This is a genomic window from Pseudomonas sp. ES3-33, assembly GCF_000952175.1.
Lineage (GTDB): Bacteria > Pseudomonadota > Gammaproteobacteria > Pseudomonadales > Pseudomonadaceae > Aquipseudomonas > Aquipseudomonas gregormendelii.
Window position 1 is genome coordinate 1 of the sequence record NZ_JZRI01000115.1, and the last position, 42016, is coordinate 42016.

Genomic DNA, 42016 nt, shown 5'->3' on the forward strand with positions numbered 1-42016 from the left:
GAGTACCGGATCGGCGGAGGGGGTGAGGGCGGGAAAATGTAACGTTTTGGGGCGATGAAACAAAAAGTGCACACACAAATGGCACCGATGGTGACAGTCGTGTGTACACATTTTTTAGTGAGGCGCAGATTAGGCCTTGGACTTGCCGATGATGTTTCCCGCATGCAACCCGCACTCTTTCTGCGTCGCCTCTTCCCACCACCAACGACCTTCGCGTTCATGCTGGTTCGGCAGCACCGGGCGGGTGCAGGGTTCGCAGCCGATGCTGATGAAGCCGCGCTCGTGCAGGCTGTTGTACGGCAGTTCGAGCATGCGGATGTAGCCCCAGATCTCTTCGCTGGTCATCTGCGCCAGCGGGTTGAACTTGTAAAGGGTGCGTTCGGGGGTGGAAAACGCGGTGTCGATTTCCATCACGGCCACCGCACTGCGCGTGCCCGGGCTCTGGTCGCGCCGCTGGCCGGTCGCCCATGCGCGTACGCCGGACAGTTTGCGCCGCAGCGGTTCGATCTTGCGGATGCCACAGCATTCACCATGACCGTCCTTATAGAAACTGAACAGGCCTTTTTCCTTAACGAAAGGTTCCAGTTTCGTGTAGTCCGGCGACACGAGCTCGATCTCGATCTTGTAGTGCTCGCGCACCTGATCGATGAAGCGGTAGGTCTCTGGATGCAGGCGGCCGGTGTCGAGGCTGAACACCTTGACGTTCTTGTTCAGCTTCCAGGCCATGTCCACGAGCACCACGTCTTCGGCGCCGCTGAAGGATATCCACAGGTCATCGCCGAACTCGGCAAACGCGAGTTTGAGAATGTCCTGGGCAGATTTATTGGCATAGGTCGTGGCGAGTTCCACGACATCGAACGATGGGCTCATCAGGGCGGCTTCCTACAGGTCGGTGGCGCTGGGCGCTCTATATGGGGCTGATGGTAACAAAATCCGACAAGCGCTGGCGCGTCCTCTGCGTTGCGCAGGCTAGTGCGAGTGGTTAGAGTTCGGCAGTCTTTTTGCTCGCTCGACTCAATAATCACTACAAATGGGAGTGTCTTGTGGAAATTGCTTGCCTGGATCTTGAAGGGGTACTGGTTCCCGAAATCTGGATCGCCTTCGCCGAAAAAACCGGGATCGAATCCCTCAAGGCCACCACTCGGGACATTCCCGACTACGACGTGCTGATGAAACAGCGCCTGCGGATTCTCGACGAGCACGGCCTGAAGCTGTCCGATATCCAGGAAGTGATCGCCACGTTGAAGCCTCTGGACGGTGCGGTGGAGTTCGTCAATTGGCTGCGTGAACGCTTTCAGGTGGTGATCCTGTCAGATACGTTCTACGAATTCTCCCAGCCGCTGATGCGCCAGCTGGGTTTCCCGACACTGCTGTGCCATCGGCTGATTACCGATGACGCCGGTCGAGTGACGAGCTATCAGTTGCGTCAGAGAGACCCCAAGCGCCAGTCGGTCCTGGCTTTCAAGAGTCTTTATTATCGTGTGATCGCAGCAGGGGATTCGTACAACGACACGACGATGCTGGGCGAAGCGGATGCGGGGATCCTGTTCCATGCGCCGGACAATGTAATCCGCGAGTTCCCGCAATTCCCGGCGGTGCATACCTTTGAGGAGCTCAAGCAGGAGTTCATCAAGGCCTCGAACCGGGCCCTGACCTTGTAAACACAAATCCCCCATATCCCCCGATCTCCCCCGTAGGAGCTGCCGAAGGCTGCGATCTTTTGATCTTGACCTTAAAAATCAAAGTCAAAAGATCGCAGCCTGCGGCAGCTCCTACAGTGATGGTGTTGTTCAGTCGATTGATCAGGTGTTGTTCAGTCAATTGATTAAAGGTTCTGCAGGGTATCGAGCAGTACCTTCACCTTGGTGATCGACTCCGCATACTCGGCCTGCCACTGCGAGTCCGCGACGATCCCGCCGCCACCCCAGCAACACACCTGCCCGTCCTTGACCAGCAAACTGCGAATGGCGATGGAACTGTCCATCTCGCCGCGCACGTCCAGATACAACAGCGAGCCGCAATACAGGCCCCGTCGGGTCGGTTCCAGTTCGTCAATAATCTGCATCGCGCGGATTTTCGGTGCGCCGGTAATCGAGCCTCCGGGGAAGCTGCCGGCAATCAGGTCCAGGGCATCGCGGTCTGCGGCCAGTTCACCCGTGACGCTGCTCACCAGATGGTGCACGTTGGGGTAGCTTTCCAGGCTGAACAGCTCCGGCACCCGCACCGAACCAATGCGGCAGGTGCGCCCGAGGTCGTTGCGCAGCAGGTCGACGATCATCAGGTTCTCGGCGCGATCCTTGGGGCTGGCCAGCAGTTCAGCGGCGTTGGCTGCGTCTTCAGCTGCGGTCTGGCCCCGGGGCCGCGTGCCTTTGATCGGGCGGGTTTCGACCAGGCCCTGGCTGACTTTGACGAAACGCTCGGGTGAAAGGCTCAGCACCGCGCCGCCATCAGGCAGGCTCTGGAAACCGGAAAACGGCGTCGGGCAGGCCGCTCGCAGGGCGCAATAGGCCGCCCAGGGATCGCCCTGGCACTCGGCGCGGAAACGCTGGGCGAAGTTGACCTGGTAGCAATCACCGGCCTGGATGTACTGCTGGATACGCTCCAGCGCCTGACGATACTCGTCAGCGCTCAGGTCGGGGCTCATCGGCGCGGTCAGCCGGAACGGCTCGATTTCATCGCTGGTTGTTCCACTGAACAGTTCGATCAGGCGCTGGCGTTCGCTATCGGCCAGCGTCGGGTGAAATACCAGTTGGCTGGTGGCCAGCTGGTGGTCGCTGATCAGGGCCCAGGCATACAGTCCGAAGCGAGCGTCCGGCAGATGCAAATCGTCCCTGGCCACGCTTGGCAGTTGCTCCAGATGACGGCCGAAGTCATAGCTCAGATACCCGATCAGCCCGCCCGCGAAAGGCAGGTCGAGCGGTACCGAGGCTTCACCCAGGCGCGTCAGGTTGTCCCGCAGGCGTTGCAGGAAATCGCTGCCACTTTCGTCAGGCAGCACCGCCAGTTGCTCCAGCGGCCAGGCGCTGAGCAGGTCATGGCGACCTCGGTCGGCGGTCGGCCGGCCGCTGTCGAGCAGCACGGCGCCCGGGGCATGGCGAATGATCGCGAAATAATCGGCAGGATTGGCGCGATAGGGCAGCGGGTGTACGGAACAGGTCAGCATGGACGGTCAGCCTTCAACCGGTGGAATATGCCCGAACATTTCCTGCACGAACGCCACGCGCTCCTCGACCGTCTCGGTCACGCCGCGGGCTTTCAAGTCTTCCAGTCGCGCCTCGACGGCATGGGTGCGCAGCGTCAGCCCGCAATCGTTGGCAATCTGGATGTTCAGGCCGGGCCGGGCATTGAGCTCGAGAATCAGCGGGCCTTTTTCCTGGTCGAGCACCATGTCCACGCCAATGTAGCCCAGCCCGCACAGCTCATAACAGCCGGCGGCGAGCTTCATGAAGCCGTCCCAGTAGGGCAGTTGCACGCCATCGACCGCATTGGTGGTGTCGGGGTGCTTGGTGATGATGTTGTTCAGCCAGGTGCCGCGCAGCGTCAGGCCGGTGGCAAGGTCGACACCTACGCCGATGGCGCCCTGGTGCAGGTTGGCCTTGCCGCCGGACTGGCGAGTCGGCAGGCGCAGCATGGCCATGACCGGGTAGCCCATCAGCACGATGATGCGGATGTCCGGCACGCCCTCATAGCTGATGCTCTTGAAAATCTGGTCCGGGATCACTCGGTATTCGATCAGGGCGCGGTCGCGGTGACCGCCCAGGGAATACAGGCCAGTGAGGATGCTGGAGATATGGTGCTCGATCTCCTCATGGCTGATGATCTTCCCGGACACCGTGCGGTAGCGCCCCTCGAAGCGGTCAGCGATCACGATGATGCCGTCACCGCCAGCGCCCTGGGCCGGCTTGACCACGAAATCGGTGCGCCCGCCGATGATCTCGTCGAGCTTGTCGATTTCCTTCTCGGTGGAGATCACCCCGTACAGTTCCGGCACATGGATGCCGGCAGCGATCGCGCGCTCCTTGGTGATGATCTTGTCATCGACAATCGGGTACAGGCTGCGCTTGTTGTACTTGAGCACATAGTCCGCGTTGCGCCGATTGATCCCCATGATGCCCCGGGCTTCCAGGGCCTTCCAGGTCTTCCAGAAACCGAACATCAGGCGTCAGCCTTCTTCAGGAACGCCTTGAAGCGCACCAGCTCGGTCAGGCGGTAGCCGCGATAGCGACCCATGGCCAGCATGAAGCCCACCAGGATCAGCAGGATCGCCGGGAACGTGAACACGAAGTACACCAGTTCCGGCACGCTCATGATCAGGTGCGCCAGGGAGGCGGCGAACAGTGTGCCGACCGCCACTTTCATGGCATGGCCACCCCCGCGCTCTTCCCAGGTGATCGACAGGCGTTCGATGGTCATGGTCAGAATCACCATCGGGAACAGCGCAACCGACAGCCCGCGTTCCAGGCCGAGCTTGTGGCTGAACAGGCTGATCGCCGCAATCAGCACCACCACGAACGTCAGCACCACCGACAGCCTCGGCAACATCTGCAGCTTCAGGTGCTCGAGGTAGGAACGCAGTGACAGCCCAAGCGCAGTGATGATGGTGAACAGCACGATGCCGAAGCCCAGCTGGGTTTCCCGGAAGGCCAGGGCGATCAGTACCGGAGTAAAGGTCCCGAGGGTCTGGAGGCCGATCAGGTTGCGCAGGATCAGGATCACCAGCACGCCGATCGGGATCATCACCATGATCATGAAGGTCTGCTGGGTCTGCAGCGGCAGGCCATACAGCGAATATTCGAGGAAGTTGGCGTCGGTGTTTTCATCCGTCAGCTTGGCCAGGCGAATGGCGTTCATTTCGCTGTTGTTCAGGCTGAAGGTCACATTGGCTTTTTTGCCACCCTCGACGGTGATCAGGTTTTCATCGCCGGTCCACCACAGCAGGCGGTCGGTCGGCAGGCCCTGCTCGCCGGTTTCCGGGTTGAAGTACAGCCAGTCGGTGCCGTTGAAGCTGCGCAGCCACAGTTCGGGCACTTGCGGCTGGTCGGCCACCAGGCGGATGGTGTGGACTTTCTCGATCGGCACGTGGGCGATCGACAGCAGCAGCTCGACGATCCGCGCCTTGTGCACGGTGGATGGATCACCGCCCAGCAGCAGCTTCACGTTGTCGTCGTTGAGGTTGTTGACCCGCTTGATGGCCTCGCCAATAAAGGTTTCGACGTCGGCCGAATGCTGGCGGATCGGTGCGAGCAGGGCTTCGGCGGCGATTTTCTCCGGACCTTCGACCACGATGCTGTCGCGGAAGGTGGGACCCTTGATCTTGGCCTTCTCGCCGGTGTAGCGCTTGGTCAGCACCAGGCGGTAGTACAGCGTCTGGTTGCCCTTGGCCCGTCGCGCAGACCAGGTGACCTTGCGGTTGCCGTCGACACGGTTAACCGCCACCCCATAGTTATTGGAAATGAAGCTTTCGTTGAGGCTGACATAGTCGCGGCTCAACGGCGGCACGAACATCTGGATCTTGACCGGATCCTTGGCGCTGGCGACGAACTCGACCTTGGCGTCGATGTTCCACAAGTCGTCGGTAGCGTCTTCGGTCACGGGAATGCCGAGCACGAAAATCTGATAGGCCGTCACTGAAATGCCCAGCACCACCAGGATGGCGATCAGGATTCTCAGATGGAGTGTAAGAGCGCGCATTGGAATTACTCTGCGGTATGTGCGTCGGTGGCGCAGGCGGGTTTGCCAGCAGCGTATTTAAGACTTGGATCGACCAGCGCGTCGAAGCGTTTCAGTGCTTCGGAGCCGATCAGGAGCGGGAATTGGAAAGCGCTGCGGTCGGTTAGGTTCACTTCGATGCTGCGTAAAGCCGAACCCATGCAAATATCCAGCTCGATCACCGGACGAGCGGTGTACTTCTTGCCCTCATCGGGATCGTAGTCCCCGGCGCGTCGCTTGATCTTGCTGACGCGGGCCAGCGGCCGCTCGATCGGATGCGAGTGCGCGGTGTCGATGGCCAGGTAGAAGCGCACCCAGGATTCGCCATTGCGCTTGAAGCGCTTGATATCCCGGGCACTCAGCGAGGCGGTTTTCGCGCCTGTGTCGAGTTTGGCCGCGACTTCAAGGTCGATGCCATTGAGGGACGCATATTCGTTGAGGCCGTAAACGGTCTTTTCCCCCGCCGCGGCGACGCCGGGCAGGCAAAGGAGGTAGAGGAAGGTGAAAAAGGGCTTGAGTGTCATAAATCCTGGGGCGCAGCGGTCCGTGTATTGATTCAAGGCCCTGGCATCGCTGCGCAAGCTCCCTCGTATGCCAGCCATCAAGTGATGACAGGCCGTGCAGATGTCACAAACAAATGCGGGCGGCATTCTAGCACGGTGGTTTTATGGCGCCACCGCTGGCAGGGGGCTATACCCTCTAATGCCGAGCCGGTAGGTTTCATACGCTTATTAGACGATTGTCGACAATATCCATATTTCCTTTGACTGTACGTACCGTTTTCGCTAGTTTTCGCGGTATCAGCTTTCAAGGTGTCGACAATATGCTGGATCAACTCGATCCCCCGGTCATTGCCCAAGACGATTCGGAGACGTTGTCCGAGAACGTCTTCCGGCGCATCCAGGCGGCCATCGTCAAGGGCGAGATCGCTCCGGGCAGCAAGATCTCCGAACCGGAGCTGGCGCGCACTTATGGCATCAGCCGCGGGCCGCTGCGCGAGGCCATCCATCGCCTGGAAGGCCAGCGCCTGCTGGTGCGCGTACCGCATGTCGGGGCGCGCGTGGTATCGCTCAATCACGCCGAACTGCTGGAACTCTACGAAATTCGCGAGTCTCTGGAGGGCATGGCCTGCCGCCTGGCGGCCGAGCGCATGACCCTGGAAGAAATCGACGAACTGCGCCGGGTGCTCGAAACCCATGAGCGCGACGAGGCGTTCCAGGCCGGCATCGGTTATTACCAGCAGGAAGGCGACTTCGATTTCCATTACCGGATCATCCAGGGCAGCGGCAACCGCACCCTGACCCAGATGCTCTGCGGCGAGTTGTATCAACTGGTGCGCATGTACCGCATGAAGTTTTCCACCACGCCCAACCGCCCGCACCAGGCGTTCGCCGAACACCACCGAATTCTCGATGCCATCGCCGACCGTGACGGTGAACTGGCCGAGTTGTTGATGCGCCGCCATATCGGCGCCTCCAAACGCAATATCGCCCGTCACTACCAGGACGGCGCTAACCAGACAGCCACTGAACGAGGTGAGTCATGAGTTCCAACAAGAGCACTCCAGGCCAGCGTTTCCGCGATGCGGTCGCCAGCGAGCATCCGTTGCAAGTCGTTGGCGCGATCAACGCCAACCATGCATTGCTGGCCAAGCGCGCCGGTTTCAAGGCCATCTACCTGTCGGGTGGCGGGGTCGCGGCTGGCTCCCTCGGCGTGCCGGACCTGGGTATCACCAGCCTGGATGACGTGCTGACCGACGTACGGCGCATTACCGATGTCTGCGACCTGCCGCTGCTGGTGGACGTGGATACCGGGTTCGGTTCCTCGGCGTTCAACGTCGCGCGTACCGTCAAGTCGATGATCAAGTTTGGCGCGGCGGCGATTCATATCGAAGACCAGGTCGGCGCCAAGCGCTGCGGTCATCGCCCTAATAAAGAGATCGTGTCGCTGCAGGAGATGGTCGACCGCATCAAGGCGGCCGTCGATGCGCGTACCGATGACAGTTTCGTGATCATGGCCCGCACCGACGCCCTGGCAGTGGAAGGCCTGGAGTCTGCCCTGGATCGCGCCGCCGCGTGCATCGAGGCCGGCGCCGACATGATTTTCCCGGAAGCCATCACCGAACTGGATATGTACAAGCTGTTCGCCAACCGCGTGAAAGCGCCGATCCTGGCCAACATCACCGAGTTCGGCGCGACCCCGCTGTACACCACCGAGCAGTTGGCGGGTGCCGACGTGTCCCTGGCGCTGTACCCGCTGTCAGCCTTCCGGGCCATGAACAAGGCGGCGGAAAACGTCTACACCGCGATCCGTCGCGACGGCACTCAGCAAAACGTCATCGACACCATGCAGACTCGCATGGAGCTTTACGATCGCATCGATTACCACACGTTCGAGCAGAAGCTTGATGCGTTGTTTGCCGCCAAGAAATGACCGGTAAAGATCGCAGCCTCGTTTCACTCGACAGCTCCTACGGGGTGCGTCGAACGCGGTCCTGTAGGAGCTGCCGAAGGCTGCGATCTTTTCAGCATCACCAGAAATTGCAGATTCCCTAACAAATTCAAAATTGGAGACAGCAATGGCCGAAGCAAAAGTACTCAGTGGCGCCGGGCTCCGTGGTCAGGTTGCCGGGCAAACCGCACTGTCCACCGTGGGCCAGTCGGGCGCAGGCCTGACCTATCGCGGCTACGACGTTCGCGAACTGGCGGCAGACGCACAATTTGAAGAAGTGGCGTACCTGCTGCTGTACGGCGAGCTGCCGACCCAGGCACAACTCGCCGCTTACCAGGACAAACTCGGCAAACTGCGCGACCTGCCGCAAGCGCTCAAGGAAGTCCTGGAACGCATTCCGGCCGACGCCCATCCGATGGACGTGATGCGCACCGGCTGTTCGTTCCTGGGCAACCTGGAACCGGAGAAAGACTTCTCCGAGCAGCATGACAAGACCGATCGCCTGCTGGCCGCTTTCCCGGCGATCATGTGCTATTGGTACCGCTACAGCCACGACGGCAAGCGCATCAACTGCGTGAGCGACGAACCATCCATCGGTGGTCACTTCCTGCACCTGCTGCACAGCAAGAAACCAAGCGAGCTGCACGTCAAGGTGATGAACGTTTCGCTGATCCTCTACGCGGAACATGAGTTCAACGCCTCGACCTTCACCGCACGGGTGTGTGCCTCGACCCTGTCCGACCTCTACTCGTGCATCACCGCGGCCATCGGCTCTCTGCGTGGACCATTGCACGGTGGCGCCAACGAAGCGGCGATGGAAATGATCGAGCGTTTCTCGTCCCCGGAAGAGGCGATCAAGGGCACCCTCGGCATGCTCGAGCGCAAGGACAAGATCATGGGCTTCGGCCACGCGATCTATAAGGACAACGATCCGCGCAACGAGGTGATCAAGGGCTGGTCGAAAAAGCTCGCCGAAGAAGTCGGCGACACTGTGTTGTTCCCGGTGTCCGAGGCGATCGACAAGACCATGTGGGAACAGAAAAAACTGTTTCCCAACGCCGACTTCTACCACGCGTCGACGTACCACTTCATGGGCATCCCGACCAAGTTGTTCACCCCGATCTTCGTCTGCTCGCGCCTGACCGGCTGGGCGGCGCACGTCTTCGAACAACGCGCCAACAACCGCATCATCCGCCCGAGCGCCGAGTACACCGGCGTCGAACAGCGCAAGTTCGTGCCAATCGAACAACGCTGAATGGTGGGGGCTCCCGCGCTGGTTGCTGAATGAACCGGGAACCCTTGTAGGAGCTGCCGCAGGCTGCGATCTTTTGATCTTGATTCTCTGGCGATTCAAAAATTGCCGAAGATCAAAAGATCGCAGCCTGCGGCAGCTCCTACAGGGGATCGGAGTCCATTCAGCATTAATGTCCGGCCCCACCCTTTGCATCTACCGTGACCGAGTCCTGACGATGAACACTGAATTTCGCAAACCGCTGCCCGGCAGCCATCTGGATTACTTCGACGTCCGCGCGGCTGTCGAAGCCATCCAGCCGGGTGCCTACGACACCCTGCCATACACCTCCCGCGTCCTTGCGGAAAACCTGGTGCGTCGCTGCGACCCGGCCACGCTCACCGAATCCCTCAAGCAATTCATCGAGCGCAAACGCGACCTCGATTTTCCGTGGTTCCCGGCGCGCGTGGTCTGCCACGACATCCTCGGCCAGACCGCGCTGGTCGACCTCGCCGGCCTGCGCGACGCCATCGCGTTACAAGGCGGCGACCCGGCGCAAGTCAACCCGGTAGTGCCGACTCAGCTGATCGTCGACCACTCCCTGGCCGTCGAGCGCGGCGGGTTTGATCCGGAAGCGTTCGAGAAGAACCGCGCCATCGAAGACCGCCGCAACGAAGACCGTTTCCACTTCATCAACTGGACCAAAAAAGCCTTCAAAAACGTTGATGTGATCCCGCCAGGCAACGGCATCATGCACCAGATCAACCTGGAGAAAATGTCTCCGGTGATTCAGGTGCGCGACGGCGTGGCATTCCCCGACACCTGCGTCGGCACCGACAGCCACACCCCGCATGTCGATGCGCTGGGCGTGATCGCCATTGGCGTGGGTGGCCTGGAAGCGGAAAGCGTGATGCTTGGACGCGCGTCGTGGATGCGTCTGCCGGAAAGCGTTGGCGTTGAACTGACCGGCAAGCTGCAACCGGGCATCACCGCCACTGACATGGTGCTGGCGCTGACCGAGTTCCTGCGTCAGCAAAAAGTCGTCGGCGCATGGCTGGAGTTCTTCGGTGAAGGCGCGTCCAGGCTGACCCTCGGCGACCGCGCCACCATCTCCAACATGGCCCCGGAGTACGGCGCCACGGCTGCGATGTTCTACATCGACCAGCAAACCATCGACTACCTCAAACTCACCGGCCGTGAAGACGAGCAGGTGCAGCTGGTGGAGAACTACGCCAAGACTACCGGCCTATGGGCTGACAGCTTGAAGCACGCGCAATACGAACGTGGGTTGACCTTCGACCTGTCTTCGGTGGTGCGCAACATGGCCGGCCCGAGCAACCCGCACGCCCGTGTCGCGGTGTCGGACCTGGCCGCCAAAGGCATCTCCGGTCAGTGGGACGATGTTCCAGGCCAGATGCCCGACGGCGCCGTGATCATTGCCGCCATCACCAGCTGCACCAACACCAGCAACCCGCGTAACGTGATCGCCGCCGGCCTGCTGGCGCGCAATGCCAACAAGCTGGGGTTGACCCGCAAGCCATGGGTCAAGTCGTCCCTGGCGCCGGGCTCGAAAACCGTCGCGCTGTACCTCGATGAAGCCGGCCTGACCGACGAACTCGAGCAACTGGGCTTCGGCGTCGTGGCCTTCGCCTGCACCACCTGCAACGGCATGTCTGGCGCACTGGATCCGGTGATCCAGCAGGAAATTATCGACCGCGACCTGTACGCCACCGCCGTGCTGTCGGGTAACCGCAACTTCGACGGGCGGATTCACCCGTACGCCAGGAATGCGTTCCTCGCGTCCCCGCCACTGGTGGTCGCCTACGCCATTGCCGGCACCATCCGTTTCGACATCGAGAAAGACGTGCTGGGCCTGGACGCAGACGGCAAGGAAATTCGCCTGAAGGACATCTGGCCAAGCGACGAAGAGATCGACGCAGTGGTCAAGGCATCGGTCAAACCCGAGCAGTTCCGCCAGGTCTACATCCCGATGTTCGCCATCCACGAAGACACCGGCCCGAAAGTCACGCCGCTGTACGACTGGCGCGAGATGAGCACCTACATCCGCCGTCCGCCCTACTGGGAAGGCGCGCTGGCCGGTGCCCGTCCGCTCAAGGGCATGCGTCCGCTGGCAGTGCTGCCGGACAACATCACCACCGATCACCTGTCGCCGTCGAACGCGATCATGCTCGACAGCGCCGCCGGTGAGTACCTGGCGAAAATGGGCCTGCCGGAAGAGGACTTCAACTCTTACGCGACTCATCGAGGCGACCACTTGACCGCGCAACGCGCGACCTTTGCCAACCCGAAACTGTTCAACGAAATGGTCCGGGAAAACGGCAAGGTCAAGCAAGGTTCGCTGGCACGCGTCGAGCCGGAAGGGCAGGTGATGCGCATGTGGGAAGCCATCGAAACCTACATGGAACGCAAGCAGCCGCTGATCATCATCGCCGGCGCCGACTATGGCCAGGGTTCTTCCCGGGACTGGGCGGCGAAAGGCGTGCGCCTGGCCGGAGTGGAAGCGATTGCCGCCGAAGGTTTCGAACGCATCCACCGCACCAACCTGGTGGGCATGGGCGTGTTGCCGCTGGAGTTCAAGCCAGGCACCGACCGCCACACCCTGGCCATCGACGGCAGCGAAACCTACGACGTGATTGGCGAGCGTACGCCGCGTGCCGAACTGACGCTGGTGATCCATCGCAAGAACGGCGAGCGCGTCGATGTGCCGGTGACCTGCCGCCTCGATACCGCTGAAGAAGTGTCGATCTACGAGGCGGGTGGCGTGCTGCAACGTTTCGCCCAGGACTTCCTCGAAGAGTCGGCGGTGGCCGTTTAACAACTCGATATGCCGCGACGGGACTTCAGGTTCCGTCGCGTCTTTTAAGGAGCACCATGGCTCACGCAACCCCGTTCGCACCGCAGATCAAAATCCCCGCCACCTACATGCGTGGCGGCACCAGCAAGGGGGTGTTTTTCAGCCTCAAAGACCTGCCCGAAGCGGCACAGGTTCCAGGCCCGGCGCGCGATGCCTTGCTGCTACGGGTGATCGGCAGCCCCGACCCTTACGACAAGCAAATCGACGGCATGGGCGGCGCCACCTCCAGCACCAGCAAAACCGTAATCCTGTCGAAAAGCACCAAGGCCGACCACGACGTCGATTACCTGTTCGGCCAAGTGTCTATCGACAAGCCTTTTGTCGACTGGAGCGGCAACTGCGGCAACCTGTCGGCGGCGGTCGGTTCTTTTGCCATCAGCAATGGCCTGGTGGACGCCAGCCGTGTCCCGCAAAACGGCGTGGCCGTGGTTCGCGTGTGGCAGGCCAACATCGGCAAGACCATCATCGCCCACGTGCCGATCACCCACGGCGAGGTGCAGGAAACCGGCGATTTTGAACTCGATGGCGTGACCTTTCCCGCGGCCGAAGTCCAGGTCGAATTTCTCGACCCGGCTGCGGAAGAAGAGGGTGGCGGTGGTTCGATGTTCCCCACCGGGAACCTCGTGGATGACCTGGAAGTACCGGGCGTGGGGACCTTCAAGGCGACCATGATCAACGCTGGCATCCCGACCATCTTCGTCAACGCGCAAGACATCGGTTACACCGGCACCGAACTGCAGGGTGCGATCAACGGCGACCCCAAAGCGCTGGCGATGTTCGAGACCATTCGCGCTTACGGCGCCCTGCGCATGGGCCTGATCAAGAACCTCGACGAAGCGGCCACGCGTCAGCACACACCGAAAGTGGCCTTCGTAGCTGCGCCTGCGGACTACGTAGCGTCCAGCGGCAAGGCGATCAAGACGGGGGATGTCGACCTGCTGGTACGCGCGCTGTCCATGGGCAAGTTGCACCACGCAATGATGGGCACGGCAGCCGTGGCCATTGGTACGGCGGCAGCGATTTCCGGCACGTTGGTCAACCTCGCCGCCGGCGGTACCGAACGCAATGCGGTGCGCTTCGGCCATCCATCCGGCACCCTGCGCGTAGGCGCCGAGGCGAGCCTGGTTGACGGCGAGTGGACCGTGAAAAAAGCCATCATGAGCCGCAGTGCGCGGGTACTGATGGAAGGCTTCGTGCGCGTACCGGGTGATTCCTTCTAACCCGGCACGCACGCCCCTGTAGGAGCTGCCGAAGGCTGCGATCTTTTGATCCTGGTTTTTACGATCAAGATCAAAAGATCGTCCGAACGCGGCCCGAGCCTTCGGCACCTCCTACAGTGGGAAAGCATTTCAATAATAAAATTTGATTGCCCTGAACCGAGGTCCCATCAACGAACCACTTCAAGAGTGAATCGAACATGAGCACCAACGTCGACCAGAACAACCGCCCCGACTACGACTCCGTCCTGCAGGACATCGCCGACTACGTCCTCACCTTCAAGGTTGAATCTGCCGAAGCCCTGGACACTGCCCGCAACTGCCTGATCGACACCCTCGGCTGCGGCCTGCTGGCCCTGCGCTTCCCCGAGTGCACCAAACACCTGGGCCCGATCGTCGACGGCACGGTGGTGCCTTTTGGCGCCCGGGTGCCGGGCACCAGCTACCGCCTCGACCCGGTGAAGGCCGCCTGGGATATCGGTTGCATCGTGCGCTGGCTCGATTACAACGACACCTGGCTCGCCGCAGAGTGGGGTCACCCGTCGGATAACCTCGGCGCTATTCTCGCGGTAGCCGACCACCTGTCGCAAAAACGCCTGGCCAATGGCGAAGCGCCGCTGACCCTGCGCGCAGTGCTTGAAGCCATGATCATGGCCCACGAAATCCAGGGCGTGATTGCCCTGGAAAACTCCTTCAACCGAGTGGGTCTGGACCACGTCATCCTGGTCAAAGTCGCCTCGACCGCCGTCACCGCCAAACTCATGGGCGCCAATCGCGAGCAACTGCTGTCAGCCTTGTCCCATGCCTTTGCCGACGGCCAGGCCCTGCGCACCTACCGACATGCACCGAATGCCGGCTCGCGAAAGTCCTGGGCAGCAGGCGATGCCACCAGTCGCGGAGTACGCCTGGCGGACATCGCCATGCGCGGGGAAATGGGCATTCCCGGGGTGCTGACGGCCCGGCAGTGGGGGTTCTACGACGTCTTGTTCAGCCACACCAACAACGATCTGGCGCTCAAGCCGCAAGACAAGCGCGTGTTCAGTTTCTCCCGCGCATACGGCTCCTACGTGATGGAAAACGTGCTGTTTAAGATCAGCTTTCCCGCCGAGTTCCACGCACAAACTGCCTGTGAAGCGGCCGTGACCCTGTACCCACAGGTGCGCAACCGCCTGCATGAAATCGACCGGATCGTCATCACCACCCACGAGTCGGCGATCCGCATCATTTCCAAGGTCGGCCCGCTGGCCAACGCGGCGGATCGCGATCATTGCATCCAGTACATGACGGCCGTGCCACTGGCGTTCGGCAACCTGGTGGCCGAGCACTACGAGGATGCCTTCCACGCTGCGCACCCGATCATCGATGTGCTGCGCGAGAAAATGGTCATCGTCGAAAGCCCGGTTTACACCGGTGAATACCTGGAAGCCGACAAGCGCTCGATCGCCAATGCGGTGCAGGTGTTTTTCAAGGACGGGACCAGTACCGAGAACGTAGCGGTGGAGTACCCGATCGGCCATCGCAGGCGTCGTGCCGAAGGCATTCCATTGCTGGAGGACAAGTTCAGGACGAACCTGCTGACACGATTCACCCGCCAGCGTAGCGATGAGATCGTCGAGCTGTGCAAGGATCAGGCTCGGCTTGAGGCGACACCGGTGAACAGGTTTATGGATTTGTTTGTTATCTGAGGGACCGCGTTATCGTTCAATCGCCAGCAGGCTGGCTCCCACAGTTGATTTGTGTGCACCGCAGGTTCCCTGTGGGAACCAGCCTGCTGGCGATGAGGCCGGAACAGGCAATGGAGAATTACTTGAACCGCTATCAGGCTAACTCCCACAGTTGATTTGTGTGCACTGCAGGTTCCCTGTGGGAGCCAGCCTGCTGGCGATGAGGCCGGAACAGGCAATGGAGAATTACTTGAACCGCTAGCAGGCTAACTCCCACAGTTGATTTGTGTGCACCGCAGGTTCCCTGTGGGAGCCAGCCTGCTGGCGATGAGGCCGGAACAGGCGTTGGAGAATTACTTGAACCGCCGCTCCACCCCTTTCTCCACCAGGATCTTCGCCGAAATCTCTTCAACCGAAAAATGCGTGGAGTTGATGTTGGGAATATTCTCGCGGCGAAACAGGTTCTCCACCTCGCGCACTTCGAATTCGCACTGGGCGTAACTCGAATAGCGGCTGTTGGGCTTGCGCTCGTTGCGGATGGCCGTCAGGCGGTCCGGGTCGATGGTCAGGCCGAACAGCTTGTGCTGATGGGCGCGCAGGGCGTTGGGCAGTTGCAGGCGCTCCATGTCGTCTTCGGTGAGCGGGTAATTGGCCGCGCGGATGCCGAATTGCATGGCCATGTACAGGCAGGTCGGGGTCTTGCCGCAGCGCGATACGCCCACCAGGATCAGGTCGGCCTTGTCGTAGTAGTGGGTGCGGGCGCCGTCGTCGTTGTCCAGGGCGAAGTTCACCGCCTCGATGCGCTCCATGTAATTGGAACTGGTGCCTATCGAATGGGATTTGCCGACGGTGTAGGACGAATGCTCGGTCAGTTCCTGTTCCAGGGGCGCCAGGAAGGTCGAGAAAATGTCGATCATGAAACCATTGGAGGTGGCGAGGATCTCACGAATGTCCTGATTGACGATGGTGTCGAAGATGATCGGCCGGAAGCCGTCGGTTTCGGCGGCTTTGTTGATTTGTTGTACCATGGCCCGCGCTTTATCCACGTTGTCGATGTACGGTCGCGTGAATTTGCTGAAGGTTATGTTTTCGAACTGCGCCAGGAGGCTTTGGCCCAGGGTTTCGGCTGTGATGCCGGTGCCGTCGGAAATAAAGAAAGCAGATCGTTTCATTTGCACCTTGGGCCTTAAGCTAATGATCATTCTTGGATATGATAGGCGCGATTTGTCGGCCGCCAATGGCCCGCATTCTCACTTATTTTCCAGGTCCAGGCCATACAGCCGGAAAACGCCCCTCAGGGCAGCCGGCTTCTGAGCTTTTCCAACACAGTTAGTGGAGAGATCACCTTGGTAGAGTACGTAGTTTCCCTCGATAAGCTCGGCAAACACGATGTTGAGCATGTGGGGGGCAAGAACGCATCCCTGGGCGAGATGATCAGCAACCTTGCAGGTGCCGGTGTATCGGTGCCCGGTGGCTTCGCCACGACAGCTCAGGCTTATCGTGATTTTCTCGAACTCAGCGGCCTGAACGACCAGATCCACGCCGCCCTGGACGCCCTCGACGTCGACGATATCAACGCCCTCGCCAAGACCGGCGCCCAGATCCGTCAATGGATCATGGAGGCCGAGTTCCCCGAGAAGCTCAACGCCGAGATCCGCACCGCGTTCGCCACGCTGTCGGCCGGCAACCCTGACATGGCCGTTGCCGTGCGCTCTTCCGCGACTGCCGAAGACCTGCCGGATGCTTCCTTCGCCGGTCAGCAGGAAACCTTCCTGAACATCCGTGGTGTCGAAAACGTCATTCGCGCCGCAAAAGAGGTGTTCGCTTCGCTGTTCAACGACCGTGCGATTTCCTACCGCGTCCACCAGGGCTTCGACCACAAGCTGGTGGCCCTGTCGGCTGGCGTGCAGCGCATGGTCCGCTCCGAAACCGGCACCGCCGGCGTGATGTTCACCCTCGATACCGAATCGGGCTTCCGTGACGTGGTGTTCATCACCGGCGCCTACGGCCTGGGTGAAACCGTCGTACAAGGCGCGGTGAACCCGGATGAGTTTTATGTCCACAAAGGCACGCTGGAGGCGGGTCGTCCGGCCATCCTGCGCCGCAACCTGGGCAGCAAGGCCATCAAGATGATCTACGGCGAAGTCGCCACGGCCGGCAAGTCGGTGAAAACCATCGACGTCGACAAGGCTGATCGCGCACGTTTCTGCCTGAGCGACGCCGAAGTCAGCGAGCTGGCCAAGCAGGCGATGATCATCGAGAAGCACTACCAGTGCCCGATGGACATCGAGTGGGCCAAGGACGGTGACGACGGCAAGCTCTACATCGTGCAGGCCCGTCCGGAAACCGTGAAGAGCCGCACCCAGGCCAACGTCATGGAACGTTACCTGTTGAAAGAAACTGGCACCGTGCTGGTTGAAGGTCGTGCCATCGGCCAGCGCATCGGCGCGGGCAAGGTGCGCATCATCAAGGACGTGTCCGAGATGGATAAGGTCCAGCCAGGCGACGTACTGGTTTCCGACATGACCGACCCGGACTGGGAACCGGTCATGAAGCGCGCCAGCGCCATCGTCACCAACCGTGGCGGTCGTACCTGCCACGCGGCGATCATCGCTCGTGAACTGGGGATCCCGGCTGTGGTCGGTTGCGGCAACGCCACCCAGCTGTTGAAAGACGGCCAGGGCGTGACCGTTTCCTGCGCCGAAGGCGACACCGGCTACATCTTCGAAGGCGAACTGGGCTTCGACATCAAGAAAAACTCCGTTGATGCCATGCCTGACCTGCCGTTCAAGATCATGATGAACGTCGGCAACCCGGACCGTGCATTCGACTTCGCACAACTGCCGAACGCCGGTGTGGGCCTGGCCCGTCTGGAATTCATCATCAACCGCATGATCGGCGTGCACCCCAAGGCCCTGTTGAACTACGACGGCCTGCCGCAGGACATCAAGGACAGCGTCGACAAGCGCATCGCCGGTTACAACGACCCGGTCGATTTTTACGTCGACAAGCTGGTTGAAGGCATCAGCACCCTGGCCGCCGCGTTCACCCCGAAAAAGGTCATCGTGCGCCTGTCGGACTTCAAGTCCAACGAATATGCCAACCTGATCGGCGGCAAGCTCTACGAACCGGAAGAAGAAAACCCGATGCTGGGCTTCCGTGGCGCCTCGCGTTACATCAGCGAGGCGTTCCGCGACTGCTTCGAGCTCGAGTGCCGCGCCCTCAAGCGTGTGCGCAACGAGATGGGCCTGACCAACGTCGAAATCATGGTGCCATTCGTCCGTACCTTGGGCGAAGCGAGCCAGGTGATCGATCTGCTGGCCGAGAATGGCCTGGCCCGCGGCGAGAACGGTCTGCGCATCATCATGATGTGCGAGCTGCCATCGAACGCGATCCTCGCTGAAGAATTCCTCGAGTTCTTCGACGGCTTCTCCATCGGTTCCAACGACCTGACCCAGCTGACCCTGGGCCTGGACCGTGACTCCGGGATCATCGCGCACCTGTTCGACGAACGTAACCCGGCCGTCAAGAAGCTGCTGGCCAACGCCATTGCCGCGTGCAACAAGGCTGGCAAGTACATCGGCATTTGCGGTCAGGGCCCTTCGGACCACCCGGACCTGGCCAAGTGGCTGATGGAGCAGGGCATCGAAAGCGTTTCGCTGAACCCGGACTCCGTACTGGAAACCTGGTTCTTCCTGGCGGAAGGTCAAGCAGCCGTTTGATTGTGTGAGCGGGCCGCTCCTACAGGGATGGACATACAGTCAGGGGCGGCCGTTTTTCGAGATTCAAGTAGGGCGGGCTCCTCTGGACGCCGCCCTTTTTTGTGCAAGAGCATTATGCAAAGCAGCAGCCACCTATTTCCTGTCGCCCTGATCAGCGCCGAACGTCGCGGTGATCTGAGCGAAGACGTCTACCGTTTGAAACCCGCCAACAGCCCGGACGGCACCGTCGAGCTGGCCGTGACGCGCCTGGGCATGGCCGACGAGCCGTCCCGGCGCGGTGTGCCGGTGATTCTGCTGCATGGCAGCTTCTCCAACCGCCGATTCTGGTTTTCCCCCAAGGGCCTGGGGCTGGGTGCTTATCTGACCCGCCTCGGTTTTGATGTGTGGATCCCGGAAATGCGCGGCCACGGCCTGTCACAGCGCAACCAGGGTTACCGGCAGAACCGCGTCGCCGACTACGCGCGTTACGACCTGCCGGCCATTGGCGCCTTCGTGCACGAGCAAAGTGGCCAGGCTGCGCACTGGATTGGACATTCGCTGGGGGGCATTACCCTGGCGGCGGCGCTGGGCGGCCAGTACATCGACGAGTCGGTGGTGGCGTCTGCCGCCTTCTTCGGTACACAGGTCAGCCGCACCTATTGGCCGCTGAAGATCCCACCGGTGGAGTGGGGCGGTCGCTTCATCCTCAAGCGCTTTGCCCAGCTCTCCGGTTCAAGGCTCAAGCGCGGTCCGGAGGACGAGCCGATCGGCCTGGCCCTGGAAAGCATGCGCTGGTACGGACTGTTCGGGCGTTTTGGCGATGCGGACAAGGATTGGTGGGCCGGGTTGGCGGACGTGCAACTGCCGGTGCTGGCCGTCAGTGCTGCGGGCGATCATCAGGACCCGACCTGGGCCTGTCGCAAGCTGTTCGAACAGATCGGTTCCGAGCACAAGCAATTCGTCAATCTGGGTTGCGACCAGGGCTTTGCCGATAATTTCGGTCACGTCGAGATGCTCGTCAGCAAAGCCGCGCAGGCCGAAGTGTGGCCGCTGGTTGCGCGCTGGCTGGTCGACCAGCGCACGGCGCTGTTGCCTGGCCAGTCGGATTTAGCCGCAGCAGTCTGAGCGCAATGCTCTATCAAGGGCATTTCGCTCGCACCGGGTTGCGGCTAAGATATGACGCATCATGCTTTTCCGGTCACTTTGCGACATCTCGATTGTCTTCCTCTCTACAGGAGTTTCTCGATGAACCATTACATCACCCCTGACCTGTGCGACGCCTATCCGGAGCTGGTCCAGGTGCTGGAACCGATGTTCAGCAATTTCGGTGGCCGGGACTCCTTCGGCGGCGAAATCGTGACCGTCAAGTGCTTCGAGGACAACTCGCGGGTCAAGGAGCAGGTCGAGCTCGAGGGGCATGGCAAAGTGATGGTCGTCGACGGCGGCGGTTCCCTGCGTCACGCGTTGCTGGGCGACATGCTGGCCGAGAAGGCCGCGAAGAACGGCTGGGAGGGCCTGGTGATCTACGGCTGCATCCGCGACGTGGATATCATTGCGCAGACCGACCTGGGCGTTCAGGCCCTCGCCAGCCACCCACGCAAGTCCGACCGGCGTGGAGTCGGCGAAATCAACATACCGGTGACGTTTGCCGGCGTGACCTTTCGCCCGGGCGAATACATCTATGCGGACAACAACGGCGTGATCATCTCGCCCAGCCCGCTGCAGATGCCCGAGTAAGCACGCGCGACCAACTTAGGGGTGAGGATGTTCGAGGAAGACAACGCGCAGTGGGGGCTGGTGCATGCCCTGGTGCTGGATGGTAAAGGCGGTGCGCGTTCGATAGCCCGGACTGAGCTCGATGACTTGCAGTTGCAGGCCCACGAAAGCCTGTGGCTGCACTGGGACCGCAGTCATCCGCAGACCCAGACCTGGCTGCGTAAATACAGCGGCCTGACCGAGTTCAGCTGCGACCTGCTGCTCGAGGAGAACACCCGGCCGCGCCTGTTGCCGCTGCCGGACTCCGAATTTTTACTGTTCCTGCGCGGCATCAACCTCAATCCCGGGGCGGAACCGGAAGACATGGTTTCCGTGCGCATCTTCGGTTCGGCGCAGCGGGTCATTTCCCTGCGCCTGCGCCCGTTGCGGGCCACCGATGAATTGCTGGCGCAGCTCGAAGAAGGCAAAGGCCCAAAAACCGCCTCTGAACTCATCCTTTATATGGCCCAGCTGCTCACGCACAAGGTGCAGGATCTGGTCAGTTGCCTCTCGGAAGTGGTCGATGAGGAAGAAGAAAAACTGGATGCCGACGAACGGTATACGCCCGAGCATGGAGCCATTTTGCAGATCCGTCGCAGGGCGGCTGCGCTGAAGAGATTCCTCGCTCCGCAGCGCGATATTTTCGGCCAGCTGACGCGGATCAAATTACCCTGGTTCGTCGATGACGATGCCGATTACTGGAACGAATTGAACAACAGCCTGACGCGTTATCTCGAAGAGCTGGAATTGACCAGGGAGCGGGTGGGGTTGGTCCTCGAGGCCGAAGATCGGCGTTTGAGCGTGCGCATGAACCGCACGATGTACCGTTTTGGCATCATCACCGGGATCTTTTTGCCGATGAGTTTCCTGGCCGGTCTGCTGGGTATAAACGTCGGCGGAATTCCGTTGTCCGAGAGCCCCTATGGCTTCCTTGTGGCCTGCCTGATGATGGTCTCGGTGGCGCTCGGGCAGTGGTGGTTATTCCGTCGTTTGCGTTGGGTCTGACGATGCGTCATGTGACCCGGGCAAATTTGATCGCGTCTTTCACAGACATCACGAGAGGTGCGTATGCACGATCCGTTTGAACAGTCTTTGCGCGACATGCTCAAGGCATCACCGTCCACCCGGGACGACGATGCGTGCCTTGGACGTGTACTGAAAACCGCCAACCGCCAGGTCGGCGCCGGTGATCTGTTCAGCCTGCTGGGCCGCTGGTTGCCCGCGCTGATGATCGCCCTGAATAACGGATCGGCCCATGTCTCGCCGGTTTCCCGTCACCGTAAACCTACCGTTCGCACTGCTGATAAGGCTGATTGAATATGGAACTTGATCTCTGGACTCAGAGCCTCGTCACTGCAATGACAGCGTTATGGACCAAGGTTGCAAACTTCATCCCGAACCTCTTTGGCGCACTGGTGGTGCTGCTCCTGGGTTTCGTGGTGGCCAAGCTGCTCGACACGTTACTGTCCAAATTGCTGGCCAAGCTGGGTCTCGATCGCCTGATGGGCGGCACTGGTCTGACCAAATTGTTGTCCCGCGCCGGGCTGCAGGTGCCGATCTCGACATTGATCGGTAAAATCGTTTATTGGTTCGTCCTGCTGATTTTTTTGGTTTCAGCTGCGGAATCTCTTGGACTTGAGCGAGTCTCAGCTACGCTAGACATGCTCGCGCTGTATTTGCCGAAGGTTTTTGGCGCCGCGCTGGTGTTGCTGGTGGGTGTGCTTCTGGCGCAACTGGCCAATGGGCTGGTGCGCGGAGCCGCCGAAGGGGTAGGGCTGGATTACGCGTCGGGCCTGGGGCGAATCGCCCAGGGCCTGGTGATCATCATCAGTATTTCGGTCGCGATCAGCCAGTTGGAGGTCAAGACTGACCTGCTCAACCATGTGATCGTCATCGTTTTGATTACCGTTGGTCTGGCTGTAGCGCTGGCCATGGGATTGGGAAGCCGGGAAATTGCCGGTCAGATTCTTGCGGGAATCTATGTGCGTGAGTTGTATCAGGTTGGGCAACAAGTGCGTGTTGGCGAGGTCGAAGGCCAGATCGAAGAGATCGGCACGGTTAAAACCACATTGCTGACCGACGAGGGTGAGCTGGTCTCTCTCTCCAATCGGATCCTCCTGGAGCAGCATGTGAGTAGCCGCTAACCCGGCAAACCCTGCTAATGTATGCCGCCGCAAATGGCCCTGGAAAGGGCTGCGGCGGACATTGACCTGACTGTCGGCCCGACTTGTTTTGAATAAAGCTCAATCGCTCTCCACGCGCTACGACCCCCGCGAGCTCTCTGATGAGGAGCTGGTCGCGCGCTCGCATACCGAGCTGTTTCACGTAACGCGCGCCTATGAAGAACTGATGCGGCGTTACCAGAGAACATTATTTAACGTCTGTGCACGATATCTTGGGAACGATCGCGACGCAGACGATGTCTGTCAGGAAGTGATGCTGAAGGTGTTGTATGGCCTGAAGAACTTCGAGGGGAAATCGAAGTTCAAGACCTGGCTCTACAGCATCACGTACAACGAATGCATCACACAGTATCGTAAGGAACGGCGTAAGCGTCGCTTGATGGACGCTTTGAGTCTCGACCCCCTCGAGGAAGCATCTGAAGAAAAGATGCCCAAAGCCGAGGAAAAGGGTGGACTTGATCGCTGGCTGGTGTATGTGAACCCGATTGACCGCGAAATTCTGGTGCTACGATTTGTCGCAGAGCTGGAATTTCAGGAGATCGCAGACATCATGCACATGGGTTTGAGTGCAACAAAAATGCGTTACAAACGTGCTCTAGATAAATTGCGTGAGAAATTTGCAGGCGTAGCTGAAACTTAGTTCGACGCAAATATCTCTTACGTGTAGGCAAGTTCTGATAGACTTGCCGCCGAGTTGTCCCCCGGTTTGCGGGACTGCTTCACAATCACCAGATGGGGATTTAACGGATGAAACTGAAAAACACCTTGGGCTTGGCCATTGGCTCTCTTATTGCCGCCACTTCGTTCGGCGCTCTGGCACAAGGCCAAGGCGCAGTTGAAATCGAAGGCTTCGCTAAGAAAGAACAATTCGACAGCGCTCGTAACTTCAAGAATGACGGCAACCTGTTCGGCGGTTCCGTAGGTTACTTCCTGACTGACGACGTTGAACTGCGTCTGGCCTACGACGAAGTGCACAATGTCCGTTCCGACAGCGGCCAGAACATCAAGGGCGCTAACACCGCTCTGGACGCTCTGTACCACTTCAACAACCCAGGCGACATGGTTCGTCCATACGTTTCGGCCGGTTTCTCCGATCAGAGCATCGATCAGAACGGCTCGAACGGTCGTAACCGTTCCACCTTCGCCAACGTTGGCGGCGGTGCCAAGCTGTACTTCACCGAGAACTTCTACGCCCGTGCTGGCGTTGAAGCTCAATACAACATCGACCAGGGCGACACCGAGTGGGCTCCTAGCGTCGGTATCGGTGTGAACTTCGGTGGCGGCTCCAAGCCTGCTGCTGCTCCAGTTCCAGCACCAGCTGAAGTCTGCTCCGACAGCGACAACGACGGCGTTTGCGACAACGTTGACAAGTGCCCGGACACCCCAGCCAACGTAACTGTTGACGCTGACGGCTGCCCAGCAGTTGCTGAAGTTGTTCGTGTAGAGCTGGACGTTAAGTTCGATTTCGACAAATCTGTTGTTAAAACCAACAGCTACGGCGACATCAAGAACCTGGCTGACTTCATGAAGCAGTACCCATCGACCAGCACCACTGTTGAAGGTCACACTGACTCCGTCGGTCCTGACGCTTACAACCAGAAGCTGTCTGAGCGTCGTGCAAACGCCGTTAAGCAAGTTCTGACCAACCAGTACGGTGTTGAATCGTCCCGCGTTCAGTCTGTTGGCTACGGCGAATCCCGCCCAGTTGCTGACAACGCTACTGAAGCTGGCCGCGCTGTAAACCGTCGCGTAGAAGCGCAGGTTGAAGCTCAAGCTAAGTAATTAGCTCGCAGCTCTGAGGAAAGCCCGGCTTAGGCCGGGCTTTTCTTTGCCTGCGATTTGGGTTTTATACGGATTTTGCGGTGGCCCCAAAGATCGTCCGCCCGCGGCCCCAATCACCAGAATCGCCGGGCTTTTCAGTTCAAACGCACTCGCATCCTGTTCCATGGCGCTCAGGTCGCTGCGGCATTCGCGCCGATGCGCCAGGGAGGCGTTCTCGATCATGGCCACCGGCGTATCCAGGACCTGCACCCACCAGCCAGACTTTTGCGCTCATCGTATTTTCCTCATCAGATAACGGCGACTGGCTGAGCCGTGGCGGCCAGCAGTCGCTTGATTTCCGGGACGCATGAACCGCACTGCGTGCCGCAACCCAATTGCTGTTTAAGACCCTGCAAGTCCAGGCCTCGACTGATTCCCGCGCAAACCGCGCTGTGGCTGACATTGCGGCAGTTGCACAGGGTTTTGTTGCCGGTGCCAATGGCGGCGCCGTCGCCGGGTGGTGCACTCAAGGGGGCCAGCATCCAGCGCCGCAGTGGTTCATCGGCGCGCCCTTCGAGCCACAGGTTTTGCAGCCAGTGCTGGGCCAGGGTTTCCCCGGCCAGGCGGATGGCGGTGATCCTGCCGTGTTCGATGCGTACGCGTTTGCCGATCGAGCGGCGCACGTCCTCGTAGGCCAGCACCGGGCCTTCATCCACGCCCAGGCACTGGTCGATGTCGCGCAATAACTGGGCGTCGGGCGCCGAGGCGCTGGCAGCCCGTATAAGCAGCGCCGGGCGCTCACGGCCAGCCAGGCTCAGGCTGGCGTAGGGAAATTCCTCACAGAGGGGTCGCAGGCGCTCCAGTTGCTGTTGAACGTTACCTTCGACCAAGGCAAACAGCCGCCACGGCAGGTTTATCGGCTCCAGTCGCACGCCGCTGTGCTTCAGTTCCGGCTGCTTCGACAGGGGATCAAAGGCCGGTTGGGTCAGCGAATTGACCCCGCCTTTGAGAAACCGGTCGCCCCAGTGCATGGGCAAAAACGCCTGGCCTGGCCGAACGTTCTCGTCACGGGTCACCGGCAGCACCACCGCGCCACGGCGACTGTTCAGGCTGACCAGGTCGCCAGACTGCAAGCGATGGCGGCGTAGCTCATCGGGGTGCAGGCTCAAGACCGCCTCACTGACGTGACCGAACAGCTGCGCGGCCGTGCCGGTGCGGCTCATGCCGTGCCATTGATCGCGCAGGCGCCCGGTGATCAGGGTCAGGGGAAACCGCGCATCCCGTTGTTCCTTGGCCGCTTGATACGGGTCGGCAATGAAGTGCGCGCGGCCGTTGGCGGTGGGGAATATGCCGTCACCGTACAGGCGCGCGGTACCTTGGCTGGCGCCGGGCGGGAAGGGCCATTGTTGCGGACCGATCTGGTCGATCAAGGCATGGCTGAGCCCGGAAAGGTCCAGGTCGCGGCCTTGGGTCAGTTGCTTGTACTCATCAAAGATCTGCGCCGGCGTGTCGAGGGCAAACAGGCTGGCGTGCTCTGGACGCAGATGTTTTTCCAGGCGCTGTGCGAAATCCACCGTGATGGCCCAGTCCGGCCGTGCCTCGCCAGGGGCGATGACAGCCTGGCGCACGTGGGAAATGCGCCGCTCGGAGTTGGTCACAGTGCCCTCTTTTTCACCCCAGCTCGCGGCGGGTAGCAGCAGGTCGGCAAAGGCTGCGGTTTCAGTGGTGCGAAAGGCTTCCTGCAACACCACGAACGGGCATGCCTGCAGGGCCTCACGCACGGCACTCTGGTCGGGCATCGATTGCGCGGGGTTGGTGCAGGCGATCCACAAGGCCTTGATACGGCCGCTGCGCACCTGTTCGAACAACTCGATGGCGCTCAGCCCGGTGGTGTGCGGCAGTTGCTCAACGCCCCAGTAGGCCGCCACTTCCGCACGATGCTCGGCATTGGCGGCGTCGCGATGGCCTGGCAGCAGGTTCGACAGGCTGCCGGTTTCGCGTCCGCCCATGGCATTGGGCTGACCGGTCAGCGAGAAAGGTCCTGCGCCTGGGCGGCCAATTTGCCCGGTGGCCAGGTGCAGATTGATCAGCGCGCTGTTCTTGGCGCTGCCCGCCGTGGACTGGTTGAGCCCCATGCACCACAACGACAGGAAAGTCGGCGAAGTGCCGATCCACTGCGCGCACTGCTGCAGCTGTTCGACACTGATCCCGCACAGTTGCGAGACCCTTTGCGGACTGTAGTCGCGGACCAGGCTTTTCAGCTCTGGCAGCCCCTGGGTGTGCGCGTCGATAAAGTCATGATCAACCTGGTCCTCCACCAGCAACAGGTGCAGGATCCCGTGGAACAGGGCGACATCGGTGCCCGGCAGTATCGCCAGGTGCAAGTCGGCGAGGTCACAGGTGTCGGTGCGGCGCGGGTCGATAACGATAACTTTCATCTGCGGTCGGCGGGATCTGGCCTCTTCCAGCCGCCGGAAAAGTACCGGGTGGGCGTAGGCCATGTTGCTGCCGACGATCATCACGCAATCGCTCGACTCCAGGTCTTCGTAGCTGCACGGTGGGGCATCCGCGCCGAGGCTGCGCTTGTAGCCGACCACCGCCGAAGACATGCACAGGCGTGAGTTGCTGTCGATGTTGTTGGTGCCCACCAGCGCCCGCGCCAGTTTGTTGAAACTGTAGTAATCCTCGGTCAGCAATTGGCCGGAGATGTAGAACGCCACACTGTCCGGGCCGTGTTCGGCGATGGTGCGGGCGAATACGCTGGCGGCGTGATCCAGGGCGGTGTCCCAGTCCGTGCGGCCGCGGGCCAGGGTTTTGCCCAGGCGCAGTTCCGGATAGAGCGCCCTTGCCGCAAGGTCGCCCGTCAGGTGCAGGGTCGAACCCTTGCTGCACAACTTGCCGAAGTTGGCGGGGTGGGCCGGATCGCCGCTGACGCCGAGAATGCGCTCGCCGTCATGTTCGATCAGCACGCCGCAGCCGACCCCGCAGTAACAGCAGGTTGAAGCGGTGATCTGCCGGTCCATCAACTTGCTTCCCGCAGGGCCGGCAAGCAGGCGTCGCCGAACATCAGGTGGTCACGGATTGGCTCAATGTCGTGGTTCTCCCGGATCTGGCGGAAATACCAGCCGCCGTCTGCGGTATCGCCGTACAGGCAGGCGCCTACGAGGACGTCGTCCTTGATCACCAGTTTTTTGTAGATCCCGCTAATCGGGTCCGAGAGGGTGATGGTCTCGGTACCTTCACCGCCCATGAAGTCGCCAGCGGAGAACAGGTCGATGCCGGTGACCTTCAATTTGGTCGAGGTCACCGAGCCCTTATAGGTGGCGAAACCCAGCTGGGCCAGGTGGTTGGCGCAGACCTTGGCCTGTTCGAACAGGGGCGCGACCAGGCCGTAGGCGATGCCGCGGTGGCTGGCACATTCGCCAATCGCGTAGATGCGCGGGTCGTAGGTTTGCAGCGTGTCGTTGACCAGGATCCCGCGCTTGCAGGGTAGGCCGGATTTTTCCGCCAGTTCGGTGCGGGGCCGAATACCGGCCGCCATCACCACCAGGTCGGCCGGGATCACGTCGCCATTGCTGAATTGCACCGAGCCGACCCGGCCATTGCCGGCATCGTGCAGCGCCTGGGTCTGTTCGCGCAGGCGAAAGTGCAGGCCGCGACCTTCCAGGGCGGTCTGCAGCAGCTGGCCGCTGGTCTTGTCCAGCTGTCGATCCAGCAGCCATTCGCCTATGTGCACCACGGTGACGTGCATGCCGCGCAGCATCAGGCCGTTGGCCGCTTCAAGGCCGAGCAGGCCGCCGCCGATGATCACGGCATGGGTGTGGGTCCTGGCGGTGTTGATCATCGCCTGGGTGTCGGCGATGTCGCGGTAGCCGATCACGCCCTGCAGCGTGTTGCCCGCAATGGGCAGGATGAACGGCGTCGAGCCGGTGGCAATCAGCAGGCGGTCGTACTCGGCTTCGGTGCCGTCATCGGCAATCACCCGGCGCCTGATCCGGTCGATCTGCACCACTTTGCGGTTAAGCAGCAGCTTGATGTTGTTGTCGAGGTACCAGTCCAGGTCGTTGAGCACGATCTCTTCGAACGTCTGCTCGCCCGCCAGTACCGGCGACAGCAGGATGCGATTGTAGTTGGTATGGGGTTCGGCGCCGAAGACGGTGATGTCGTACAGGTCGTTGCTCAGCTTGAGCAATTCCTCCAGGGTGCGGACCCCGGCCATGCCGTTGCCGATCATCACCAGTTTCAATTTGTTCATCAGGTTCTCCGGGGAGCTGGGACCCGCCGCATCTGGGCGTTTCAGGTCGTACTTGAACATTTCGCGCAAACAAAAAAAGGCGTCCCGCCAGTTGCCTGGCGGGGACGCCTTTGTCCTTGTCCCGTTCTATCGGGAAGCGCAGCCCTCTTCGTTGAGGGTGAGCTTTATGTCTGTTGGGAGCGTTAATGCAGTGGTTGTGCCAAGTCTGGAAGCCGGCACAATTGATGTTTCACAGGTGGTTTTTGAAGGTTGGCAGTGCCGTTCCTGCACCGAATCGAAGCGTGACGCACTCCGTTGGAGCCTGTTCCTCATAGACCAGTGGAGATGCCCTGTGGGAGCGAGCCTGCTCGCGATGGGCGCTCCCCGGTACTAACCACGAAAAACCAAAATCAACAGCACCATATTCACCACCAGCGACACCAGCGCCATGGTCCGCCACACCTTCAGCGGTTCGCGTTCCAGCAAAGGTCGTGGCCGCACGCTCAGGCTGTGCCGCTCGCCCTGTTCCAGGAGCAGCAACCATTCTTCCGCCGTTTCAAATCGATTCGCCGGATCAGCCGCAACGGCCCGCGCCAGGCTCTGCGCGATCCACTCCGGCAGGTCCGGGCGGTAGCGACTGGCACTCACCGGCACACCAAAGCGCGGGCGCTGGAAGGCTTCGATTTCGCCGTGGGGGTAGTGCCCGGTCAACAGGAAGTACAGGGTCACGCCGACCGCGTAAAGGTCCTGTTGCGGGGTGGGTGCCGCGCCGCCAAAGGCTTCCGGCGCGATGTAGCTCGGGGTGCCGGGCAGGGCGCACGGCTGGTCTTCGGACAGACCCGGGCAATAGGCCAGGCCAAAATCCAGCAGGCGCAACTCGCCGTCGTCACCCAGCAGCAGGTTCTCCGGCTTGATGTCGCGATGCAGAATCTGTCGGCGATGCAGCATGCCGACTGCGCGCAACAGGCGTTCGGCCAGGTCCAGCCATTGAGCCAGCGGCAACGGTCCGACGTCGGCATGCAGTGCCGCCAGGGTTGAACCGGAGTATTCACGCATTACGTAGTACAAGTGCTGACGCTGACTGGCGGGATGGACTTCAGGAAAGTGCCGTCCGGCAACGCGCTTGAGAAACCATTCCTCTGCCAGCAATGCCTGCCCGGCCTGGTGATCGTCGTGCAGGCGCCCGGGCAGGGTTTTCAGCAACCAGGGTTGCTGCTGCCCGTCATGCACCCGGTACAGCAGCGACTGCTGGCTTTGTCCTAGTATCGTGTCGACTTGCCAGCCCTCGAACATCTGCCCCGGCTTCAGCGCTGGCGGCAGCGGCCATTGCTGCAAGTGCACCAGGGCATCGCCGATGCTCGATTCTCCCAGGGCATCCACCCGCACCAGTAGTGCGCTCGCATTGTCCTGGCTGCCCGCCAGGTGCGCGGCACTGACCAGGGTTTGCGCGGCACTGTGCAGATCCGGTTGATCGCGCAGGATTGCCGCGATGGCCGTGTCGCCCAATACCGCCCAGACGCCGTCGCTGAGCAGCACGAAGCTCTCGTCCAGGCGTAACTCGCCATCGAGGAAATCCAGCACCAGATGTTGATCCAGGCCCATCGCACGCTTGAGCACGTGCTGCATGCCGGGCTGATCCCAGACGTGGTCCTCGCTGATACGCTGCAAGTGGCCGGCATGCCAGCGATACACCCGGCAATCACCGACATGCGCCAGGGTGAAGCGCCGGCCGCGCACGACCAGGGCGCTGACAGTGGTCAGCAGCGGCTGCCCGCCGCCATTGGCCTGCAGCCAGCGGTTCTGCGCCAGCAGCAGGCGATCGAGGGCCTGGGCGACCGCCCAGGTTTCCGGCGTCGCGTAGTAATCCTGCGCCAGCGCCTGCAAGGTCGAGCGGGCTGCGAGCCCGCCGTCGGCGCATTGACTGACGCCATCGGCAATCGCGAACAGATAGCCTTTGCTCGCGGCCAGCGCCGGAGCGGGCGTGACCAGGCGCAGGGCGTCCTGGTTTTCCTCGCGCGGACCGATGGCGCTGGCTTCAGCGAAACTCAGCTGCAGGCTCATTGCCGGTTCAGACCCGTGCAGCGGTGACGGCAGCAGAGCCCCAGGTGGTTCTCCAGCGACGTTTCACGCCATGCAGGCCGAACCAGGCGAGCACGCCCAGGCTGGCGAACAACCACAACGCCAGCTGGTAGCTGCCGGTGCTTTGCTTGATGGCGCCCATGCCGGCTGCCAGGGCAAAGCCGCCAATGCCGCCCGCCATGCCGATCAACCCGGTCATCACGCCGATTTCCCGGCGAAAACGCTGTGGGACCAGTTGGAACACCGCGCCATTACCTGCCCCTAAACCGAGCATGGTGCACACGAAAAGCGCCAGGGCGGCGTAGGAACTTGGCAGGTTGAAACCGACTGCTGCGATACACACAGCCGCCACGGTATACATCCCCAGCAGCGTGCGAATCCCGCCGAAACGGTCGGCCAGCGCACCACCCAAAGGCCGCATCAGGCTGCCGCCAAACACGCAGGCGGCGGTGTAGTAACCGGCGGTGACCGGGCTCAGTCCGTATTGGTCGTTGAAGTAGCCGGGCAGAGCGCTCGCCAGGCCGATGAAGCCGCCGAACGTTACGCTGTAGAAGAACATGAACCACCAGCTGTCGCGATCGCCCAGGGCCTTGAAGTAGTCGGTGACCGATTTGGCTCTTGGCCGCTCCGGGGCATTTTTGGCCAGCCAGGTGAACACAATGAGCGTCAGGATCAACGGGATCAGGGCGAAGCCGAATACGTTGCTCCAGCCGAATGCCGCCGCCAGGACCGGGGCGATCAATGCGGCCAGCACCGTGCCGGAATTACCTGCCCCCGCAATGCCCATTGCCTTGCCTTGATGTTGCGGCGGATACCACTGCGATGCCAGCGGCAAAGCCACGGCGAACGACGCGCCGGCCATGCCGAGGAACAGCCCCAGCAGCAATGCTTGTTCGTAGCTGTGGATGCCGTGCTTCCAGGCCACGAACAGGGCGCAGATGACAATCACCTGGCCAATGATCCCGGCGGTTTTCGGCGATAGGCGATCGGCCAGCATGCCCATGATGAAGCGCAGTATTGCCCCGGCCAGAATCGGCGTAGCAACCACCAGGCCGCGCTGCTGGGTGGTCAGCTGCAGGTCCGTGGCTATTTGTACGGCCAGTGGGCCGAGCAGGTACCAGACCATGAAGCTCAGGTCAAAATAGAGGAACGCCGCGAACAGAGTCGGGGTATGACCGGATTTCCAGAAGCTTGAATTCATCGCGCACCTCAGCTGTGAAGAGTCTCGAGTGGGAACCGTGAGCTAGCAGATGGGGCGCCTTGACGGCCGCACCACCGACCCCGTGCCATGGGGCCAAAACGAAAAAACGCCGCTACCGGATTTGCCAGGGCAAATGGGGTGAGCGACGTCTTTGTCGTAGGTGGGGCAACCGCCGTTGGTTACCTGTGGTGAATTACATAGCCAGATCTGTGCCAACCACTGAAACCGAGGTGCTCCCATCGCGGGCAAGCCCGCTCCCACAGGGTGTTGGTGGTGGACGCAGCATTTGTGTACGGCAGACATCTCTGTGGGAGCCGGGCTTGCCCGCGATGGCGTCCGCGGGGCCAGCACAACACCTCAGCCCAGCAACTCACTCATCGCAATAATCTGCTCCGCCACCTGAATCAGCTTCTGCTGCCGGCTCATCGCCTGGCGGCGCATCAGGGTGTAAGCCTCTTCCTCGTTGCAGTCTTTCATCTTCATCAACAACCCCTTGGCCAGCTCGATGCGCTTGCGCTCCGCCAGTTGCTGGTCGCGGGCATGCAATTGAGCGCGCAGTGCCTGGTCGCTCTCGAAACGCGCCATGGCCACGTCGAGAATCGGCTGCAGGCGCTGTGCGTGAATGCCTTCGACAATGTAGGCACTCACCCCGGACTTGATCGCCTGGCGCATCACGACCGGGTCATGCTCGTCGGTGAACATCACAATCGGCCTGGGTTGATCACGGCTCACCAGCACCACTTGCTCCATGACATCGCGGCTGGGTGACTCGGTATCGATCAGGATCACGTCCGGGCGCACCGTTTCGACGCGTGCGGGCAGGTCGATGGTCAGGCCGGACTCGTCGATCACCTCGAAGCCGGCTTCGGTCAAGGCGGCCTTGAGGCGTCCGACTTTCTTCGCCGTGTCGTTGATCAGCAGGATACGCAACATGTTCGCAGTCTCCTGTCAGCGGCTGGCGAGTAGGGCAGAGGAGTCATGCAGGGCATGCAGCTTGAAACTGCGTGCATACCCGGCCGGGTCCGAGCCGTCCCAGATCTTGCCGTCGATCAACTGGCTGCGGCGCATGTCCCCGGGCTGGCTGGCAACTCCCACGGCGCTGGCGGCTTCGCGGTACAGGTCCAGTTGCTGAACCTGTCGGGCGACCGCCAGATAATCCGGATCGTCGCGCAGCAACCCCCAGCGACGAAATTGGGTCATGAACCACAGGCCATCGGACAGATAAGGCAAATTGACCTCGCCATCCCCGTGGAAGCGCAGGGCATGCGGGTCCTGCCAGCGATTGCCCAGCCCGTCGGCGTAGTCGCCCAGCAGCCGCGGTTCGATGCAATCGAGCGGCGCATCGAGATATTGCGCAGCACTGAGCAGCTGCGCGGTGCTGCGACGGTTCTCGCTACTGGCTTCAATAAAACGACTGGCCTCGAGAATCGCCATGACCAGGGCGCGGGCGGTATTGGGGTACTGCTCGACGAAGGCGCGGGTGCAGCCCAGGACTTTTTCCGGGTGATCGGGCCAGATTGCCTGGGTGGTCGCCAGGGTGAATCCCAGATTCTGTTTCACTGCACTGGCGGACCACGGCTCGCCCACGCAGAAACCGTCGATGCGCCCCGCCTGCAGGTGCGCGACCATCTGCGGCGGCGGCACCACCACGCTGTCGACATCCTGCAGCGGATGGATACCCTGACTCGCCAGCCAGTAGTACAACCACATGGCGTGGGTGCCGGTGGGGAATGTCTGGGCAAACGTCAGCCGTGGGCGACTTTGGTGCACGTGGCGATCCAGTGCCTCAGGACTGGTCACGCCAAGTGCCTGCAAGCCCGGGGAGAGGTTGATGCTCTGGCCATTCTGGTTCAGGCCCATCAGCACCGCCATGTCGGTGGCGGCGACGCCGCCTATGCCGAGGTGCACCGCATACACCAGGCCATACAGGCTGTGGGCGGCGTCCAGTTCGCCGCTGACCAGTTTGTCCCGCAGGCTGGCCCAGGACGACTGGCGCTTGAGGTTCAGGGTCAGGCCGTAAGGCTGGGCAAAGCCCTGGGTGGCGGCGACGACTACGGAGGCGCAGTCGCTCAGGGCCATGAAGCCGAGATTGATTTCGGTTTTTTCCGGGGCATCGCTGCCATTGACCCAGGCCAATGGGCCGGCGGAGGGTTCGTTCATCGACTGTGCACCTTAAAAAAAAGACGTCGCCACCGGTCCATGCGCGAGCAGAGCCGGGTGGCGACGCCATTGTCCTTGCGCTCATGTCCGACGTTGGTCCGAGCACTGATGTGAGTAGGGCTGCAAGGCATATGCCAGCGGCCATCAGCTTTTCATCAGGATTCAACGCGCCACCTCATCCATCCTCCCGCGATCATCCAATCCACCCTTCGGCCGTGAGGGTTATCGGCGGTTAAAAATCCTACAAGCTGGATCGACATTTCCCCAGGTTGGTAAGCCTGGAGTACTACGAAAGGCGCCTGCCCGATTCTCTATTGTCGCGCCATTCATCGTTGAGCCTGGCAGCGCACAGGCATAGGGAGTTGCGAACATGAACAGCGCCATTGATCATTCCCCGTCCGAGTCATTCATGTTTGACCGGTGGCGGCTGCAGAGTGACGGCACCCTGATGCACGCGGGCAGGGTCGTACACGTTCCGCCAAAAGAATTATGCGTGCTTCGCCTGTTGCTCGGCTCGGCCGGTCTGGTGGTCAGCAAGGATCAACTGCTGGGCGCGGTCTGGCCCGGGACCGATGCAGCCGAGGAGTCCTTGACCCGCTGCATCTACGTGTTGCGCAAGCTGTTGAAGGAGGACCGTGACTTCATCACCACCGTTTATGGCCAGGGGTATCGATTCGACTGCGCCGTGGTCGGGCCTGCTGTGCGAACCGAGCTGTCGAACTCGATTTAACCGGTCTCTCGCACGCCAGCCTCCACCCCGGCTATAATCGGCGCCACTTTTCGCCGCCCAGAGTCAAAGCCGCCCATGTACACCCTGGCCCGTCAGCTGTTGTTCAAACTTTCCCCGGAAACCTCCCACGATCTGTCCCTGGACCTGATCGGCGCGGGCGGACGCCTGGGGCTCAACGGCATGTTGTGCAAGGCGCCGGCGAAAAAGCCGGTGACCGTCATGGGCCTGGATTTTCCCAATCCCGTAGGCCTGGCAGCGGGCCTGGACAAAAATGGCGCGGCCATCGACGGTTTTGCCCAACTGGGTTTCGGTTTCGTCGAAATCGGCACCGTGACCCCGCGTCCGCAACCGGGCAATCCGAAACCACGGATTTTCCGTCTGCCGGAAGCCGAGGCCATCATCAATCGCATGGGCTTCAACAACCTTGGCGTCGATCACCTGCTGGCCCGGGTGGCTGCGGCGAAGTACAAGGGCGTGCTGGGCATCAATATCGGCAAGAACTTCGATACCCCAGTCGAGCGCGCCGTGGACGATTACCTGATCTGCCTGGACAAGGTGTATGCCCACGCCAGCTATGTCACGGTTAACGTCAGTTCGCCGAATACGCCAGGGCTGCGCAGCCTGCAATTTGGTGATTCGCTCAAGCAATTGCTCGCCGACCTGGCCACCCGCCGTGCGGAACTGGCCTTGCGTCACGGCAGACATGTGCCGCTGGCGATCAAGATTGCCCCGGACATGACCGACGAAGAAACCGCCCAGGTCGCCCAGGCTCTGGTTGAGACCGGCATGGACGCCGTCATCGCCACCAACACCACCCTCAGTCGCGTTGGCGTCGAAGGCATGGAGCATGGGGACGAGGCAGGCGGCTTGTCGGGTGCCCCGGTGCGGGAGAAGAGCACCCATACGGTCAAGGTGCTGGCAGCAGAGCTGGCAGGGCGTCTGCCGATCATCGCCGCGGGCGGGATCACCGAAGGCAAGCACGCCGCCGAGAAAATCACTGCAGGGGCGAGCCTGGTGCAGATCTACTCCGGTTTCATCTACAAGGGCCCGGCGTTGATTCGCGAGTGCGTGGACGCCATCGCCGCCCTGAGATAACCCCCATGGCCCGGTGATTCCAGCCAATGCCGGCTGCGCTTTGGCGGGAAAGCAGCCATAAAAAAGGGCTCCTCGAAGGAGCCCCTGGGCCGAAGCCCGCCGCCCGGATGGGGCGTGCGTGGTTAATTGATGCAGTGTTCAGATTGTCGTGTCGGAGTGTTTAGCCCTGTAAAATTAGCCGACGGCGTGAAGTTCGTTGAGTCTGTGGATTCCCGCAGTGCCGGTCATACCGTCCCAGTTGTCGCCGCGTCCTTCTCGCCAGCCGTTAATCCAGGCTTGACGTACCGACGGTAGAGTAAATGGGCAAAGCTCACGGGATTTGCCACCAACGCCATATTGATATCCGCGCAAAAATGCTCTTTCCAACGGATCACGCTTAAGTCTTCTCATAGGGTGTTGCCCTCACTTGTTGACTGTATTTATCGCGTTGACCTCAATTGAGGTCTGGCAGAAATAACCTGCCGTTGGCGGCTCGCTGCCGGCGTCGCGAGCCAAGTTGTTGACGTCGTTGCGGCGCCAACCTGTGTTGAGTTCTAACCAATGCGTCACATCGAGGGAATGATCGTTTTGTCATAAGGACGTAACCGTTAAGGTGGTATGGCCATAAGTAACACGATATTTGCCAGCGTTTGTTGGTCAAACCCCGGTATGATCGGCACCCCGCAGGATGATGACGTTAATCCCTTGCTGAGAATGCCTCGCGTTGAGTGAGCGCATTATTCGACGAAGGGTCGAGTTATGACATTTTGTTGCGCCAACTTTTTTACCTGTCTTTGCATCTAAGCTCCTTTACACCGAGCAGCAAGGGTGGGTCGGCACACCTTCGTGCCACGCGGGCGTTCTTTTAGAAAAGCGCCTGATTGAAAACCGGACCGGCAATGCGTTGCCCGTTCACTCAGCTAAAGGTTCTGGAATTCCCATGTCCGATCGTTTCGAACTCTTCCTCACTTGCCCAAAAGGCCTTGAAGGCCTGCTCATCGAGGAAGCCGTCGGGCTTGGCCTTGAGGAAGCGCGTGAGCACACCTCTGCCGTGCGCGGCATGGCAACCATGGAAACCGCCTACCGCCTGTGCCTGTGGTCGCGCCTCGCGAACCGGGTGCTGCTGGTGCTCAAGCGTTTCCCGATGAAGGACGCCGAAGATCTCTACCACGGTGTGCTCGACATCGAATGGCAGGACCACATGCTCAGCGACGGCACCCTGGCCGTCGAGTTCAGTGGCCATGGCTCGGGCATCGATAACACCCATTTCGGCGCGTTGAAGGTCAAGGACGCCATCGTCGACAAATTGCGCACCCCGCAAGGCGACCGTCCGTCGATTGATAAACTCAACCCCGACCTGCGTATTCACCTGCGCCTGGACCGCGGCGAAGCGATTCTGTCGCTCGACCTGTCCGGCCACAGCCTGCACCAGCGCGGTTACCGCCTGCAGCAGGGTGCGGCACCGCTGAAGGAAAACCTCGCGGCGGCGATCCTGATCCGTTCCGGCTGGCCACGTATTGCTGCCGACGGCGGCGCCCTGGCTGACCCGATGTGTGGCGTGGGCACCTTCCTGGTCGAAGCGGCGATGATCGCCGCCGACATGGCCCCCAACCTGCGTCGCGAGCAGTGGGGCTTCACCGCCTGGCTCGGCCACGTTCCGGCGCTGTGGAAAAAACTTCACGAAGAAGCCACCGAGCGTTGCGCCGCCGGCCTGGCCAAGCCGCCGCTGTGGATTCGCGGTTACGAAGCGGACCCGCGCCTTATTCAGCCTGGTCGCAATAACGTTGAACGGGCTGGCCTGAGCGAGTGGATCAAGATCTACCAGGGCGAAGTCGGCACCTTTGAACCGCGTCCGGACCAGAACCAGAAAGGCCTGGTCATCTGCAACCCGCCGTACGGCGAGCGTCTGGGCGATGAGGCGAGCCTGCTCTATCTCTACCAGAACCTTGGCGAGCGCCTGCGTCAGGCCTGCCTGAACTGGGAAGCGGCCGTGTTCACCGGCGCGCCGGACCTGGGCAAGCGCATGGGTATCCGCAGCCACAAGCAGTATTCGTTCTGGAACGGCGCCTTGCCGTGCAAGCTGCTGCTGATCAAGGTCACCCCGGACCAGTTCGTGACTGGCGAGCGTCGCACCCCGGAACAACGCCAGGTCGAGCGCGAGCAGGCTGAAGTCCAGGTCGAAGGCAACGACGTCGCGCCAGGCAAGTACGAGAAGTACAACAAGAACGGCAACCCGATCAAACCGGCGCCGGTGGTGATCGAGCAGCCGCGCTTGAGCGAGGGTGGGCAGATGTTCGCCAACCGCCTGCAGAAGAACCTCAAGGCCCTGAGCAAGTGGGTCAAGCGTGAAGGCATCGACTGCTACCGCGTCTACGATGCCGACATGCCGGAATACTCCATGGCCATCGACCTGTACCAGGATTGGGTCCACGTCCAGGAATACGCCGCGCCAAAATCCATCGACCCGGAAAAAGCTTCGGCGCGCATGTTCGATGCCCTGGCGGCGATTCCCCAGGCGTTGAACGTCGACAAGAGCCGCGTCGTGGTCAAGCGTCGCGAGCGGCAGAGCGGCACCAAGCAATACGAGCGCCAGGCCGCGCAGGGCAAGTTCGTCGAGGTCAACGAAGGTGGCGTCAAGCTGCTGGTGAACCTCACCGACTACCTCGACACCGGTCTGTTCCTCGACCACCGGCCGATGCGTATGCGCATTCAGCAGGAGGCGGCAGGCAAGCGCTTCCTCAACCTGTACTGCTACACCGCGACGGCGAGTGTGCACGCAGCCAAGGGTGGCGCACGCAGCACCACCAGCGTCGACCTGTCGAAAACCTACCTGGACTGGGCGCGGCGCAACCTTTCGCTGAACGGCTTCTCCGACAAGAACCGCCTGGAGCAGGGCGATGTGATGGTCTGGCTGGACGCCTGCCGTGACGAGTACGACCTGATCTTCATCGACCCGCCGACGTTCTCCAACTCCAAGCGCATGGAAGGGATCTTCGACGTGCAACGTGACCAGGTGCAACTGATCGACCTGGCCATGGCGCGCCTGGCACCGGGTGGTGTGCTGTACTTCTCCAACAACTTCCGCAAGTTCGAGCTCGAGCCCAACCTGAGCGAGCGCTACGCAGTCGAGGAGATCACCGCCAAGACCATCGACCCGGACTTCGCCCGTAACGGCAAAATCCACCGCGCCTGGAAAATCATGGCGCGTTGACACCTGGATCCACTGTAGGAGCTGCCGCAGGCTGCGATCTTTTGATCTTGTTTTAAAGAAAAGATCCAAAGATCGCAGCCTCGTTTCACTCGACAGCTCCTACAGGAGCATCAGCAGCAAAGGGTGCAGTTGCAAGTACAGTGCTGGTCAAATTAGTGGCTAATAGCTATAACTCAACCCAGGGCCAGTGGGTTTTCCCGGCACTTGGCGTTTTGAGTCTGCCTATATGTCGTTGCACGTCATGCGCCCAAAGATCCTGGGGTTTATCAGTGAACACGTTTCGGCCTGGCTGGTCGCGCTGCTGGTATTGCTCGTGGGCGGGATTTTTACCGGATTGCTCGCCTGGTCGACACAAAGCCAGTTCCACCATCAATTACGGCAACGTTTCCAACTGCTGGCCAGTGAACGCTACAGCCGTATCGAAGAACGTTTCGAAGACCAGGAGCAGCGCCTCGACGGGCTGCGCCGGTTCTTTGCCAATTCCGGTTCGGTGTCCCGCGAGGAATTCGACGGGTATGCCAAACCACTTTTGCATCGCACCCAGGCTTACTCCTGGGCCCCACGCATATCCCGGTCTGAACGGGCGGCGCTTGAGCAGACCGCGCATCAGCAGGGCCTGAGCGAATTCAGCGTGCGCGACATGGATGCCGCAGGCAACCTGCAGATTGCCCCTGAACGCGACGAGTACGCCCCGGTGCTGTACACACAGAGCCAAAGTCGTCTCCCCACGCCGCTGGGTTTCGACTTGCTCGCCCAGCCTCAGCGCCGTGCGACGCTGGAGCGGGCCGATGCCCTTGGCGGCCTGGCGGTGTCGCAACCCCTTTATCTGGTGGGCATCGAACCCACTTATGCCCGTGGAATCCTGCTGGTCGCCCCCGTCAGTCACCAGCCACAACCGGGGGCAGTGCCCGATGGCTACGTGATGGCCGTGATCAGCATGCGTCAGCTGTTGGCGGATGGATTACCCGAGGAGACCCATGATTTTCTCTCGGTACGCATTCTGGACCTGTCCACAGCTGACCAGCATGAAGTGCTCTACGAATCGAGCAATACACCCGCCGCCAGCGAGCTGTCCTCGACCCAACTGATTCGCCTGGCCGACCACGAGTATCAGGTCGAAATGCGACCCAGCGTCGCGTTCACCCAGGCCAACCATTCCTCCCTCAGCAGCCTGGCAGTGCTGGGCGGCATGCTCAGCCTGCTGCTCAGCGCCTTGCTGTACGTGCTGGTGAGCCAGCGCCAACGGGCGCTGAAAATGGTCGAGCAGCGGACCCAGGAGCTGCGCGCCCGCGAGCAGGAATTGCGCGGCACCCATGGCCAGTTGCGCGGCGTGCTGAACGCCGCGACGCAGGTGGCAATTATTGCCACGGACCTGCGCGGGGTCATCACCACCTTTAATGCCGGCGCCGAGCAGATGCTTGGCTACACCAACGCCGAGGTGGTGGGCTGCATGACCCTGGAGAACCTGCACCTGCCCCGGGAGCTCCAGGCTCGCTCGGCGGAACTCAGTGCGCGCTATGGCAAGCCGATTCCAACCTGCCAGGCGATGCTGGTCGAGGGCGGCGAGGAGGGCGGCCACGAAGCGCGGGAATGGACGCTGGTGCGCAGCGACGGCAGTCACCTGGCAGTGAACATGCTGGCCACGCCAGTGCTCGACGAGCAGGGGCTGTGGGTTGGGCACCTGGCGATCTGCATCGACATCACCGAGCGCAAGCGGGTCCACGAGGCCCTGGCGGCGCGGGATTTGTTGCTGAAGAAGCTCAGCGCCCATGTGCCGGGCGGCATTTATCAATTCAAGATGGAGTTCGATGGGCGTTTCAGCGTGATCTACGCCAGTGACGGGATCCGCGAGATCTACGAACTCGAGCCCGACGTCCTGTTGCTTAACGCCGAGGCGATCTTCACGCGCATTCATCCACAGGACACCACCCGGGTGCGCGCCTCGATCCGGGCGTCAGCGGACACCCTCAGCCCGTGGCGCGAGGAATATCGCGTGCAGCTGCCCATCCGCGGGTTGCGCTGGGTGCGTGGCGAGGCTACCCCTGAGGAACTACCGGGTGGCGGGGTGCTGTGGCACGGCTACATCTCCGACATTTCCGACCTAAAGCGCGTGGAAGAGGAGTTGCGGGCGCTGTCGGTGACGGACTCGCTGACCGGGATTCACAACCGCCGCTACTTCCAGGAACGCCTGACCACTGAAATGGACCGGGTCGAGCGCGGTGGCGGTGAATTGTCGGTCATCATGCTCGATATCGACCACTTCAAGCGCATCAATGACCAGCATGGTCACGCGGTGGGCGACCGGGTGCTGCAGGCGGTGTGCGAGCGCATCGGTGATCGGCTGCGGCGCACTGATGTGTTCTGCCGTCTGGGTGGCGAAGAGTTCATGGTGCTGTGCCCGGACATCAGCGGCGAACACGCACACGTGCTGGCGCTGCAACTGTGGCAGGCGTTGCGCACGTCGCCGATCGATGGCGTAGGGACAGTGACCGCAAGCTTCGGGATTGCCAGCTGGCGAGCCGGTGAGGGCGCGGATGCGCTGTTATTGCGGGCGGATTCGGGGGTGTATGCGGCGAAGCAGGCGGGGCGGGATCGGGTCGAGGCGGAGATGAGTTAGGGTGGTTTTGGAAAGATCGCAGCCTCTTTTCACTCGACAGCTCCTTGTATGTTGACCCAGCACCCAGCGAGAGAGGTCTAAGCTCGTTGGTGCTGACATACAAAGATGTGTTTCTGGGGGAGGCCGATGGCTCCTGAAGGCAGGACTTGCGCCTGGCCTTGTC

General features: G+C 61.1%; 31 protein-coding genes and 2 pseudogenes. 19 read left to right on the top strand and 14 right to left on the bottom strand.

Annotated features, from left to right (window positions below):
• Window positions 1–129 precede the first annotated feature (129 nt).
• Window positions 130–870, bottom strand: coding sequence for a phosphoadenylyl-sulfate reductase (locus UB23_RS19695; protein ID WP_045060980.1), 741 nt, complete (start codon window positions 868–870; stop codon window positions 130–132).
• Window positions 871–1043: 173 nt separating this feature from the next.
• On the opposite strand from UB23_RS19695, the gene thrH reads away from it, so the two are divergent.
• A complete protein-coding gene (gene thrH, locus UB23_RS19700) occupies window positions 1044–1661 on the top strand; it encodes a bifunctional phosphoserine phosphatase/homoserine phosphotransferase ThrH (protein ID WP_045060981.1) in 618 nt (205 codons plus the stop codon).
• 164 nt (window positions 1662–1825) lie between these two features.
• Here thrH and pabB read toward each other — a convergent pair whose 3' ends face one another.
• The 4 genes from pabB to rloA are packed head-to-tail and all read right to left on the bottom strand — an operon-like array spanning window position 1826 to window position 6233.
• The gene (gene pabB, locus UB23_RS19705) at window positions 1826–3163 is read right to left on the bottom strand and encodes an aminodeoxychorismate synthase component I (protein WP_045060982.1); all 1338 of its coding nucleotides are present in this window, start codon (window positions 3161–3163) and stop codon (window positions 1826–1828) included.
• A gap of 6 nt (window positions 3164–3169) precedes the next feature.
• Window positions 3170–4156, bottom strand: coding sequence for an alpha-L-glutamate ligase-like protein (locus UB23_RS19710; RefSeq protein ID WP_045060983.1), 987 nt, complete (start codon window positions 4154–4156; stop codon window positions 3170–3172).
• Entirely contained in the window at window positions 4156–5691 is a 1536-nt protein-coding gene (rloB, locus tag UB23_RS19715; protein WP_045060984.1) for an osmotic stress tolerance membrane protein RloB, read from the bottom strand. Before rloB ends, UB23_RS19710 begins: the two co-directional genes overlap by 1 nt.
• Window positions 5692–5696: 5 nt before the next feature.
• Entirely contained in the window at window positions 5697–6233 is a 537-nt protein-coding gene (gene rloA / locus UB23_RS19720) for a retropepsin-like aspartic peptidase RloA (RefSeq protein WP_045060985.1), read from the bottom strand.
• A 302-nt stretch (window positions 6234–6535) separates the two neighbouring features.
• On the opposite strand from rloA, the gene UB23_RS19725 reads away from it, so the two are divergent.
• The 6 genes from UB23_RS19725 to prpD all read left to right on the top strand — a co-directional run bounded on the left by UB23_RS19725 (window position 6536) and on the right by prpD (window position 15168).
• Window positions 6536–7255 carry a GntR family transcriptional regulator gene (locus tag UB23_RS19725; protein ID WP_177328579.1) on the top strand — a complete coding sequence of 240 codons (720 nt, stop codon included), beginning with the start codon at window positions 6536–6538 and terminating at the stop codon, window positions 7253–7255.
• Window positions 7252–8142: a methylisocitrate lyase gene (gene prpB, locus UB23_RS19730; RefSeq protein ID WP_045060987.1), complete on the top strand. Its 891-nt coding sequence runs from the start codon at window positions 7252–7254 to the stop codon at window positions 8140–8142. The genes UB23_RS19725 and prpB overlap by 4 nt, the downstream gene beginning before the upstream one ends.
• A 145-nt stretch (window positions 8143–8287) precedes the next feature.
• Window positions 8288–9415, top strand: a complete 1128-nt coding sequence (gene prpC / locus UB23_RS19735; RefSeq protein ID WP_045060988.1) for a bifunctional 2-methylcitrate synthase/citrate synthase — start codon at window positions 8288–8290, stop codon at window positions 9413–9415.
• A gap of 214 nt (window positions 9416–9629) precedes the next feature.
• The gene (gene acnD, locus UB23_RS19740; RefSeq protein ID WP_045060989.1) at window positions 9630–12227 is read left to right on the top strand and encodes a Fe/S-dependent 2-methylisocitrate dehydratase AcnD; all 2598 of its coding nucleotides are present in this window, start codon (window positions 9630–9632) and stop codon (window positions 12225–12227) included.
• Window positions 12228–12283: 56 nt separating this feature from the next.
• The gene (gene prpF / locus UB23_RS19745; protein ID WP_045060990.1) at window positions 12284–13486 is read left to right on the top strand and encodes a 2-methylaconitate cis-trans isomerase PrpF; all 1203 of its coding nucleotides are present in this window, start codon (window positions 12284–12286) and stop codon (window positions 13484–13486) included.
• A 197-nt stretch (window positions 13487–13683) separates the two neighbouring features.
• Window positions 13684–15168: a 2-methylcitrate dehydratase gene (prpD, locus tag UB23_RS19750; RefSeq protein ID WP_045060991.1), complete on the top strand. Its 1485-nt coding sequence runs from the start codon at window positions 13684–13686 to the stop codon at window positions 15166–15168.
• Between the two features lie 332 nt (window positions 15169–15500).
• Here prpD and ppsR read toward each other — a convergent pair whose 3' ends face one another.
• Window positions 15501–16319, bottom strand: coding sequence for a posphoenolpyruvate synthetase regulatory kinase/phosphorylase PpsR (gene ppsR / locus UB23_RS19755; protein ID WP_045060992.1), 819 nt, complete (start codon window positions 16317–16319; stop codon window positions 15501–15503).
• A gap of 174 nt (window positions 16320–16493) precedes the next feature.
• Between ppsR and ppsA the strand changes: the two genes are divergently transcribed.
• From ppsA to UB23_RS19795, 8 genes are all read left to right on the top strand, one after another.
• Window positions 16494–18869, top strand: a complete 2376-nt coding sequence (ppsA, locus tag UB23_RS19760) for a phosphoenolpyruvate synthase (protein ID WP_045060993.1) — start codon at window positions 16494–16496, stop codon at window positions 18867–18869.
• Between the two features lie 114 nt (window positions 18870–18983).
• Window positions 18984–19973, top strand: a complete 990-nt coding sequence (locus UB23_RS19765; protein WP_045060994.1) for an alpha/beta fold hydrolase — start codon at window positions 18984–18986, stop codon at window positions 19971–19973.
• Window positions 19974–20093: 120 nt separating this feature from the next.
• Window positions 20094–20585, top strand: coding sequence for a ribonuclease E activity regulator RraA (gene rraA, locus UB23_RS19770; protein WP_045060995.1), 492 nt, complete (start codon window positions 20094–20096; stop codon window positions 20583–20585).
• A gap of 27 nt (window positions 20586–20612) precedes the next feature.
• A complete protein-coding gene (locus UB23_RS19775) occupies window positions 20613–21608 on the top strand; it encodes a zinc transporter ZntB (RefSeq protein ID WP_045060996.1) in 996 nt (331 codons plus the stop codon).
• A 63-nt stretch (window positions 21609–21671) separates the two neighbouring features.
• Complete coding sequence (locus UB23_RS19780; protein WP_045060997.1) at window positions 21672–21920, top strand: hypothetical protein; 249 nt, start codon at window positions 21672–21674, stop codon at window positions 21918–21920.
• Window positions 21921–21922: 2 nt separating this feature from the next.
• Entirely contained in the window at window positions 21923–22747 is an 825-nt protein-coding gene (locus UB23_RS19785; protein ID WP_008048604.1) for a mechanosensitive ion channel family protein, read from the top strand.
• A gap of 88 nt (window positions 22748–22835) precedes the next feature.
• Window positions 22836–23426: an RNA polymerase sigma factor SigX gene (gene sigX / locus UB23_RS19790; protein ID WP_045060998.1), complete on the top strand. Its 591-nt coding sequence runs from the start codon at window positions 22836–22838 to the stop codon at window positions 23424–23426.
• Between the two features lie 107 nt (window positions 23427–23533).
• A complete protein-coding gene (locus UB23_RS19795; protein WP_045060999.1) occupies window positions 23534–24568 on the top strand; it encodes an OmpA family protein in 1035 nt (344 codons plus the stop codon).
• Here the strand turns inward: UB23_RS19795 and UB23_RS30360 are convergent.
• The 7 genes and pseudogenes from UB23_RS30360 to UB23_RS19830 all read right to left on the bottom strand — a co-directional run.
• A pseudogene (locus UB23_RS30360) lies at window positions 24569–24805 on the bottom strand (hypothetical protein); the annotation flags it as partial.
• A gap of 50 nt (window positions 24806–24855) precedes the next feature.
• Entirely contained in the window at window positions 24856–27570 is a 2715-nt protein-coding gene (locus UB23_RS19805; RefSeq protein WP_045061001.1) for a nitrate reductase, read from the bottom strand.
• Window positions 27571–27593: 23 nt separating this feature from the next.
• Window positions 27594–28802: pseudogene (locus tag UB23_RS19810) on the bottom strand (NAD(P)/FAD-dependent oxidoreductase); the annotation flags it as partial.
• Between the two features lie 369 nt (window positions 28803–29171).
• On the bottom strand, window positions 29172–30842 hold the full coding sequence (locus UB23_RS19815; RefSeq protein WP_045061002.1) for a bifunctional protein-serine/threonine kinase/phosphatase: 1671 nt from the start codon (window positions 30840–30842) through the stop codon (window positions 29172–29174).
• Between the two features lie 7 nt (window positions 30843–30849).
• Entirely contained in the window at window positions 30850–32061 is a 1212-nt protein-coding gene (locus UB23_RS19820; protein ID WP_045061003.1) for a nitrate/nitrite transporter, read from the bottom strand.
• A gap of 357 nt (window positions 32062–32418) precedes the next feature.
• Window positions 32419–32994 carry an ANTAR domain-containing response regulator gene (locus UB23_RS19825; RefSeq protein WP_045061004.1) on the bottom strand — a complete coding sequence of 192 codons (576 nt, stop codon included), beginning with the start codon at window positions 32992–32994 and terminating at the stop codon, window positions 32419–32421.
• A gap of 15 nt (window positions 32995–33009) precedes the next feature.
• A complete protein-coding gene (locus tag UB23_RS19830) occupies window positions 33010–34221 on the bottom strand; it encodes a CmpA/NrtA family ABC transporter substrate-binding protein (protein ID WP_045061005.1) in 1212 nt (403 codons plus the stop codon).
• Window positions 34222–34591: 370 nt separating this feature from the next.
• On the opposite strand from UB23_RS19830, the gene UB23_RS19835 reads away from it, so the two are divergent.
• Together UB23_RS19835 and UB23_RS19840 are read left to right on the top strand one after the other, a co-directional pair.
• Entirely contained in the window at window positions 34592–34951 is a 360-nt protein-coding gene (locus UB23_RS19835) for a winged helix-turn-helix domain-containing protein (protein ID WP_045061006.1), read from the top strand.
• A gap of 75 nt (window positions 34952–35026) precedes the next feature.
• Window positions 35027–36046, top strand: coding sequence for a quinone-dependent dihydroorotate dehydrogenase (locus UB23_RS19840; protein ID WP_045061007.1), 1020 nt, complete (start codon window positions 35027–35029; stop codon window positions 36044–36046).
• A gap of 174 nt (window positions 36047–36220) precedes the next feature.
• Here UB23_RS19840 and rmf read toward each other — a convergent pair whose 3' ends face one another.
• A complete protein-coding gene (gene rmf / locus UB23_RS28750) occupies window positions 36221–36436 on the bottom strand; it encodes a ribosome modulation factor (RefSeq protein WP_003223300.1) in 216 nt (71 codons plus the stop codon).
• 529 nt (window positions 36437–36965) lie between these two features.
• Here rmf and rlmKL point away from each other — a divergent pair.
• A complete protein-coding gene (rlmKL, locus tag UB23_RS19845; protein ID WP_045061008.1) occupies window positions 36966–39236 on the top strand; it encodes a bifunctional 23S rRNA (guanine(2069)-N(7))-methyltransferase RlmK/23S rRNA (guanine(2445)-N(2))-methyltransferase RlmL in 2271 nt (756 codons plus the stop codon).
• Window positions 39237–39462: 226 nt separating this feature from the next.
• Complete coding sequence (locus tag UB23_RS19850; RefSeq protein WP_045061009.1) at window positions 39463–41853, top strand: sensor domain-containing diguanylate cyclase; 2391 nt, start codon at window positions 39463–39465, stop codon at window positions 41851–41853.
• The last annotated feature ends 163 nt before the right edge of the window (window positions 41854–42016 follow it).

Bases quoted from the DNA above. Each gene is read 5' to 3' on its own strand.
- UB23_RS19785 (WP_008048604.1), top strand. From the start codon at position 21,923: ATGGAACTTGATCTCTGGACTCAGAGCCTCGTCACTGCAATGACAGCG.
- UB23_RS19780 (WP_045060997.1), top strand. From the start codon at position 21,672: ATGCACGATCCGTTTGAACAGTCTTTGCGCGACATGCTCAAGGCATCA.
- UB23_RS19835 (WP_045061006.1), top strand. From the start codon at position 34,592: ATGAACAGCGCCATTGATCATTCCCCGTCCGAGTCATTCATGTTTGAC.
- UB23_RS19805 (WP_045061001.1), bottom strand. From the start codon at position 27,570: ATGGACCGGCAGATCACCGCTTCAACCTGCTGTTACTGCGGGGTCGGC.
- UB23_RS19825 (WP_045061004.1), bottom strand. From the start codon at position 32,994: ATGTTGCGTATCCTGCTGATCAACGACACGGCGAAGAAAGTCGGACGC.
- UB23_RS19795 (WP_045060999.1), top strand. From the start codon at position 23,534: ATGAAACTGAAAAACACCTTGGGCTTGGCCATTGGCTCTCTTATTGCC.
- UB23_RS19710 (WP_045060983.1), bottom strand. From the start codon at position 4,156: ATGTTCGGTTTCTGGAAGACCTGGAAGGCCCTGGAAGCCCGGGGCATC.
- UB23_RS19765 (WP_045060994.1), top strand. From the start codon at position 18,984: ATGCAAAGCAGCAGCCACCTATTTCCTGTCGCCCTGATCAGCGCCGAA.
- prpC (WP_045060988.1), top strand. From the start codon at position 8,288: ATGGCCGAAGCAAAAGTACTCAGTGGCGCCGGGCTCCGTGGTCAGGTT.
- rmf (WP_003223300.1), bottom strand. From the start codon at position 36,436: ATGAGAAGACTTAAGCGTGATCCGTTGGAAAGAGCATTTTTGCGCGGA.
- UB23_RS19775 (WP_045060996.1), top strand. From the start codon at position 20,613: ATGTTCGAGGAAGACAACGCGCAGTGGGGGCTGGTGCATGCCCTGGTG.
- acnD (WP_045060989.1), top strand. From the start codon at position 9,630: ATGAACACTGAATTTCGCAAACCGCTGCCCGGCAGCCATCTGGATTAC.
- ppsR (WP_045060992.1), bottom strand. From the start codon at position 16,319: ATGAAACGATCTGCTTTCTTTATTTCCGACGGCACCGGCATCACAGCC.
- prpF (WP_045060990.1), top strand. From the start codon at position 12,284: ATGGCTCACGCAACCCCGTTCGCACCGCAGATCAAAATCCCCGCCACC.
- UB23_RS19850 (WP_045061009.1), top strand. From the start codon at position 39,463: ATGTCGTTGCACGTCATGCGCCCAAAGATCCTGGGGTTTATCAGTGAA.
- UB23_RS19820 (WP_045061003.1), bottom strand. From the start codon at position 32,061: ATGAATTCAAGCTTCTGGAAATCCGGTCATACCCCGACTCTGTTCGCG.
- rraA (WP_045060995.1), top strand. From the start codon at position 20,094: ATGAACCATTACATCACCCCTGACCTGTGCGACGCCTATCCGGAGCTG.
- UB23_RS19695 (WP_045060980.1), bottom strand. From the start codon at position 870: ATGAGCCCATCGTTCGATGTCGTGGAACTCGCCACGACCTATGCCAAT.
- rloA (WP_045060985.1), bottom strand. From the start codon at position 6,233: ATGACACTCAAGCCCTTTTTCACCTTCCTCTACCTCCTTTGCCTGCCC.
- pabB (WP_045060982.1), bottom strand. From the start codon at position 3,163: ATGCTGACCTGTTCCGTACACCCGCTGCCCTATCGCGCCAATCCTGCC.
- prpB (WP_045060987.1), top strand. From the start codon at position 7,252: ATGAGTTCCAACAAGAGCACTCCAGGCCAGCGTTTCCGCGATGCGGTC.
- rloB (WP_045060984.1), bottom strand. From the start codon at position 5,691: ATGCGCGCTCTTACACTCCATCTGAGAATCCTGATCGCCATCCTGGTG.
- rlmKL (WP_045061008.1), top strand. From the start codon at position 36,966: ATGTCCGATCGTTTCGAACTCTTCCTCACTTGCCCAAAAGGCCTTGAA.
- UB23_RS19840 (WP_045061007.1), top strand. From the start codon at position 35,027: ATGTACACCCTGGCCCGTCAGCTGTTGTTCAAACTTTCCCCGGAAACC.
- prpD (WP_045060991.1), top strand. From the start codon at position 13,684: ATGAGCACCAACGTCGACCAGAACAACCGCCCCGACTACGACTCCGTC.
- UB23_RS19815 (WP_045061002.1), bottom strand. From the start codon at position 30,842: ATGAGCCTGCAGCTGAGTTTCGCTGAAGCCAGCGCCATCGGTCCGCGC.
- UB23_RS19830 (WP_045061005.1), bottom strand. From the start codon at position 34,221: ATGAACGAACCCTCCGCCGGCCCATTGGCCTGGGTCAATGGCAGCGAT.